The organism is Candidatus Clostridium stratigraminis (genome assembly GCF_045310675.1).
In the GTDB taxonomy this organism is placed as follows: domain Bacteria; phylum Bacillota; class Clostridia; order Clostridiales; family Clostridiaceae; genus Clostridium_AT; species Clostridium_AT stratigraminis.
Genome location: NZ_JBJHZZ010000001.1, coordinates 854,799 through 899,332 on the forward strand (window position 1 = coordinate 854,799; position 44,534 = coordinate 899,332).

Annotated in this window: 38 protein-coding genes (1 of these 38 only partly in view); 27 read left to right on the forward strand and 11 right to left on the reverse strand. The window is 32.5% G+C overall.

Translation table 11 applies throughout. The features are described 5' to 3' along the window. On the reverse strand, positions 1-1,669 hold the 5' portion of the coding sequence (locus ACJDUG_RS04205) for a PucR family transcriptional regulator (RefSeq protein WP_406768629.1). Its footprint begins 17 nt before the window's first position; the window shows 1,669 of its 1,686 coding nt (coding positions 1-1,669); the start codon lies at positions 1,667-1,669; its stop codon lies off the left edge, out of view. A gap of 185 nt (positions 1,670-1,854) precedes the next feature. On the opposite strand from ACJDUG_RS04205, the gene ACJDUG_RS04210 reads away from it, so the two are divergent. The 11 genes from ACJDUG_RS04210 to uraA all read left to right on the forward strand — a co-directional run bounded on the left by ACJDUG_RS04210 (position 1,855) and on the right by uraA (position 14,209). Then, positions 1,855-2,829, forward strand: a complete 975-nt coding sequence (locus ACJDUG_RS04210; protein ID WP_406768630.1) for an oxamate carbamoyltransferase subunit AllH family protein — start codon at positions 1,855-1,857, stop codon at positions 2,827-2,829. Then, entirely contained in the window at positions 2,813-4,369 is a 1,557-nt protein-coding gene (gene fdrA / locus ACJDUG_RS04215) for an acyl-CoA synthetase FdrA (RefSeq protein ID WP_406768631.1), read from the forward strand. Before ACJDUG_RS04210 ends, fdrA begins: the two co-directional genes overlap by 17 nt. Positions 4,370-4,391: 22 nt before the next feature. After that, complete coding sequence (locus ACJDUG_RS04220) at positions 4,392-5,798, forward strand: YlbE family protein (RefSeq protein WP_406768632.1); 1,407 nt, start codon at positions 4,392-4,394, stop codon at positions 5,796-5,798. A gap of 110 nt (positions 5,799-5,908) precedes the next feature. Then, positions 5,909-6,703: a cyclase family protein gene (locus ACJDUG_RS04225; RefSeq protein ID WP_406768633.1), complete on the forward strand. Its 795-nt coding sequence runs from the start codon at positions 5,909-5,911 to the stop codon at positions 6,701-6,703. Positions 6,704-6,732: 29 nt separating this feature from the next. Further along, complete coding sequence (locus tag ACJDUG_RS04230; RefSeq protein WP_406768634.1) at positions 6,733-7,416, forward strand: hypothetical protein; 684 nt, start codon at positions 6,733-6,735, stop codon at positions 7,414-7,416. After that, positions 7,404-8,600: a thiolase C-terminal domain-containing protein gene (locus ACJDUG_RS04235; protein ID WP_406768635.1), complete on the forward strand. Its 1,197-nt coding sequence runs from the start codon at positions 7,404-7,406 to the stop codon at positions 8,598-8,600. The genes ACJDUG_RS04230 and ACJDUG_RS04235 overlap by 13 nt, the downstream gene beginning before the upstream one ends. A 1-nt stretch (position 8,601) precedes the next feature. Continuing rightward, positions 8,602-8,940, forward strand: a complete 339-nt coding sequence (locus tag ACJDUG_RS04240; RefSeq protein ID WP_406768636.1) for a Zn-ribbon domain-containing OB-fold protein — start codon at positions 8,602-8,604, stop codon at positions 8,938-8,940. Positions 8,941-9,152: 212 nt separating this feature from the next. Further along, on the forward strand, positions 9,153-9,980 hold the full coding sequence (locus tag ACJDUG_RS04245; RefSeq protein WP_406768637.1) for an FAD binding domain-containing protein: 828 nt from the start codon (positions 9,153-9,155) through the stop codon (positions 9,978-9,980). Positions 9,981-9,982: 2 nt separating this feature from the next. Continuing rightward, positions 9,983-10,495, forward strand: coding sequence for a (2Fe-2S)-binding protein (locus ACJDUG_RS04250; RefSeq protein WP_406768638.1), 513 nt, complete (start codon positions 9,983-9,985; stop codon positions 10,493-10,495). 2 nt (positions 10,496-10,497) lie between these two features. Continuing rightward, positions 10,498-12,840, forward strand: a complete 2,343-nt coding sequence (locus ACJDUG_RS04255; protein ID WP_406768639.1) for a xanthine dehydrogenase family protein molybdopterin-binding subunit — start codon at positions 10,498-10,500, stop codon at positions 12,838-12,840. 88 nt (positions 12,841-12,928) lie between these two features. Continuing rightward, positions 12,929-14,209 carry a uracil permease gene (uraA, locus tag ACJDUG_RS04260; RefSeq protein ID WP_406768640.1) on the forward strand — a complete coding sequence of 427 codons (1,281 nt, stop codon included), beginning with the start codon at positions 12,929-12,931 and terminating at the stop codon, positions 14,207-14,209. Positions 14,210-14,287: 78 nt separating this feature from the next. Here uraA and ACJDUG_RS04265 read toward each other — a convergent pair whose 3' ends face one another. The 3 genes from ACJDUG_RS04265 to ACJDUG_RS04275 all read right to left on the reverse strand — a co-directional run bounded on the left by ACJDUG_RS04265 (position 14,288) and on the right by ACJDUG_RS04275 (position 18,317). Next, complete coding sequence (locus ACJDUG_RS04265; RefSeq protein WP_406768641.1) at positions 14,288-15,184, reverse strand: DUF2156 domain-containing protein; 897 nt, start codon at positions 15,182-15,184, stop codon at positions 14,288-14,290. A gap of 134 nt (positions 15,185-15,318) precedes the next feature. Further along, positions 15,319-17,682: an endopeptidase La gene (gene lon / locus ACJDUG_RS04270; RefSeq protein WP_406768642.1), complete on the reverse strand. Its 2,364-nt coding sequence runs from the start codon at positions 17,680-17,682 to the stop codon at positions 15,319-15,321. A 71-nt stretch (positions 17,683-17,753) separates the two neighbouring features. Further along, positions 17,754-18,317 carry a TetR/AcrR family transcriptional regulator gene (locus tag ACJDUG_RS04275; protein ID WP_406768643.1) on the reverse strand — a complete coding sequence of 188 codons (564 nt, stop codon included), beginning with the start codon at positions 18,315-18,317 and terminating at the stop codon, positions 17,754-17,756. A 224-nt stretch (positions 18,318-18,541) separates the two neighbouring features. Between ACJDUG_RS04275 and ACJDUG_RS04280 the strand changes: the two genes are divergently transcribed. The 10 genes from ACJDUG_RS04280 to ACJDUG_RS04325 all read left to right on the forward strand — a co-directional run bounded on the left by ACJDUG_RS04280 (position 18,542) and on the right by ACJDUG_RS04325 (position 31,598). Continuing rightward, positions 18,542-20,380 carry a peptide ABC transporter substrate-binding protein gene (locus ACJDUG_RS04280; protein WP_406768644.1) on the forward strand — a complete coding sequence of 613 codons (1,839 nt, stop codon included), beginning with the start codon at positions 18,542-18,544 and terminating at the stop codon, positions 20,378-20,380. Between the two features lie 106 nt (positions 20,381-20,486). Continuing rightward, positions 20,487-21,416, forward strand: a complete 930-nt coding sequence (locus ACJDUG_RS04285) for an ABC transporter permease (RefSeq protein WP_406768645.1) — start codon at positions 20,487-20,489, stop codon at positions 21,414-21,416. A gap of 3 nt (positions 21,417-21,419) precedes the next feature. Then, entirely contained in the window at positions 21,420-22,691 is a 1,272-nt protein-coding gene (locus ACJDUG_RS04290) for an ABC transporter permease (RefSeq protein ID WP_406768646.1), read from the forward strand. Between the two features lie 12 nt (positions 22,692-22,703). After that, positions 22,704-23,747, forward strand: a complete 1,044-nt coding sequence (locus ACJDUG_RS04295; protein WP_406768647.1) for an ABC transporter ATP-binding protein — start codon at positions 22,704-22,706, stop codon at positions 23,745-23,747. Between the two features lies 1 nt (position 23,748). After that, entirely contained in the window at positions 23,749-24,711 is a 963-nt protein-coding gene (locus tag ACJDUG_RS04300) for an ABC transporter ATP-binding protein (RefSeq protein WP_406768648.1), read from the forward strand. Positions 24,712-24,845: 134 nt separating this feature from the next. Then, entirely contained in the window at positions 24,846-25,187 is a 342-nt protein-coding gene (locus ACJDUG_RS04305; RefSeq protein ID WP_406768649.1) for a single-stranded DNA-binding protein, read from the forward strand. Positions 25,188-25,350: 163 nt separating this feature from the next. Continuing rightward, positions 25,351-26,664 carry an LCP family protein gene (locus ACJDUG_RS04310; protein ID WP_406768650.1) on the forward strand — a complete coding sequence of 438 codons (1,314 nt, stop codon included), beginning with the start codon at positions 25,351-25,353 and terminating at the stop codon, positions 26,662-26,664. Positions 26,665-26,754: 90 nt separating this feature from the next. Continuing rightward, positions 26,755-27,579: a PRD domain-containing protein gene (locus ACJDUG_RS04315; protein ID WP_406768651.1), complete on the forward strand. Its 825-nt coding sequence runs from the start codon at positions 26,755-26,757 to the stop codon at positions 27,577-27,579. A gap of 155 nt (positions 27,580-27,734) precedes the next feature. Further along, positions 27,735-29,732, forward strand: coding sequence for a glucose PTS transporter subunit IIA (locus tag ACJDUG_RS04320; protein WP_406768652.1), 1,998 nt, complete (start codon positions 27,735-27,737; stop codon positions 29,730-29,732). A 198-nt stretch (positions 29,733-29,930) separates the two neighbouring features. Next, positions 29,931-31,598, forward strand: a complete 1,668-nt coding sequence (locus ACJDUG_RS04325) for a ribonuclease J (protein ID WP_406768692.1) — start codon at positions 29,931-29,933, stop codon at positions 31,596-31,598. An 86-nt stretch (positions 31,599-31,684) separates the two neighbouring features. Here ACJDUG_RS04325 and rocF read toward each other — a convergent pair whose 3' ends face one another. Together rocF and ACJDUG_RS04335 are read right to left on the reverse strand one after the other, a co-directional pair. Beyond that, positions 31,685-32,584 carry an arginase gene (gene rocF, locus ACJDUG_RS04330; RefSeq protein WP_406768653.1) on the reverse strand — a complete coding sequence of 300 codons (900 nt, stop codon included), beginning with the start codon at positions 32,582-32,584 and terminating at the stop codon, positions 31,685-31,687. Positions 32,585-32,594: 10 nt separating this feature from the next. Then, positions 32,595-32,777 (reverse strand): hypothetical protein, encoded by a 183-nt coding sequence (locus ACJDUG_RS04335; protein ID WP_406768654.1) that lies wholly within the window; start codon positions 32,775-32,777, stop codon positions 32,595-32,597. A 108-nt stretch (positions 32,778-32,885) separates the two neighbouring features. On the opposite strand from ACJDUG_RS04335, the gene ACJDUG_RS04340 reads away from it, so the two are divergent. After that, positions 32,886-33,044, forward strand: a complete 159-nt coding sequence (locus ACJDUG_RS04340; protein WP_406768655.1) for a hypothetical protein — start codon at positions 32,886-32,888, stop codon at positions 33,042-33,044. Between the two features lie 369 nt (positions 33,045-33,413). Here the strand turns inward: ACJDUG_RS04340 and ACJDUG_RS04345 are convergent, their stop codons facing one another. Beyond that, complete coding sequence (locus tag ACJDUG_RS04345; RefSeq protein ID WP_406768656.1) at positions 33,414-34,259, reverse strand: CvfB family protein; 846 nt, start codon at positions 34,257-34,259, stop codon at positions 33,414-33,416. 285 nt (positions 34,260-34,544) lie between these two features. Here ACJDUG_RS04345 and ACJDUG_RS04350 point away from each other — a divergent pair, with 285 nt between their 5' ends. Together ACJDUG_RS04350 and ACJDUG_RS04355 are read left to right on the forward strand one after the other, a co-directional pair. Continuing rightward, a complete protein-coding gene (locus ACJDUG_RS04350) occupies positions 34,545-35,438 on the forward strand; it encodes a deoxyribonuclease IV (RefSeq protein ID WP_406768657.1) in 894 nt (297 codons plus the stop codon). 94 nt (positions 35,439-35,532) lie between these two features. After that, positions 35,533-36,111 carry a 5' nucleotidase, NT5C type gene (locus ACJDUG_RS04355; RefSeq protein ID WP_406768658.1) on the forward strand — a complete coding sequence of 193 codons (579 nt, stop codon included), beginning with the start codon at positions 35,533-35,535 and terminating at the stop codon, positions 36,109-36,111. A gap of 13 nt (positions 36,112-36,124) precedes the next feature. Here ACJDUG_RS04355 and ACJDUG_RS04360 read toward each other — a convergent pair whose 3' ends face one another. From ACJDUG_RS04360 to ACJDUG_RS04370, 3 genes are all read right to left on the reverse strand, one after another. Beyond that, a complete protein-coding gene (locus ACJDUG_RS04360; protein WP_406768659.1) occupies positions 36,125-37,849 on the reverse strand; it encodes a DUF4153 domain-containing protein in 1,725 nt (574 codons plus the stop codon). Between the two features lie 301 nt (positions 37,850-38,150). Continuing rightward, a complete protein-coding gene (locus ACJDUG_RS04365; protein WP_406768660.1) occupies positions 38,151-38,318 on the reverse strand; it encodes a type II toxin-antitoxin system antitoxin in 168 nt (55 codons plus the stop codon). A gap of 9 nt (positions 38,319-38,327) precedes the next feature. Beyond that, complete coding sequence (locus tag ACJDUG_RS04370) at positions 38,328-39,206, reverse strand: SPFH domain-containing protein (protein ID WP_406768661.1); 879 nt, start codon at positions 39,204-39,206, stop codon at positions 38,328-38,330. 239 nt (positions 39,207-39,445) lie between these two features. Between ACJDUG_RS04370 and ACJDUG_RS04375 the strand changes: the two genes are divergently transcribed. Continuing rightward, entirely contained in the window at positions 39,446-39,796 is a 351-nt protein-coding gene (locus ACJDUG_RS04375) for a hypothetical protein (RefSeq protein WP_406768662.1), read from the forward strand. Between the two features lie 148 nt (positions 39,797-39,944). Then, the gene (locus ACJDUG_RS04380; protein WP_406768663.1) at positions 39,945-40,820 is read left to right on the forward strand and encodes a YitT family protein; all 876 of its coding nucleotides are present in this window, start codon (positions 39,945-39,947) and stop codon (positions 40,818-40,820) included. A gap of 32 nt (positions 40,821-40,852) precedes the next feature. Here the strand turns inward: ACJDUG_RS04380 and ACJDUG_RS04385 are convergent, their stop codons facing one another. Continuing rightward, a complete protein-coding gene (locus tag ACJDUG_RS04385; protein ID WP_406768664.1) occupies positions 40,853-41,728 on the reverse strand; it encodes a DMT family transporter in 876 nt (291 codons plus the stop codon). A 284-nt stretch (positions 41,729-42,012) separates the two neighbouring features. Here ACJDUG_RS04385 and ACJDUG_RS04390 point away from each other — a divergent pair, with 284 nt between their 5' ends. Then, positions 42,013-44,091, forward strand: coding sequence for a penicillin-binding transpeptidase domain-containing protein (locus tag ACJDUG_RS04390; RefSeq protein ID WP_406768665.1), 2,079 nt, complete (start codon positions 42,013-42,015; stop codon positions 44,089-44,091). Positions 44,092-44,534: the final 443 nt, after the last annotated feature.

Sequence of the window (44,534 nt, forward strand, 5' to 3'; positions counted from 1 at the left end):
CTTCTATTGCTTTTAAGGCAATTTCAAGATTTAGCCTGCTGTCAGAATCATCAATATTAACGCCTGTTATTTCTCTAATCTTCTGTAATCGATATATAATAGTGTTATAGTGCATGTACATCTTTTCAGAGATTTTTTTCATATTTCCATTACATTCAAAATAAATTTTTAAGGTTTTTATAAGCTCTGTTTTATTATCCTTGTCATAATCAATAAGGGGCTTTATATTATCTATGCAGAATTCCATAAGTTCATTTTGAAGACCATCATAAGAAAGTATTCGATAGATGCCTAAATCATCGTAATGTATAATATTACCAGATTTGCTTTTGCTTAAATTTTCTACAATTAATTTAGCCTGCTCATGACTTTTATAAAGCTCAGTAACTCCTTTATAAGCACGGCCTATGCCCATAATAAGCTGGTTTTTATTAAATCTTTTCTGAGCTTCTTTAAGAATATCTGAACAAAAACACAGAACTTCATTTTTTATTACTGTATCACCTTTTGAATTTTCACAGCCGAATAATATTAAAATTCTATCACTTTTATCTACATAAATTATGCTTGCATTTTGGTGTTTAATTTTTCTGTTTATAATAAACATTAAACTGTTAATACTATCTTGTATTAAATTCATATTATTTTCAGTGTGTTTTATTTGTTTATATATATCTTTTAGTGAAATTATAATCAATGCATATTTAAGTTCTTTATTGAAATTAAAGTTTTTTGCCTTTTCCAAGGCAATTGCTTGATTACTTTTATTACTACTTAAAAGATTATCAAAGAATTCAAGCTTATAATTACTTTCCATGTTATACAAAGATAGCCTTTTTACAAATTCTAAGGCTATAATATGTACATAGGATTCAATAAGCATGTTATCAATTGGTGACAAGACTCTATTATCAAGCCATATAAAAATAAAGCCGTAATCAACATTATCTATAACAATAGGTATAGTTCTGCGTTCGGTATATTTACCATTAAAATTATCTCGGCTTAGGTCATAATTCTTACCGCCTTCCTCATGGAAAGTTGAATTTTTTGTGCTTATATAATTATAAATTATCTTTTCTATAATACTTATATGAGTTAGATCTTCACAGAAAATTTCTGTACTGTCCTGCATACTTTCATAGATAGCTAGCGAATTACCGATGTTCTCATAAAGCTTTTTACCTATTTCCTTAAGACCACCCCCCTTTGTCATAATGTCCATTATTTCTCTACTGAATTCTTCTATATTAATTAGCATATTCATTTGATTGTTTATAACTTCAGTGAGGATTACAGAGATTAAATCAGTATGAGAAACACAAAAGGGAAGTTCAATTATAGGAAATTCTAACTTATCAGCTAATTCTATTATATTTGAGGGCAGCTCTCTAACATATCTTCCTACCTTAATGCCAAGACCTACAACACCTTTTTCTTTTAACTTTGGAATTATATCAAGCAGCACATTTATATTATCCTTTATTGAATAAGCAGTAGTAATAAGGAGTTCGCCATCGCTTACCCATTCAATTATATCAGGAACTTCCATAACATTTACCTTTGTTATTCTCTTTGATGAGCCTGACCTGCCTGCCAAAATCTTTGAACCTTTAAGAATGTCTAGGTTTAAAAGATTTTCAATAGATATTCCTAAATAGCTGAACATGATATACCCCCTATAAAATTAACAATAAAGTAGCGCCCTTAAAAAGGCTCATATACCACATTTTACCTTGATTCTTGTAAACAATCAACAATTAATTTATTAAATATTTAGAATATTACAACAAAGGTAAAGAAAAATAAATATAGAATTTAAGTAATAGAATCTTAATAAAGGAATGGTTTACTTTGAGAGCTATTTATATATGTAAGGATTTAATGAATTATATTACAGGGCAAAAGAATTTAGAAGGACAAATCCATTCCGTATTTAAAAATGCCTGTAATATAGCGCTGAATGATAAATTTATAACAATATTAAGCAAAGATAAATATATGGGTCCCATGAGCTTAACTGTTGATGCTGAAGTTCAAACAAACTTTATTAACATAGGGTTTAAGCAAGACTTAAAGATGGAGATAAATGTAAACGGTATCATTTCTTCTAAGGGAAATATTTATATAAATTTACAAAATGTAAAACTATGGGGTTCAGAAGCAGAACTAAAACCTTCTGCTCTGGCTGAGAAGAATATATTAGATAATCTAGTAGTTGTAGAAAATGCAATAATAACAAAAGGTAACCTTTATGGCATAGGGCCGCTAATAAATATTTTAGTTAGTGAAATGCCAGAACTAAATTTGATGACATTTCCCATTAATCATATTGATGCTAATTTTAACTTTATAAGAAATAGATTTATTAATTTCATGAATATAACAGCAGCATTTGATATAGAAAAAATATCTAATGCAGCAGATAAAGTTATAGGTTTTGGTACAGGCCTTACACCGTCAATGGATGATTTTATATGTGGTATGATGATTTCTTTTGTATATTTAGGTGATTATTATAAGTTAAATATTGCAGCTATTTACACATTTAATATGGAGCTAATAAAAAGTGGGCTTAAAAAAACAACTAAGGTAAGCGCGGAAATGCTGAAACATTCAAGTCTTGGAAGGAGCAATGAAGCTGTAAGACAATTATTGCATTCAATTTTACATGAAATAGAAGGGGAAAAAGTAATTAAAGCTTTAATTAATACCATTGGTTTTGGAGAAACATCTGGAACTGATACAGCACTTGGTGTATACACAGGGTGCAGAATAATGACTAATTTAAGGTATAGGAGGTTTTGGCTAAATGATGCTATGCATTGAAACACGAAAAAATACTTACTATGATTCCGTAGCTCTTATGCTAATAACTAAAGAAATTAAGAAGATGCAGGGAGTAAAAGAAGTTATAGTTGGTATGGCTACAGATTTAAATAAGGAACTATGTGCTAATTTAAATTTGTCAAATGAAGAAATAGAGATGCTTACACCTAATGACTTTTTTATTGCAGCTGCTTCAGAAGAAGAAAATGCATTAGAAAAAATAGTAAGGAAGGTAGATGAGCTTTTAAACTCTAAAAAAGATGAAGGTGAAGCTGAAATAAAGGCTCGAACCTTGCAAGGAGCTGTAAAGCAGCTTAAGGGTGCTAATATGGCAGTAATTTCTCTTCCAGGAAAATATGCAGCTGAGGAAGCAAGAAAAGCTCTTTTAAGCAACCTTCATGTAATGCTTTTTAGTGATAACGTAACAGTTGAAGAAGAAATTGATCTTAAGATACTAGGAAGAGAGAAAGGTCTTTTAGTAATGGGACCCGACTGCGGTACAGCAATTATAAATGGAATTCCTCTCTGCTTCGCTAATGTAGTTAGTAAGGGAGATATTGGAATAGTAGGTGCTTCAGGTACAGGTACCCAGGAAGTTACAGTAATAATTGATAAATTAGGTAGTGGGGTTTCTCAGGTTATTGGAACAGGAGGAAGGGATCTTAAAAGTGAAGTAGGCGGTATTATGATGCTAGAAGGCTTTAAGGCTCTAATAGATGATCCATCTACTAAAGTTATTGTTTTAATTTCAAAACCCCCTGCAGCTGAAGTGGCAGAGAAAATATTAGAAATGGTAAAAACTACGGAGAAGCCTGTAGTAGTTAATTTTATTGGTGGAGATAGAAATCAAATAGAAAAAAAGGGAGCCTATGCATGTATTAGTTTAGAGGATGCAGCTCATAAGGCAGTTAGCTTATCTAAAGGTATAGCTTGTAAAGATTTCGAAGGTTTTACTATGGAGGAAGCTTTGGTTGATGAAATAGTTAATAAAGAAGCAGCTAAGCTTCAAAGCTCTCAGAAATACCTAAGGGCATTATATACTGGTGGTACTTTGGCTGATGAAGCTATGAAACTTCTAGGTAAGGAAGGCTATAATATTTATTCAAATATACCACTTAGTCCCGAATTCAAGTTAAAAAATATTCATAAAAGCTTGAAGCATACTTGTATTGATTTAGGAGATGATGATTTTACACTAGGGAAACCTCATCCAATGATTGACCCTATTGGAAGAGTTGAAAGGCTTCCAATGGAAGCTTGTGATGATGAAGTTGCTGTAATCCTAATGGACTTTGTTATTGGCTATGGATCTAATATGGACCCAGTTGGAGAAATGCTGCCTCAGATTATAGAAGCTAAGAGAAACATGGAAGAAAGGGGAAAATATTTATCTGTTATTGGATATATATGTGGAACTGAAAAGGATCCTCAAAGTTATAGTGAGCAGGCTCAAAAGCTTAAAGAAGCTGGTGTTATATTAATGCCATCAAATGCTCAGGCAGTACGACTTACCGCAATGCTTTTAAATAAGATTAAATAAAAAGGCAAAGGAGGTGTAAATTATGTCTCTTGTAAACAAGCTATTTGACAGCGAATTAAAAGTTGTAAATTTAGGACTTGAGTCCTTTTGCAAGGATTTAAAGGAGCAGCATGTATCTTGCATTCATGTAAATTGGAGACCCCCAAGCGCGGCTAGCAAGTTGCTTGGAAGGCTTGAAGAGGAAGATATAAAAGAAAAAATAGAAAATGCTAATAAAGAAGCTGTAAACAGATTATTAGAGGCTCAGCCGGTTATTTTAGGTGTAGGCACTGCAGGCTCAGATATTCCAGGCATGACTAAGAGAACAATCCTTCATGCAGGACCTCCAATAACTTGGGATAGAATGAGCGAGCCGTTAAAAGGAGCAATTGTAGGAGGCCTTATTTATGAAGGGTTGGCTCCTAATGAAGAAGAGGCAAGAGCCTTAGCTGCTTCCGGAGAAATAATCTTTGACCCTTGCCATCATCACAGTACTGTAGGACCAATGGCTGGAGTAGTAACTTATTCTATGCCAGTTTGGAAATTGCAAAATAAAGCCTTTGGAAATTATGCCTACTGCACTTTTAATGAAGGTTTGGGCAAGGTGCTTAGATTTGGTGCCTTTGGAGGTGAAGTTATAAATAGGCTTAACTGGATGGAAAAAAACCTAGCACCAGTACTTAAGGAGGCTTTGGAACTAAAGGGTGAAATAGATTTAAAGACAATTATAGCTCAAATTCTTCAAATGGGTGATGAAGGTCACAATAGAAATAAAGCAGGTACTTCACTTGTATTTAGAGAAATAGCACCGTACATTGTAAGAACTAGTTTTTCAGATGCTATGAAGGCGGAGGTTCTATCTTTTATAGATAGAAATGATCACTTTTTCCTAAATATTTCAATGCCAGCTTGTAAGTGCAGTTTGGATCCATTAATGGATATAGAATACAGTACTATAGTTTATACAATGTCCAGAAATGGTACTGACTTTGGTATAAGAGTAAGCGGTACTGGAAATGAGTGGTTTACAGCACCATGTGAGATCGTTCAAGGCTTATATTTTCCTGGCTTTGATGAAAAGGATGCAAATCCTGATATAGGAGATAGCTGTATTACAGAAACAGCTGGCATTGGTGGTTTTGCAATGGCAACAGCTCCAGCTATAGTACAGTTTGTAGGAGGAACACCTAAGGATGCTATAAATTATACGAACAGCATGTATGAAATAACTTGTGCTGAAAACAATGCCTATAAGCTTCCAAACTTAAACTTTAAAGGAACTCCTACAGGAATTGATGTAAGAAAGGTTATAGAAACTTCAATACTTCCAGTAATAAATACAGGTATTGCCTGCAATAGGGCTGGAGTAGGTCAGGTAGGTGCAGGAATAGTTCATCCACCTATGAAATGTTTCGAAGATGCCTTAAAGGCATTTATAAATAAAATATAAAAAAAGCTGGAGGCGTAACAATTAATAATTGTTACGTACCCAAAAAAATAACTGGAGGCACAACAATTAATAATTGTTGTGTACCCCAAAAAATAGCAGGAGGGTTATAAATGAATATTATTGATACCTTTAAAAATGTAAAGATGTATGATTTAACTCAAAAAATTAGTCACTTAACACCACCTTGGCCAACCTATGAGCCTCTAGAAATTAAATTCTTTAAAAGATTATCTTCAAATGGCGCAAACGGGCAAGTTCTAACTCATTCAAATCATGTAGGAACTCATTTAGATGGATCACTTCATTTTTGTACACATGGAAGAGATATAGCTAGTATTCCTTTAACTGATTTAATAGGACCAGGAGTAGTAGTTGATATCTCTGATATTGCAGAAGACTATGACATTTATACTTCAAAGGACATAATGGAAAGAGCCGATGTAAGAAAGGGAGATATTTTGATAATACACACAGGTTATCATAAATATGCTTGGGATGAGCCAGAAGCTGATGAAGAAAGAGTTATGCTAAGGCATCCAGGACCTACAAAAGAATTTGCTAATTGGTGCAAGGAAATGGAATTTAAGTGGATAGGCGTTGACTGCGGTTCTGCAGACCATCCAATGAATACAAAGATTCGTGAATGGTGTCCAAAAGAAGCAGTTAAAGCAGATAAATTCTTAAAAGCTAAATATGGAAAGGGTTTAGAAGATTTCTGGCCATCTGATGATTATCAATTAATGCACTACGATCTGTTCCCACTTGATATTATACATGCTGAAAATGTTGGCGGAGAAATAGATAAGGTGCTTGGAAAGAGACTAATTATTGGTATATATCCATGGAGATTTGAAGGAGGAGAATCCTGTATTTCCCGTATAGTAGCTTATGATATGGAAGAATAAATAAATTTATATTGAAAGGATGATTAAAAATGATAGTAGATAAAATGGAGCAAAGCTTAAGACCTGTAGAAACCCCATTACCAGAATATCCTGCAAAGTATATTACCCTTGCAACTGGAGAAAAGATGGTTATTCGCCAAATTACTAGAGATGAGGTTCCTCATATATTAGAAGCAGTTAAACCTCTTATGACTGTAGAAAAGGATTTTTATGATATAGTTGCATCAAGAATGTATTCAGAGCTATTAGGCTACTACCGCTATAGAGTTAAAGATGAATATTGTTTAATAGGAACAATAGATGGCGTTATTGTTGGTATTGTTAATGGGCGTACAGTTGATGATAAAGTAGGTATGTCCTATCACACTATGACTCTAAGACAAGGTTTAAGAATAGGAGCTCAATTATTTGCTGCTAAAATGGAATATCATCTTGATTATTTAAATCAAGATGAGGTTTGGATAGTTGCTGAGAGTCCAAATGGCTTTAAGAGATGGATGATAGAATATGAATTAGAATCAAGACCAGAAATTTGGCATGAGCTTGGAGGAGTACCAACTTATGTTTTAACTAAGGCATTATGGGAAAAACATAAAGCTTCAAAATGTACTGGTAGAAGACCAGTTAAGGAAGAACTTCTTAAGACTTCTGAAAACCCAATCCTCCCAGAAACTTATGCACAAATTCCAGGATATAAAAGATGCGAGAAGTAGGAATTGTAGGTGTTGGTCATACTAAGTTTGGTAAATGGGCGGGAGGAACCTTTACTGATATGCTTAGTTTGGCAGCTGTTGAAGCACTAGATGATGCAGGTGTTAAAACCGGTGAAGGACATGGAATCGATCAGGTATTCGTAGCATCCATGGGCTCAGGTATAATAAATAGACAAAGTGGAATTGCTTCAGCCTTGGTTGATACACTAAATTTAAGACCTGCAATGGCTGAAACTATAGAAAATGGTCCAGCTTCTGGAGCATCAGCTATAAAATTAGGTTATATGGCAATTGCTAGTGGCATATGCGACGCTGTACTTGTTGTAGGCGGGGAAATGATGAGAGTTGTAAGTGGCTGGGAAGGCACAGACTTTGTAGCTACAATGCTGCATCCTGAAGCAGAATACAATTATGGTTTAACCCTTCCTGCTTTTGCTGGAATGTTTACAAAGCTTTGTATGGAGAAGTATGGAATAACTGAAAAGGACTTATCCATAGTTTCAGTTAAAAATCATGAACAGGCAGTTCATAATCCAGTAGCACACATTCATGTTGTACCTAATTTATATGCAATTACAGAGGATGAGGATGCTCATGTTATTAATCCTTATGTAGCAGAGCCCTTAAGAATGTATCATGTTTGCCCTGTATCTGATGGAGCAGCAGCAGTGCTTTTATGTGCCATGGATAAGGCAGATAGATTTAGTAAAAAACCTGTAAAAATTGCCGGTATTGGCCAGGCAACAGATACTCATGCCGTAGCAGAAAGAGAAGTACCTACTGATCTATTAGCAGTAAGACTTGCGGCACAAAAGGCTTATAAAATGGCTGGACTTACTCCAAAGGATATGGATGTGGCAGAGCTTCATGATGCCTTCCAAATACTTGAGATAGTTGAATCTGAAGAGGTTGGTTTCTTTGAAAGAGGTCAAGGCCATATTGCTGCTAGAAATGGTGAAACAAGGGTTGGTGGAAAAATACCTATAAATACTTCAGGAGGACTTAAGGCTAAAGGACATCCACTTGGAGCAACTGGAGTTTCACAGATTGTTGAAATAGTAAAGCAGCTAAGAGGAGAGGCTGCAGGCAGGCAAGTTGAAGGAGCCAAAGCAGGTCTTGCAGTTAATTTTGGAGGCTTTGGAAATAATGTGGTAGCAACAATTTTAGTAAAGGAGGCGGAGTAAAATGAGTGAGAAAATGTATGCTTATAAATGTACAGCTTGCGGAGAACTCCACCATCCAAAGCATTATGTATGTAGAAAATGCGGTGCTAGGGACTTTGAGGAAATAGAACTTGAAGGAGAAGTTACCCTTGTAACCTATACAAGAGTATATAATCTTCCAGAAGGCTATATGAAGCCATATATTGCCTTTGGTATAGTTAAATTTAATAATGGTTTAACTGTAAGCGGTCAAATAGAAGCTGAAAACTTAAAAATAGGTATGAAGCTAAAGACTACTGTTGGTATTATAAAAGAAGGTATAGGATTAGATTACTATGGGTTTATTTTTAAACCGGTATAACCTTAATACGCATAAATAATTAGTAACAAAAATAAATATATAATAAATAACTTTAGAATCTAAATTAAGTTACAAAAAACCCCTAATAATACTGCATGGTTTTTCATAAATGCTAAGTATACTAGGGGGTTTTTTTGTATATAAATTAATTGGAGTATTAAAGTACTTATCAGGTAAAGGTAATTTAAAAAATAGGGATTGGAGGGATTAAATTGCAAGAATTACAGTACTTCAAGCCAATGTGCTTAAATGATGCGCTTGAATTATTAAATAAACATGGTAAAGACATAAGAATTTTAGCCGGTGGTACAGATTTAATTATTGCTCTTAAAGATAAGCTTATAGTTTCTCCCCGTATATTAGACATTAAAGCAATAGATGAGCTCAAGAATATTAGTTATTCCAATGAAGAAGGCCTAACAATAGGAGCAGCTGTAAGCTTAAATGATATCATAAATTCAAAGGAAATAATAGAAAACTATCCTATTTTGGTAGAAGGAGCTAAAAATTTAGCAAATAGTCTTCTTAGAAATAGGGCAACCCTAGTAGGGAATCTATGTAATGCATCTCCAGGCGGGGATATGCTTTCACCATCAATTGTACTTGAAGGAGTAGCAGAAATAGCTTCAATTGATGGCATTAGAAAAGTACCTCTTAAGGAATTTTTTATAGGAGTTAAAAGGACTATTTTAAAAGAAAATGAAATTGTAACCAGAGTGATTTTCCCATTCATAAAAGGAAAAGGAAAATACTTAAGAAAATCAAGAATAAAAGGTCATGATCTTGCACAAGTGGCTGTGGCAGCATTTTTAAAATCTGATGGCGTGCTTAATATAGCAATAGGTGCTGCAGGACCAACACCTGTAATAGTTGAAGGACTTAAAAATATAGATGTTATTAAACAGCAAGATGAAATTATAGCAAAGGTTAAGAGTGCTATTAAGCCTATAAAAGATCAAAGGGCGAGTAAAGAATTTAGAATTGCTATGGCTGAATATCTAACTAAGCAAATTTTATATGAACTAGGGGAGGCGCAATAAGCATGAAGGAAAAGATACATTTATATGTCAATGGTGATGAGGTTTATGCTGAAATAGCTTCAAATAAAACCTTGCTTTATCTTTTAAGAGAGGAGTTAGGATTAACAGGGACTAAGGAAGGCTGTGGTGCAGGAGAATGTGGTGCTTGTACAGTAATACTAAATGGTAAAGCTGTAAACTCTTGTTTAGTAATGGCTTTAGAAGCTGCAGAGGGAGAGGTCTTTACAATCGAAGGAGAAGCAAAAAATGGAGAATTATCTATTCTTCAAAAATCCTTTATTAAACATAATGGTCTTCAGTGTGGTTTCTGTACTCCGGGAATGGTTATGTCAGCAAGAGCTTTATTAAACAAAAATCCAAGCCCAAGCAAAGAGGAAATTATAGAGGCAATGCAAGGAAATTTATGCAGATGCACAGGCTATGAAAGTATTATTGAATCAGTAGAAGCAGCTGCACATGGTGAAGCAGAAATTGTTAATCTTTATGCTTTGGATATGAAGGCTAAGGGGGAATAACAATGAATTATGATTATGTAGGAAAAGGAATATCTAGATTAGACGGCATAGAAAAGGTTACAGGGGAAGCACAGTATGTTCATGACATAAAGCTTCAAGGCATGCTTTATGCAAAAGTAAAAACCAGTCCCTATGCCCATGCAAGAATAATTAGTATCGATACTTCTAAGGCTAAAGCACTAGCAGGAGTCAAGGCGGTATTAACTGGTGCAGAGGCTTCACAGAAGTTAGGTATTTACATGGTTGATAGGCCAATACTTGCTGTAGGTAAGGTGAGGTATTTTGGAGAAGCAGTGGCTGCTGTTGCTGCAATTGATTTAGATACTGCAGAAAAAGCAGTAGAATTAATCGAGGTTATCTATGAAGAACTGCCTGTAATTCAACAAGTGGAAGATGCTTTAAGAAAAGATGCAGTTTTAGTTCATGAAGATATGGCTAATAACAAATATATTGAAAACGTATTCAATCCTGAAATTGGGACAAATGTAGCAAATCACTTTAAATTGAGAAAAGGCAATATAGAAAAAGGTTTTGAAGAAGCAGATGTAATAGTTGAAAATAAATTTACTCAACCTCAAGTGCTCCATGTTCCACTGGAAACCCATAATGTCATAGCTAAATGGGGTAATGGAGATAAGATTAAGGTATGGAGCAGTGCCCAGGCACCCTTTGCCATTAGGGATTTAATGAGTGTAGCCTTAAATATTCCCAAGCAAAATATTGATGTAACTGTACCCTATGTAGGCGGTGGCTTTGGTGGTAAAGCAGGTATTCATTTAGAAGCCTTGGTTGCCCTTTTATCAAAGGCGGCAAAGGGAAAACCAGTGAAATTAGCTCCAACAAGAGAAGAGGAGACTTCCACACTTCCCTGTAGGCAGGGCTTAGTTGCAAGAATTAAAACTGGGGTTAAAAAGGACGGAAAGATTGTAGCTGAAGAAATTGAATATCTTTGGGATGCTGGAGCTTATGCTGATTATGGTGTAAATATCGGAAGAGCAGCAGGGTACTCGGCTGCTGGTCCTTATGAAGTAGATAATATTAAGGTGGATTCCTATACTATTTATACAAATCATATCTTTGGAACTGCCTATAGAGGCTTTGGGCACGCAGAATTTTTCTGGGCAGTAGAAAGGCAAAGGGAATTAATAGCTAAAGAACTAAAGATGGATTCTTATGAATTTAGAATGAAAAATCTCTTAAAAGCTGGTTCTACTACAATAACTGGAGAACTAATTACTGAAAACACAGGTAATGTTAAAGAATGCTTAAGAATTGTTGCTGATAAGATTGACTATAAGATTCCAAAAACCGAGGAAGAAAAGGCCATGGAATTGAGTACGGGAAAATATAGAGGAAAGGGTATTGCCGTACTTCATAAGGCACCTGCAATGCCAAGCTCCTCAGCTTCTTCAGCTTTAATACTTATGAATGAAGATGGTTCTATTAGATTTAACGTTGGAGGAATAGACTTTGGTCAAGGCACCTATACTGCACTTGCTCAAATAATTGGAGAAAGGCTTCATATTCCGATAGAGAAAATTCATGTGGTTTCAGATACAAATACAGATACAGCGCCTTATGATTGGCAGACTGTTGCAAGCAGAATGACTGTACTTGTTGGAAATGCAGTTATTGAGGCTTGTGACGATATGCTAGAGCAAATATTAGAATTAGGAGCAGCTGCACTACATGCGGCAAAACATGAATTAGCAATTGGAGATGAGTGTGTCTTTGTAAAACAACATCCAGAAAATACGGTTTTTTATAATCAAATGGCTGTGGGCTTCACCTATACAAATGGCAATTCCATTGGCGGGCCAATAATTGGAAGGGGTAAGAGTATTGCTCAAGGTCTTTCATTTTTAGACAAAGAAACAGGACAAGGAAGTCCAGCTCTTGATTGGACCTTTGGGGCACATGGCATAGAAATTGAAGTAAATAAAAATACGGGAGATATAGAAATATTAAAAGTAGTTTCAGCCTTTGATGTAGGAAAGGTTATGAACGAGACGCTTCTAAAGGGTCAGGTTGTTGGAGGTATTATTCAAGGAATCGGAACGGCTCTTTGTGAAAGTATGATCTACAATGAGAAAGGACAACTTTTAACTAAAAACTTTGTAGACTACAAAATTCCAACCATGAGAGATTTACCTAAGGAAATAGAACTGCATTTTGTAGAAACTCCTCAACTTGATGGCCCTTATGGAGCTAGAGGTTGTGCTGAACACCCTATGATTTCTATAACTTCAGCTATTGGAAATGCAATTGCCGAGGCTACAGGAATAGAAATATATGAACTTCCATTTTCTCAAGATAAGGTATATAGAGCATTAAATAAACAATAATGAACCTTACAGATTTGCAGTGCAGTAGAGTTTTTTAGATTTATTGCACTGCATTTTATAAAAATTAATAATTTAAGGAGTGTGAAAAATGAGACGTGTAATTGGCATCCATGAAAGACTTCCTATTCTAGAAACCATACCGCTAAGTCTACAGCACTTAACAGCCATGTTTGGTGCTACCATCCTTGTGCCATTTTTGCTTGGTGTTAATCCATCCATAGCACTATTTATGAATGGTATTGGAACAATAGTTTATACTATTGTAACCAAGGGCGGAATTCCAGCATATCTAGGTTCTAGCTTTGCATTTATCGCCCCAACGGCCCTTATAATTTCAAAATACGGCGGCTTTAATCATGCACAATCTGGCTTCATCTTTTTTGGCTTATTCTTTGTAATAATGTCCTTTATTATTAAATATGCGGGTACTAAATGGATAGATGTTGTAATGCCGCCAGCAGTTATGGGAGCAGTTGTTGCTGTAATAGGACTAGAACTTGCACCAACTGCAGCTGCTCAAGCAGGTTTAACTGGAGATCCTAATTGGAATGTTATAGCAATTTCAATGTTTACCTTAGCTGTAGGCGTATTTGGCTCCGTAATGTTTAGAAAGTTCCTTCAAATAATACCTATTTTAATAGCTGTTATTGCAGGATGTGTATTTGCAGCTATTATGGGCCAATTTGATGTAAAGCCTATAATAGATGCTCCGTGGTTCCAGCTTCCTAAATTCTCAGCACCAGTAATGGACTGGAATGCTGTTGCTATAATTGCTCCTGCTTGTTTAGTAGTACTTGCAGAGCATATTGGTCACTTAATTGTAACTGGTAACATAACTGAAACGGATTTAATAAAGGATCCAGGCTTACATCGTTCCTTGCTTGGAGATGGTATTAGTAATATTATTTCTGGGTTTGCAGGTTCGCCTCCAAATACTACCTATGGTGAAAATATTGGAGTTATGGCTATAACTAGAGTTTATTCCGTATGGGTAATTCGTGGAGCGGCTATATGTGCAATTATATTCTCATGTATAGGTAAAATAGCTGCAGCAATTAAATGTATTCCAACTCCTGTAATGGGCGGAATAACCGTTCTTTTATACGGCGTAATTGCTGTATCTGGTATTAGAATGCTTGTAGAGCAAAAGGTTGATTTTAGCAAAAACTACAATATGGTACTAGCTGCCGTTACATTTGTAGTTGGCGTAAGTGGTGCCAAGATAACAATAGGGACAGTTGAATTAAAAGGAATGGCATTTGCAGCAGTTGTAGGTATTATATTATCAATTATCTTCTTTTTACTAAGTAAATTGGGTGTCATGAATGAACAGTATGTAATAAAATCAGATGAAAATCTGAAGGCGTAATTTAATTAAAGTAAACAAATAATTAAAAGCCATCTCTTTAGTATTTTAAGAGATGGCTTTTATACTTCAACAATTCTACTATACGCTTAGTATGAATTTTTTTTCAAGCTTTAGAGGATAATAGGACATCTTGGATTTTCTAAGACCTTCGATTCCAAGATCCTGTTCTCTATTAATAATTTCTGCATCATTAAAACATCTATCAACAAAGGTTCTGGCTATGAAGCTATATATTCCTTCTATATCTTTATCGCCTTTTTCAATGTGGATAACAGCTAGCTTTTCATTTAGGCTCTCACCAATGCTGAATGCACCAATTTTCCCATCTACGTATACTGCAATTCCATTAAGCTTTAATATATCCATATTTTTCACAAGATCTTTAATTGCTAAAAGCTCATAATAAAGCTTATCATCTTTTTCATCATTATCTTCATACCACTTTTCAGCGGCAACAATTACGTCATGAATAACCTTTTCGCTATTTATATCTACAACTTCATAATTATAATTTTTCGTAAAAAAGTTATAATGATTCTTTTTAGAATGAAGCTTTTTACCTGAAAAAGTCATTAGCTTTTTAGCTTCATAAAGATAATCAAAGTTATCTCTATCTTCTTTTATACAAAGGGATTTCTTTTCTTGTAGGAGTAAATTTACTTCATTAATAAAGCTTTCTTCTAAGTCCTTAAATAAGTATCGCATATTATTTTCTTCTTTATAAGTCTTTAAAGCTTCTATAATTGCCATTAGATTTTCTTTATTATAACCAAGTGGCTGCATAAAATGATAATTACCTTCAAAATCTCTCTTTTTAATTATAAGTGCATCCTTATAAACAGTATATTGAATATCACAAGCATCCTTCCATATATATAAACTAGTAAAACAGTATTCACAACTTAAAAATTTGTAGGGTAAAATAAATTTATCAATAATTTTTTTATCCTCTAAACATATCTTTGAAAAATTCATACAAAATACCTTCCTAATGTTACTTATTTAAGCCTTAATTTAAAACCTGCATATAAGTATTATTAATGCCTTTTTAAAGCAGTAAAAATTAAAGCCTATAAATTACTATATTTAAATTTTTATTAAGTTAATGTCTATTTAAATAAATGAGAAGCAGCTATTATGTCAGGAACTAAATATTCAGACTTAGGTAAATTAAGATTAAGCGCTTCTTTCATTACATCTTCAATAGTTTCTACAGGTATAATAGTTAGTTCGTTTTTGACTTCGTTAGGCACCTCTTTAAGATCAGCTAAATTATCCTTTGGTATTAAAACCTTTTTAATACCAGCTCTTTGAGCTCCAAGAAGTTTTTCTTTTAAACCTCCGATTGGAAGTACAGCACCTCTTAAAGTAATTTCACCTGTCATGGCAAGCTTTGAATCAACATTAATTCCTGTTATTAGTGAGGTTAGTGCAGTAAACAGTGCGATTCCTGCTGAGGGACCATCCTTAGGAACAGCGCCAGAAGGAACATGAATATGCAAATCTGTCTCTTTAAAGTTAAAGCTATTTATGGCAAGTCTTGACTTTAATAAACTTAGTGAAATTCTTGCGGATTCTTTCATAACATCTCCAAGCTTGCCAGTTAAAATTACTTGTCCATTTCCTGACATTGAGGTTGCTTCAATAAATAAGATTTCTCCGCCAACTGGTGTAAAGGCAAGTCCAGTGACTACTCCAGTAGGGTTCTGCTGGGAGACTCTATCATGTCTTGAAACTTTATTTCCTAATATATCTTCCAATATATCTTCAGTTATTATATATGGAAGCTTAATACTTTTAGATACTACTTTTTCAGAAGCTATTCTGGCTATTGTTGCTAGCTGCTTCTTTAAGCCTCTTACTCCTGCCTCTAAAGTATAATTATCTATTATATTGTGTAAGGCTTCATCTTTAAAAATAAGCTCTTTACTTGTAAGACCGTGTTCTCTAAGTATTTCTGGAATTAAATGATTCTTTCCGATATTAAACTTTTCATTGCTTGTATAACTTGATACTTGTATTATTTCCATTCTATCTAAAAGTGGTCTTGGAATTGTATCAAGAGAGTTTGCTGTTGCAATAAAAAATACTTCTGATAAATCATAGGGTACATCTAAGTAATGATCTGAAAAGGTATTATTTTGTTCAGGATCCAGAACTTCAAGAAGTGCACTTGCAGGATCACCATTATAGCCACCCATTAATTTATCAACTTCGTCTAAAATCATTATAGGATTTTTTGCACCTGCTTTTTTTATGCTTTGAATTATTCTTCCTGGTAATGCACCTACATATGTTCTTCGATGTCCTCTTATTTCAGCCTCATCTTTTATGCCCCCTAAGCTAAGACGGATATACTTTCTCTTTAGAGCCTTAGCTATGCTTTTCCCAAGGCTTGTCTTACCAGTTCCCGGAGGACCTACAAGAAGAAGGATAGAGCCTTTTTTATCTTTATTAAGCTTCATTACTGCAAGGTGTTGTAATATTCTATTTTTTACTTTTTCAAGTCCATAGTGATCTCTATCTAGTATTTGCTTAGCTTTTTCAATATTGATGCTTGCATTTTTTCCGGATTTCCAAGGAAGCTGAACCAATAAATCCAAATAATTTCTTATTATATTATAGTCTGAGCTTGTAGAGCTTTGACTTTCAAGCTTATTTAACTCCTCGTAGGCTATTTCTTCAATCTCTTTAGGCATGTTTGCTGCTATTATTTTTTCTCTATAATCCTTTTTATTACCCTTTCCGTCCTTTAATTCTTCTTGGATTGCCTTTAATTGCTCTCTAAGCACTTGGTCTCTATAATTTTTATTTGCCTTTTCAGAAAACTTTTCTGCAAGTTCAAATTGAAGCTTTATGCCTTCTTTATTTTTATGAAGCTGCTCTAGAAAACGCAAACTTCGATCTTTTAAAGACTTAATGCGAAGGAGCTCATATTTATCTTCATTTGAAATTCTAGCAAATTGAGATACATATCCTATTAATTTATTTATATCATCTATTACATCAATTTTCTTTATTATAGGCTCTGAATCATTAAAATAAGCAGCGGTTTCATGTATTACATTTTTTAACTCTTTAAGTATATTCTCTTTTTCCGAACTGGTTAAATCAAAATCATCTGAGGCATTATCAAAATCTCCCATAATAATTTCAGAAGTTATATTCAATTTTTTAATTTCTATACGGTCTAAAACCTTAAGAGTAATTTCATAAATATCTTTGTGGCTTTCTATTTTTTCAACTTTAAACAACACTCCAGTATCATAAAAGTCATCTTCCTTTAAATTATTTTTATCGTGGTTTTCCTTAAGGGGAAGGGCAATACTTACTGAATTTTCATTTTCTAAATATTTAATTTCTTCTTCGCTTAACCTATTTAATTTAACCTTTTGAGTCATTCCAGTTAGTAAAAGACTATTTATCACTGGAAGAACCATTTTTTCTATATTTTTATTTGTTGTTTTTCTCATATCTTAATCCTTTCAAAAACTTTATTGGTACACTAAAAAAAATTGACACATAAATAATTTTAAATTCTTTATTATAAAAGAAGGGCATCTTGAATTATTTTAATCATTTCTAAAAGATTACTTGCTTTCTCCTTATCAGTTAAACAGTGATTATTATAAATGACTTTAACTGGAGAAAATATAATGGCTGCCAAATTATCATTACTAAAGTTCTTAATTACTTTTCTTTCCTTTAGTTCATCAAAAAAAATATATAAATCAAATATGCCTTTCCTAACAGCACAGTTGTTAGATAAAACAGGACAGCTAGAAAATTGTTCTACAAAATTAAATATTTCCTCGTTATCTTTAATATAGATATAATAACTTTTTATAAGAATCTCAATAAGTTCTTTTCCATTCATATCCGTATTAGTTTTTTCAAGCAAATAGGAAAAGATGTCTTCAGAATATTCTATATAAATATCTTGAAGCATCATTTCTTTATTATGATAGTATATATAGACTGTGGCAGGGGAGACACCAGCTTCCTTTGCTATTTTTGACATGGAGGTTCCGTGTAGACCTTCTCTTAATATGCTGTTTATTACTGCTTTTTTTATGCTGTTTTGTTTTTCATCATCTTTTCTTCTCATATTAGACACCTCATTATAATTCTATAATAAATGAACATTCATTTAATGTCAATGTCGCTAAAAAATATGTCAAGCAAATTATGAGAAGCTAATTCAAATTTTAATTTTGAGTGTGTCTTATTAAAAATATTAGACATATCCTTAAATTCATTTTCATAGTATTAAGTATGTTACTTAAATTAATACAAGAATAATTTTTTAACATGTGAAAAGGGGGAAAATTAATGAAAAGCAAAAAGCTAGTTGCGTCTTTAGTGATGGCTGTCATGGTATTTACATCTGTACTTACAGGGTGTCAAACAAAACCACAAACAAATGATCAAACTGCAAAGGTAGATAAGGTACTAGATTATTATGTTGGTGATGAGCCTCAAACCTTAGATCCTCTTCAAATGATTGGTGCACCAGATATGTATCTTGGAAACTTTTTCTTAGAAGGTTTAACAAGAGCAGGTAAAGAGGAAGGAAAATATGAACCAGGTGTTGCAAAGTCCTGGAGTTTTGATCAAGCATCTAATACTTATACCTTTGTACTAAATAAAGACGCTAAATGGAGTAATGGAGATCCAGTTACAGCTCAAGACTTCTTCTTTGCATGGAGACTTGCCATGGAAGACAGCACACCTTATAGCTATATGATTTCATATATAAAAGGTGCTCAAGATTATGCCGATGTTACTAAAAAGAGCTATTTACTTGGAAAGGATGCAGCTTTTAAGGCTTTAAATGATTCAATAAAAACAGAAACAGATGCTGCTAAGAAAAAAGATCTAAAGGCACAGGTTTCTAAGAGAATTGAAGCAATGACAGCTGAAGAAAATGCTGAATATAAGAAGCTAAAAGATGATTTATGGGCTAAGGTTGGAGCAAAAGAAAAGGATGGAAGTATAGTAATAGAATTAGCTTCTCCAGTACCTTTCTTTATAGGACTAACTGCATTCCCAGTATTTTTCCCAGTAAATGAAAAGTTCTATAATGAGCATAAAAAAGCAGGGGACTATACCTTAGAAGCAGCTGGATTGCTTTCCAATGGCCCTTGGGTTGTTAAGGATTGGAAGCACAAAGAAAGCTTTGCTATGGATAAAAACCCCAATTACTGGAATAAAGACAATATAAAAATAGATAAAGTAAATATTAAGGTTGTTAATGATGTTGCAACGAGAACAAATCTTTTAAAGACCGGTAAACTAGATGGTTCAGCAATTCAATCCACAGATTTAAAAGATTTTGAAGATCAAGCTACCTTAGATCAATATAAATTACAGCCTCTTGAGAATATGCCTGACTACACAGTATTCTATATAGATTTTAATCATTTCAGCAACAAGATAACTCAAAATGTAAATATAAGAAAAGCTATGGCCTATGCTATGGATCGTAAAACCTTTGTAGAAAAGATAAATTTAGGAGATGATCCAGCGTTAGCTCTTATACCAACGCATTTCTTAGGCTTAAATAAGGCTTTCCGTGATGAGAATGGTGTAACTTTATTTGATGATAATCAAAAGGATAAAGCTAAGGAATTTTTGGCACAGGGCTTAAAGGAGCTTAATTTAAAAGAGCTGCCAGCAATGGATATGCTAATTGATACTGGTGATATATCTATGAAAATAGCTCAGAAATATCAAGAAGATTGGAAGCAAATCGGAATTACTGTTAATTTAATACCTGTTCCATGGTCAGAAAAATTAAGCAGATTACAAGCTGGAAACTTCGCTCTTTGTGCTGACGGATGGGGTCCAGACTATTTAGACCCAATGACCTATATGGAATTGTTTGAAACAGGTAATGGTAATAATTATGGACAATACAGTAACAAGAACTATGATGATTTGATTGAAAAAGCTAGAACAGAAGCAGATCCTGCAAAACGTATGAGCTATTTCTATGATGCAGAAAAGATACTTATGAATGATATGGTTATTGCTCCAGATTATTATAGAGTTGCTCATTGGACCTACAAAACTTATTTGACAGGCGTAGTACACAGAGGAATAGGAGCTAACACTGATTTCTATTGGGCAGATATTGATATGACAGCTAAAAATGCTGAGTCAAAGTAAGCCTTAAATAAAGAATATTTTATGAAAAGGTATATGCTTCATATACCTTTTCTAATATGTATGTGCCTTATAAATAAGGCTAATTATATAGTAGGAGGAATTTAGTGTGCTGAGGTATATTTTAAAAAGAACCTTTTATGCTTTTATAACACTTTGGGTTATTGCAACGCTAACTTTTGTACTTATGAAGGCGCTTCCAGGAGATCCATTTCATGATCCAAAGCTTAAGCCAGATGTAAAACAAGCCTTAATGGAAAAGTATGCATTAGATAGACCAATAATTCAGCAATATGGTATATACATAAATCATTTAGTTCATGGAGATTTTGGGACATCCATTAAATATCCAGGACGTTTAGTATCAACAATTATAAAAACTAGCTTTCCCAAGTCCTTTGCACTTGGCTGGAGGGCAATGCTGCTTGCAAGTATTCTGGGAATATTTTTTGGTCTTATTGCAGCGCTTAACCATGAGAAATGGATAGATTATATAGTAATTCTAATTGCAATAATAGGAGTAGCTGTTCCAAATATTGTAATGGGACCATTTCTATCTTATAACTTTGGTGTTAAGCTTGGATGGCTCCCAGTAACTGTGGATAATACTCAAAAATCCTTAATCCTTCCTGTAATAACTCTTTCCCTTGGAACTATTGCATTTGTATCTAGAATGATGCGTACCACCACCTTGGAAGTAAATGGACAAGACTACATACTTACGGCGAAATCTAAGGGTATAACAAAGCTTCAAATTGTTTTAAGACATATTATTCGTAATGCAATTATGCCTGTTGTAACAGTCTTAGGACCTCTTTTTGCAGCAATAATAACAGGTTCAATTGTAGTAGAAAAGGTATTTGCCGTAGCAGGACTTGGTGAATATTTTGTAAATACAATACTTGAGCAGGATTATCCTATGATTATGGGTATTACAATTTTTTATGCTGTTTTAATAATAGCCGCAATGTTAATAGTGGATATTGCCTATAGTTTTATTGACCCAAGATTAAAAAGTAGTATAGGAGGTGGGGATTAACCTATGGATAAGACAATGTTTGAACATGTTGGAAAAAATTTGGCGGCAGCTCAGAAAATTAAACGTCCAAGCATCTCTTATATTAAGGATGCATTAAGAAGGTTAAAGAAAAATAAACCTGCCGTGATATCCTTTATTATACTAATTATTATGATAATCATGTCTCTTATTGGGCCAATAATAACTAAGGCATTATATGGATATACATACAGAAATCAAGATCTTAAAGTACAAAATCAATCTATGATTCTAAGTAATAAAAGAAGTATTATGCTTACATCAAACACTGCATTTACCTATAATAAATATTCCCATGACTTAGGCAAAACAAAGATTTCTTTTAAAAATATTAAATTAAAGGGTAGTGGTACATTAATTTTAAAAATAGGGAACAAGGCAGAAGAAGCACAGCAGGGAGATCAAAAGGAATATAAAATTGAAATTAAAACTGAAAATGGGGACACCTTAAATAAAATAGCAGAGAAGCTTAATAGTGAAGCAGAAAAGCAGCTTCAACAGGATCCTGACTTTAGAGGAATTACAGCAAAGGCAAGTGGTTCAACCTTAACTATTGAAAGTAAAGGCAAAAGTGAATTCAACAAAGCTCATTGGCTTGGAACTGATATGTTCGGAAGAGATTTATTTACAAGGTTATGGGAGGGAGGAAGAGTATCATTTTTAATTGCCTTTGTAGCTGTATTTATAACCTCTATAATAGGTATTTTATATGGTGGTATTTCAGGATATATTGGCGGCAGAGCAGATACTTTAATGATGCGCTTTATTGAAATAATAATGGTAGTACCTGACATGCTGTATATTATTTTACTTCTTCAGGTTATGAAACCAGGAATTCAGCCAATTATTATAGTTCTTGCAGCTACCTCCTGGATGGGTATAGCTCGTATTGTCAGAGGAGAAGTAATGAGACTAAAACATTCTGAATATGTTCTTGCAGCTGAAACCCTTGGTGCAAGTACTAAAAGAGTTATCTTAAAGCATTTAATTCCAAATACAATGGGCCCTATAATCGTTCAAATGACAATGATGATACCTTCAATGATTTTTACAGAAGCCTTTTTAAGCTTTATAGGCCTAGGAATTCCAGTACCTTTTGCCTCCTGGGGATCCTTAATAAATGAAGGGGCTCAAGTTTTTGTGCTTTATCCAAATAGTTTATTTGTTCCAGCTGTAGCACTTAGCTTAACTATGCTGGGTTTTAACATCTTTGGAGATGGTCTTAGAGATGCATTAGATCCAAAGCTAAGAAAGTAGGAGGCGATTTAAGTGAAAAAGTTATTAGAAATAAAAGATTTAAGTGTATCCTTTGATACTTATGCAGGTGAAATTCAAGCAGTTAGAGGGGTGTCCTTCGATTTATATGAGGGAGAAACCATTGCAATTGTTGGAGAATCAGGCTGTGGGAAATCGGTTACTGCGAAATCTATTATGCGTCTAAATCCTGAACCTCCTGCAAGATTTAAAGGTGGTCAAATTTTATTCAATGGCGAAGATATAGTTGAAAAAAATGAAAGAGAAATGAGAGAAATAAGAGGTAGTAAAATTGCAATCATATTTCAAGATCCAATGACATCTTTAAACCCAACAATGACTGTAGGAAAGCAAATTGTAGAAGGATTAAAGAAACATACTAAAATAGATAATGCTGCTGCTAAGAAAATCGCCATAGATATGTTAAAAACAGTTCAAATTCCAAATGCCGAGCAGAGATTTAATGAATATCCACATCAGTTTTCTGGAGGAATGAGGCAAAGGGCAATGATAGCAATTGCACTTGTATGCAATCCGAAGCTTCTAATTGCAGATGAGCCAACAACCGCGCTTGATGTTACTATACAAGCTCAAATAATGGAACTTATGAAAGAGCTCCAAAACAAAATAAATACCGCCATCATTATTATTACTCATGATTTAGGGGTAGTTGCGGAGGTATCCCAAAGGGTAATAGTTATGTATGGTGGCAAGATTGTAGAATACGGAAGTACGGATCAAATTTTTTATAATTCGAAACATCCATATACCTGGGGGCTTTTAAGTTCGGTTCCTAGATTAGATATTGTTAAAGAAGAAAATAGACTATCCTCAATAGAAGGAACGCCACCAGATTTATTTGCCCCACCAAGTGGATGTCCATTTTCTGATAGATGTGAATATTCTATGAAAATATGCAGAAAAGAAATGCCTGAAAACTTTTATATAGAGGAAGGGCACGCTGCAGCCTGCTGGCTAAACCACCCTGAAGCACCTAAGGTTAAGCCCCATATTGAAGCAATAAAATTAAATACTTCAGAAGCGACTGGAGGTAATTAAAATGGCAGATAAGGAAGTAATATTAAAAGTAGAAAATTTAAAGAAGTATTTTAAAGTAGGCGGTAAAGGTATACTAAAGGCAGTTGATGATGTAAGCTTTGATATATATAAAGGAGAAACACTGGGACTTGTTGGAGAATCAGGCTGTGGAAAGTCAACCTGCGGTCGTACAATTCTAAGAATATATAATGCTACAGAAGGAAAGATAAAATTTTATGGTAAAGATATTCATAAATTAGAAGGAAAGGAAAAAAAGGAGTATAACAAAAGAGTACAGATGATATTTCAGGATCCTTATGCATCCTTAAATCCGAGAATGCTTGTGTCAAATATAATTGCTGAAGGTATTGATGTACATGAAATTTTAAAAGGTGAAGAAAGAACAAAGAGAATAGACGAACTCTTAGAATTAGTTGGTTTAAATAAAGAACATGCCAATAGGTTTCCTCATGAGTTTAGTGGAGGACAAAGACAAAGAATTGGAATAGCCAGGGCACTTGCTGTTAACCCTGATTTTATTGTGTGTGATGAACCTATCTCAGCTCTAGATGTATCTGTGCAAGCACAGGTAGTTAACCTATTACAAGATTTGCAAGAAAAGTATGGGCTTACATATTTATTTATAGCACATGATTTATCTATGGTAAGATATATATCAGATAGAGTTGCAGTAATGTATTTAGGAGCAATAATGGAATTATCAAGCAGCGATGAAGTATATCATCATTCTATGCATCCATATACAGAAGCTTTACTTTCAGCTATACCTATTCCTGACCCAAAAATTCAGCATAAAAGACATCGTATAGTGCTTCAAGGAGATGTTCCAAGCCCCATAAATCCGAAAGAAGGCTGTAAGTTTGTAGATAGATGCTCAAAGGCAATGGAGGTCTGTCATAAAATTAAACCTGAACTTAAAGAACTAAAACCAAAACATTTTGTGGCATGTCACTTATATGATTAAATAAATAAACAATTAGAAATCAGGTAAAACATATAAAATATTAATAATAAATTTTTTGTTAAGAAGCAATTAAGTTGTTTAATAAAAGTTAATCTGGATAGAATTAAAAACAAATATAGATGTTGGAGGAAGACATGAATAGAGTTGTTTTAATTGGCAGATTAACAAAAGATCCAGAGATGAAGGTTTTCGAAGAAAGTGGTAAGGTTAACACAAAATTTATTCTTGCAGTAGAAAGAAACTTTAAAAACAAAAATGGAGAAAGAGAAGCAGATTTTATACCGGTTACCTTTTGGGGTAAAAGAGCAGAAGTAGTAAACGATCATTTATTAAAAGGTAAACTTATAAGTGTAACAGGGAGACTCCAGACCCATAGTTATGAAGATGCAGAAGGAAAAAGAAAATATATTTCAGAAGTTATTGCTGATGAGTTTCAATTTATTGATTCAAAGAAAAAAGAGGAAAATATTATTTAAAAGCTAAGCAAATGCTTAGCTTTTTTGCTTATTACAGTAGAATTGCAAGTATTCATAAAAAATTAATTTCATATAATAGAAGAGTTAATATATAATAATTTTATGGAAATGATTTCTATACTTTAAGTAAATAATTAAAGAAATATATAGGGGGAAGCATTATATGGGGAAGTTAAAAAAGCTTTTTAAAGAGAAAAGGCTGATCATGATTGGAATATGCAGTTTTATTGTAGTTATAGCTGTAGTACTTTCGTGCTATTTATATATAAAACATATATATAATAAAAATATGTTAGTTGTTGTACCAACAGCAGAAAACAATAACACTGTGCCCGAAATTAGTTCTGAACCGGTGGAAACGGAGACTAATTATGGTGAAGAAACTGATATAGTTAATGTGCTTTTAGTTGGAGTAGATACTAGGGGAGCATTTAACGATTCAAGAACAGATTCAATAATAATAGCAACTATAGACCCATCTACAAAGAAAGTAAAGCTGACATCTCTAATGAGGGATATGTATGTAGTAATCCCTGGAAAGGGATATAATAAAATAAATGCAGCCTTTGAAATTGGCGGTATTGATCTTCTTAAGAAAACTATTAAATATAATTTTGGACTAAATGTTGATAAGAATATAGCTATAGATTTCCAAGGGTTCCAGTCACTTATTGATAATTTAGATGGAGTAGAACTGGATGTAAAAGATTATGAAGTAAAAGAAATAAATAAGTATATTAAAGAGGTGAATGGAGCAAATTCTACATTAATTCAATCTCCTGGTATGCAAAAGTTAAATGGACAGCAGGCATTATCCTACTGCCGAATAAGAAAAGTAGGAAATAATGACTATGAAAGAACTGACAGGCAAAGAAGAGTTTTATCCTTACTACTAAGTAAGGTAAAGGATACTAGTGTTTTAAGTTATCCTAAGCTTTATTCAACCATGTCACAATATGTCAAAACTAATATTCCTTTTGAAGATATGCTTAAAATTGTTTATACTGTATATAAATTTGGTGATAGCACAACAGATAACCTAAGGTTACCTGCTGATGGATATTTTAAAGATACTTCTATTAATGGTCAATCTGTTTTAATTCCTAATTTAAAATATAGTGCCACTGCGCTTTATAAGTTTATATATAATACTGTACCATCAAATCTAAAGGTTCCTGACAATAGTGCTGTGTATAATAAAAAACCAGAAGATACTAGTCAAAGTAATAATCAAGCACCTAATAAAGAAGCTACACAAGGTAAAGCACCAGAACAGGTTCCTACAAAGCCAAATACTCAAAATCCAGACCCAAATAATCCGCAGCAAAATACACAAACTCAAACTCCGAGTGATAATACCAATACCAATACAAATACCAATACTGAAGGCCAAAACCCGAGTGATAATTCTAACAAAAACACTACGCCTTCACAACAAACTAATACTCCTAATGGGGCAAATAATACTGCTCCATAACATACCTTTATAAAATTAAATAGATTATTGAATAAATCGAAGAAATTCATTACAATATTAATGTTACTGATAGCTTTTTAGGAGGCAGAAATGGAAGTTTACACAATAAAAAAAATACTTAACAACAATGTTGTAATCGGTGTAAAGGATAAGGAAGAATATGTTTTAGTCGGGAAAGCTATTGGATATGCCTCGCAAAAGGGTGATGAACTTTATAAAGACAGAATTGAAAGCATTTTTGTAAAGCAGGAAGATGTAAAAGATAACTTTGATAGGATTCTGCAAAATATTAATAGAGAAATTGTTGGACTTTCTGAAGAAATAATTTCTTTATGCGAAAAGGAACTTGATCAAAAACTTAGCAAAGCCATACATGTTTCTCTTCCTGATCATATAAGTTTTGCAATTCATAGAATTGAAACAGGAGTTAAAATTGAAAATCCATTTTTAAATGAACTTGCAGCTTTATATCCTAAAGTATATGCACTTGCACAAAAGGCATTATTGATGATAAATGATAGGATCACAACTAAGCTGCCTGAGGATGAAGCAGGCTTTATATGTATGCACATTAAAGCAGCAATAAATAAGGAAGAGGTTACCTCTGCCTTAAGTTACACAAAAAAAGTTGGAGAGATTATGGAGCTAATATTCAAGCTTATCAAAAGGGATGTAAAGAAAAACTCACTTGAATATATTAGAACTATAACACATATAGATTTAATGCTGCAAAGGGTATTGAATAAAAAAACAATAAAAAATTACCTGCTTGACAACATAAAAAAAGAGCTATATAATGAATACGATTTAGCTGTAAAGATTTCTTTAAAAATTGAAAATTTGTTTTCTATTAAGATACCTGAAGATGAAATAGGCTATATTGCCTTGCATCTTAGGAGACTTTCTGAAATATAAGTAGTGTTACTATTAAATTAGGCACGAGCTTAAAGTATAACTTATTTATTAAGTTATTTTTTAAGCTCGTGCTTTGTTTTTTGCATGAAATATATAATGAAAAAAACAATATTTATATTAGCCTATTGAGGCAAAATAAAATAGGAGGAATTATAATGAAAAAATTATTTGCAGTACTACAAAAAATAGGTAAATCCTTGATGCTTCCAGTATCAGTTTTACCTGCAGCTGGACTTTTACTTAGATTTGGTCAGCCTGACCTGCTTAATATCGCATACATGGCTAAAGCAGGAGACGTTATATTTGGAAATTTACCAATGATATTTGCAGTTGGTGTAGCTATTGGTTTCTCTGGCGGAGAAGGAGTTGCAGCTCTTGCAGCAGTAGTAGGAGAGTTTATCCTTGAAGGGATAATTAAAGTAGCAAGTACTAATGCGGCTAATGTTCTTGCGGAAAAAGCTGCCGCAGCTAATCATATGACTCTTACAGCTTTTATGACCACACCTTCATATAGTGATATAGTTACAAAGTCTACAATAAATATGGGGGTTTTTGGGGGTATTGCCATAGGACTAATAGCGGGAGCTCTTTATAATAAATTTCATAACATAAAGCTGCCTCAAGTGTTAGGTTTCTTTGGAGGAAAAAGATTTGTACCAATTATTACATCTTTAGCAGCCCTGGTATTTGCAATGGTTGGGGTAACTGTATGGGCTCCAGTTCAAAATGGTATTAATGTATTTGCACTATGGGCAAGTAACTCAGTTCTAGGACCTGCATTTTATGCAGCTGGTAAGAGATTACTTATTCCTGTTGGATTACATCATATGTATTATCCAGCATTCCTATATCAATTTGGACAGTTTACTTCAAACGGCGTAACTTACTTTGGTGACTCTGCTAGGTTCTTCCATGGAGATCCTACTGCCGGTGTATTTATGGCTTCTGAATATCCAATACTAATGTTTGGCCTTCCTGGAGCAGCAATAGCTATGATAGCAGCTGCAAAAAAGGAAAACAGAAGTAAAATAGCTGGAATGATGGTTTCTGCAGCTTTTGTATCTTTCTTGACTGGTATTACAGAACCTATTGAGTTTTCATTTATATTTGTAGCTCCTGTATTATTTGTTTTCCATGTACTTGCAGCATTTTTATCTGGAATTATTACAAGTATTCTTCATATAAGATTAGGCTATACATTCTCAGCCTCCTTTATTGACTACTTATTAGGCTTTAAATTTGCTGGTCATCCTTGGCTTATATGGATAGTTGGTGCTGCCTTCTTTGCACTTTACTTTGTAGTATTTTATTTTTCAATAAAGGCCTTTGATTTAAAGACGCCTGGTAGAGAAGAGGATGAGGGTGAGGAAGTTGTTCTTATGAATGTCAAGGGTAGCGAAAGAGCAGCTAAAGTATTAGAAGCTATCGGTGGGAAAGATAATATTGAAGTTTTAGATGCCTGCATTACAAGACTTAGACTTAATTTAAAAGATTCATCTAAAGTAAATCAAAAGGCTTTAAAAGCACTGGGTTCAGCAGGGATATTAACTGCAGGAAACAGCGTTCAAGTAATTTTTGGCACTGAGGCAGAAAGCATTAAGGAAGATATAAAAGCAATTATTGCTAATAATGGAGTTTATAACACTTCAGATTCAGAGGTTTCTAAGGCTAACAATAAAGAAAAAGTGATTATAGGAGGTTCCTATTCTTTAGGAAGCCCTTTAGATGGTGAAGTTGTAGAGCTAGCTCAGGTTCCTGATGATGTGTTTTCTGATAAGATATTAGGAGATGGTTTTGCTATAATACCTTCTGGGAATAAGGTTTATGCACCTATGAGTGGTGAAATAACAGTATTATTCCCGACGAAACATGCAGTTGCTATTACAACAGATGAAGGGCTTGAGATATTAGTCCATATTGGTTTAGATACAGTAAACTTAAATGGTGAAGGCTTTACGGCACATGTAAAGCAAGGTGATAAGGTTAAGAAGGGAGATTTGCTTCTAACCTTAGACTTAGACATTATAAAACAAAAGGCTAAAAGTGTAATTTCTCCAATTATTATTACGAACATGAATATTGTTGAAAATATTAACATTTTTAAGGGCATAAAGAAGCCTGGAGAAAAAACAGCAGATGTAATAACAAAATAGAATTATTAATAGTTCGTATTAAAGTATTATTAGTAGTATTACTTTCATACGAACTTTTTTATTACTCAAAGCATTTAAATCATATAAGCTGGCTAAAGGAAATAAAGTTATAAGATTTATTTCATAATTAAATTTATTGAAGAATTAAATTTTTTTTTAAAGAAAAAATAGATAGTAAATATGTTTTAAAAGCAGGTGATACAATTGAGTGATGAAAATGTAAAGGTTATTCCCTTAGGAGGCCTTGGAGAAATAGGAAAAAATATTACTGCCATAGCCTTTGAAGATGAAATTGTAGTTATTGATTGCGGTATATCTTTTCCCGATGAGGAAATGTATGGTGTTGATTTAGTTATACCTGATATAACTTATTTATTGGATAATGCTGAGAAGGTAAAGGGTATCTTTTTAACTCATGGTCATGAAGATCATATTGGTTCACTACCATATATTTTAAAGCAGCTTAACGTACCAGTATATGGAACAAGACTTACCTTAGGTATTGTAGAAAATAAACTTAGGGAACATAATATGCTTTCAGATTGTAACCTCAACAGGGTAGAAGCAGGAGAAGTAGTAATAATAGAAAAACTTAGTGTTGAATTTATAAGAAACACTCATAGTATTGCTGATTCATGCTGTCTTGCAATTCATACCCCTATAGGTGTAATATTTCATACTGGAGATTTTAAAGTAGATTACACACCAATAGATGGTAAGATTATGGATCTAGAAAGGATTTCTGCCTTAGGAAAACAAGGAGTACTGCTGCTTATGGCTGACAGTACCAATATAGAACGTAAAGGTCAGACAATTTCAGAAAAGTCAATTGGGAAAACCTTAGAGAAAATTATTTCAAAAGCTGAAGGTAGGGTTATTGTTGCTACCTTTGCATCCAATATTCATAGAATGCAGCAAATAGTGAATGCTTCTATTGAGTACAACAGAAAGGTGGCCTTTAGCGGACGGAGTATGGAGAATATTTCTGGAGTGGCTATGGAACTTGGCTATCTAGATATACCAGAAGCTTGTCTTATTAGTGTGGATAATATAAATAATTATCCAAATGATCAAATTACAATTATCACTACTGGAAGTCAAGGTGAACCTATGGCTGCACTAGCTAGGATTGCTTTTTCAAGCCATAGGAAAATTCAGCTTGCTCCAAAGGATTTATTTATTATTTCGGCTTCTCCTATTCCTGGTAACGGTAAACTTATTTCTAAAGTAATAAATCAGCTATTTAAAAAAGGTGCAGATGTTGTTTATGAAGCATTAGAAGAAGTGCATGTATCAGGTCATGCATATAGGGAGGAGCTTAAGCTAATTCACACCTTAGTACATCCTAAATTTTTTATGCCAGTCCATGGTGAATATAGACACTTAAAACACCATAGAGACTTAGCAATAAAATTAGGTATGGATGACAGTAATATTTTTACTCTTGATACTGGAGATATATTAGAATTATCAAAGAATGAGGCGAGAATATCAGGAAAGGTTCGTACTGGAAATGTATTTGTTGATGGACTTGGAGTGGGGGACGTTGGAAATATAGTTTTAAGAGATAGAAAATATCTGGCTCAAGACGGTATGCTTACAATAGTTGTCACCATTGAAAGAGAATCCTACAGTATTATTGCAGGACCAGATATAATAACTCGTGGTTTTGTATATGTGAAGGAATCAGAGACTTTAATTAATGGAGCTAAGGAAATAGTAAGGAATGAAATAGAAGTTTGCTTAAAAAATGAAATTCTTGAATGGCAGGTATTAAAGAACAGTATGAAAAAGTCTATGGAGAAATACTTATACGAAAAAACAAAAAGAAGACCAATTGTTTTACCTATTATTATGGAAATCTAATAAACAGCGGTGATTCCACTAGATCACCGCTGTTCTTAATGCTTAAAATACAATTAATTTTATTATGGAATGAATATTTTATCTTGTTATTTTAGGAACTTGAAGGTCCAAGCTAATAGTTCTACAGCTATATTTGCAGTAGTGTCATTTTTGTCTAGTAGAGGATTTAATTCAACAAAATCCATAGATTTAATTAAGCTTGATTGTCCTAAGGTTTTCAAAATAGTTTTTGCATCCTCAATATAAGGACCATTCTCTACAGCAGTACCTGTGCCCGGGACTAAACTTCCGTCTATAAAATCAATATCAAAACTTAGATGAACATTATTAATATTGCTTTGATTAATTTCATCTAATACTTCACTAATTACATGGTCCATGCCTTTTTCTTTAATTCTTTTTGTGGTATAAACATGTAGGTTTTCACTTTTAATGAAGTCATACTCACCTGGATCTAAGTCTCTGGCACCAACAATAAATACATTTTCCTTTTTTACCTTTATGCCTTTATAATAAACATCTGAAAGATTATCATAACCAAGCCCCATGGCTTTTGCTAGGGACATACCATGTACGTTACCACTTCCGCTGGTTTTTTGTGTGTTAATATCCCCATGGGCATCCACCCAAATTACAGCAAGATTTTCGTAAGCTCTGCTGGCTCCTGCAATACTTCCAAGCCCGATAGAATGATCTCCGCCAATAACAAGGGGAAAACTTCCACCTTTAATTGAGGAATAAACTATATGTGCTAGATTATTGTTTACTTGAATTATAGGTTCAAAATATTTCATGTTTGGATGAGAAAAAAATTTATTATATTCCTCAACAACTGGAACAAACAAATCACCAAAATCAAACACTCTATGATTATACCTTCCTATTACTTCAACAATATTTTTATCCCTTAATTTCTTAGGACCATATTCAGGTCCTCTCTTATCTGCTCCATAAAATATTGGAACTCCAATAATGCTTATATCCATTTTGTTTCACCTATAATTTATCAACTGGTTTGAATCTTATAACATTATTTTCAAAGGTATAAGTATAGTTAAACACAGTATCTTGAATTTCTACAGATAATGTCTTATCTGAATAATTTAATACCTTTACCTCATTTTGAGATACATCATAGGTCTGACAAAATAAATCCTTTACTTGGCTTTCTGTGGTCATTTATATTACCATCCTTTCATAAAAACTTTATTATAGTATTTGCCATTTATTTTTTAAATATTTATGATAAAATATAATACATGCATTAATATATATGGAGGAATTATTATGTCAGATAAAAATATAGAAATGATGAAAAAAATAATTGAAGAAAAGAAGAGAAAAAGTGCTGAGCAAAGTGGAAATATGAGAGCAGATAAAAGTATTGGAAAACAAAGAAAAGCAAGTAGAAGCAGCAAGAAAACGGGTGGATTATTTGATAAGTAACTGTACAGCTGCATGTATAGTAAGCTATTATAAATAATTAATAATTTCGAGGAATTAAAATTAAAGGGAGATTATTTAAAGTTTTGAAAAGATCATATTAAAAGACTTTGCCAGATGGCAAAGTCTTTGCTAATTGGTATTAAGCTTTATCTGTACGAGTAGTTTGAGAAGTTTTCATGCTCATACTATTTGATTTGTTGTTGCTAGGGGGTTTATTCTGCATCTTGTTTTTAGCTTTATTTTCGTTTTTTGTCATAACTGCCTCCATAAATTACATAATCTATCGCATATAGTTTTACCTTTAAGTTATGTAATTATGCAGTTGTTTAAATTTGACTAGTGGCCTCAATCAATTTATTGCTAAAATTATTATTTAGTTTTTAATGAAGTGCCTTTTTCATCTTGGGTTATTAAACCTTTCTTCATAAGGCCGCCTAGAGCTTGTTTAAAATAATTTTTGCTTATATGAAAGGTTTTATATATTTCTTCAGGAGAGGTTTTATCATTAAAGGTCATAAACCCGCTGCTTGCTTTTAAGTAATTCAATATATTTTCTTGAAGAATTGTAACTTCTGTTTTTGCAGATTTTCTTGGAGTTAAACCAAGTTTACCATCTTCATAAATTTTATTAACAGTAAGTTCCAGAACATCTCCATGATGAAGATCTGTAAAATATTCGTTGTGAAGTATAACTCCTCTGTATTTATTATCTACAGCTATCATTGCACTGTGATTTGTTTGAAAATCATAAACAATTCCTGTAACAGTATCATTTTGCTTATAAATATTATTTTCTATTAAGTATTTATCTATATTAGTAGTGGCAGCAATTCTTCCTGTTTTGTCTAAATAAATGTAGAATAAATAGAATCTATTATTTTCAAGTCCATAAAGTTTTTCCTTTTTGGGAACTAAAATATCCTTTTCAAGCCCAAAATCAATAAAGCTTCCAATGCCAGTATTAGAAACTACCTTTAGATAAGCAATGTCACCTACTTTTGCTAAAGGTTTCTTTAAAGTAGCAACTGGCCTATCCTTAGTGTCTCTGTAAATAAAAACCTCGATTTCATCATCAATATTTATTTTTTCATCAAGTATATTATTATTTGGTAATAGAATATCATCTGCTGTTTTACCAGTACCGCCATCTAAAAAATAGCCAAATTCAGTTTGTCTTAATATTTTTAATTTGTTATAACTACCTATGTTTATCAAGATATTTACCTCTTCTCATATTACAATATATTTTTCTTATAGTATTTTATATTTTAGCATATTTAATCCTTATATTTCTACCATTCTTAACTTTGTTTTAAATGAAATTCAAATTTTAAAATTATAAAAGCTAAATAATTGGAGAAGGCTATGGGTTAATGACCCACTTTTATTTCTTCAGTGGCCTTTAGAATTAAGAACAAAAAAGACTTTGAATTTCTAAGTTTTAATGATATAATTTAAAACAGATATTATATAATAATGAATATTAGATAGGGTGATAATATGTTAAAAATTGGTTCTCATGTTTCCATGAGTGGAAAAAAGATGCTGCTTGGATCGTCAGAGGAAGCCGTATCATATGGAGCAAATACTTTTATGGTTTATACAGGTGCACCGCAAAATACTATACGTAAACCTATTGAAAGTTTGATGATTAGTGAAGCACTAGAGCACATGACTGATAATGGAATTGAAGAAATAATAGTCCATGCTCCTTATATAATCAATTTAGGTAATAGTGAAAAAGCAGAAACCTTTGAGCTAGCTGTTAATTTTCTAAGGGAAGAAATAAAAAGATCCGAGGCCCTTAAAAATGCCAGACAGATTGTATTGCATCCTGGAGCTCATGTAGGAGCAGGAGAAGAAAAAGGGATTAAACAAATTATTAAGGGACTAAATGAGGTTATTACAAAGGAACAGAATGTTCAAATTGCATTAGAAACGATGGCAGGAAAAGGCTCTGAATGTGGTAAAACCTTTGAGGAACTAGCTGAGATTATTGATGGAGTGATTAATAATGATAAACTTTCAATATGTCTCGATACCTGTCATATAAACGATGCCGGCTACGACGTAGTTAATAATTTTGATGGAGTGCTAAAAGAATTTGATAAAATTATTGGACTTAATAGGCTTAAGGTAATCCATTTAAATGACAGTAAGAATACACTTGGTGCTAGAAAGGATAGGCATGAAAATATTGGGGCCGGTCATATAGGCTTTAATGCTCTTTGCTATGTGGCACATCATGAACTTCTAAAGGATATACCTAAGATTCTTGAAACACCATATATTGAAATACAAAACAGAGGGAAGACTGCTCCATATAAATATGAAATAGAAATGTTAAAACAAAAAAAGTATATGGATTTAACAGAAAAGATAACAAAAGCTTAATATAATCATAATAATTAAGTTCTATACTTATAAATGAAGGGCGAAAGTATAAATATGCTTAGGTCTGTATAAAGAAGAAAAAGGAGGTGATAAGATGAAAAACTTAAATATATGCATAGATATTGATGGGACTATAACAGATCCGTATTATTTTTTAAACTTGGCGAACAAATACTTTAATAAAAATATTACAGAGGAACAGGTTACAGATTACTATATTAGTGAGGTTTATGAGATTTCAGATGAGGAATATGAAGAGTTTTATGAAAAAAATAAATGGGAGCTTCACTCAACTCAAAAGCTTAGAGCTAATGTTAATGATATTTTAAGAAAATTACATTTTAAGCACAATATTTATTTTGTAACTGCTAGAGAGAAATCTCTTAAAATGCTTACCTATGGCTATTTAAGAAAAAATGGAATACCCTTCGATAATTTATTTCTACTAGGAACCCACCATAAGGTAAATAAAGCTGTAGAGTTAAATTGCGACCTATTTATTGAAGACAGCTACGAAAACGCAGTTGAACTTTCTGAGGCTGGCTTTACAGTAATTTTATTAGATACAAATTATAACAGGCTGCCTTTAAATGATAGAATTACACGAGTTTACAATTGGATGGAAGTATACTATGAGATAAATAAACTGCTATTACAAAGGGAAGCAATGTAATAGCAGCTTTTTATTATTTTAGTTTAACAAGAAAATAAAAATCATTTCCTTTAGCATCAAATTTCTGATTGCTGACATCCCTATTTCCGGATATACTTGAAAGGACAATTTTAACTTTTACCTTGTCATTCTCATCACTTATTGTCATTTCCTCCTCAGATAGTACAGTTTCCTTTGTATTAGAGCTGTACTTACTAATTATTTCTTTGGAAATATTATTTATATTTTTTTGGTAAATTGTTTTTCCACCACTGATTAATTTTAATTCTCCTGTTTCATAATCATATTTGGAAGTTAATAGGGCATCTTGGGTACTATTCATGGACCTCATGTCAAAAAGGTAGTCATAGCCCATTATATTTAAGGCTTTTTGAGAGCTTTGTATATAAAAATAGTTTTGTTCACTATACTCACTCATAGGATATTCATATGAGAATCCAAAAACATCCGGCATATCATCAATTTTAAAGGAAGCAGGTAAATATTTCATATCTACAAAGCTGTGATAATTATTAAAGTAGCTTAATATGCTGCTTAGATTAATTTTATCTTCATTTGAAACACTTGAGGAACTTTTTATTTTTCCTGCTAAAAGCATATTGTTTTTAATTAATATTTTCTGAAATCTTTCATTTTGGCTCATTTTTGAAACTGAAAAACTACTTATAGGCCCAAATACTGAGATTATACTTAAAAAACAAAGGCTTATTGGAAGTAATATATTTTTTATTTTCCTTGAAAAATTAAAATAAAGCATTATGCATAGAACCCAAATGGCTAAAACTATAACATAATAGCGTCTTTCTGTTATTCCATATGCATTTACTCTTATACCAATAGATATAAACATCATTATTAGGATTGGAAGTAATACTTTTGGAACTGCCATATAGAATAAGCTTGCCCATTTATCTTCAGTTTTAAAGGGAGTTATAAAAAATAATACAATTGCAGCAATAACTGAATACCATAGTACTAAATTTGAAACCATGCCGATTGGCCAAATTTTTGTTACAATTATTTTACCAAGGTATATATATAAAATGGCTGTATAAACTGTTAGGAGGGGCATGATAATATATAATAATAAAATTCTCAAAGCTTTTGGGTAGGTCCTTATATTTACTGATTCCCTATCTAAAGGTATCATACCAAGAAAATATGGTACTGCGAATATAAAAGTTACCATAATAAAGGAATAATAATAATATTTACTTAGAATTTTTATACCAATAAGCTTATCAATAGCAAATAGAATTGCAGAAAGACCAGCATACATAAATGCAGAATAGATAACCGTTAAAAAAAATGCAGAAAGTAATGTAATAACGTACTTTTCAAAATTTGCCTTTCTATAAAAATACGGAATAAATAGAAAGATAAGGTAAAGCGCAAGACTTATAGCTATGTATCTATTTACTGCTGTCATTTTTAGATTATCTAAAAATAAAAGATAATAAAAAATAAGAAAAACAATATTTAAACAATATATTATTGAAGTTTTTAAAATATTAGATACATTTTTCTTTTCAAAGTAGAGCCTTGTGCAAAGTGTAAGGGGAATTCCAAGTGAAAAGGTCATGGTGATTCTTCCAAGCGTGTTGCTTATAGGTTTTGTTTCAGCTATTATAATAAGAAGAGCAGCTATTAGGATTGAAAAAAATATGGAAAGAGGAAAGCGTTTAGTACTTGCATAAAGTTTATTTATAATGTTTTTAAGAGTGCTAAGTAGTCGCATGAATACCTCCTAGTATTTCTTAATACTTATTTGACAATTATTAATTACCGCACTTTTCAAACTAGTTTATCTAATATTATCATATTCTGAAAAATAAAAATAGATGTAAAAACAGATATAAAAATATAGCCACAAAGCCTAAGTATTTTTTAAAAGAAATAAATTAACGAAACATTAGGTTTTGTGGCTATTCTAAACGTTGAACTTCTTTCACAGCGAGTATCTAATGTAATATTTTTTATAGATTGTATATATTTTTATTAATAATATATTTTGCGACACTACATGTCAGAGTTGTGGCTTATTTTTCTTCATCCTTTAAAAAGGACTTATTTCTTTTTTTTATAGCCTCAGTTAAAAGATATTCTATTTGTCCATTAACAGATCTGAATTCTTCTTCGGCCCACCTATTTATTTCTTCCCAAGCTTTAGGGCTTAGTCTTAGCAGTACAGTCTTTTTATCAGACATATCTAACTCCTAATTATGAAGAGTGCCGGTATTAATAACTGGCTGAGTAGATCTTTCGCCACAGAGAACAACCATAAGATTACTTACCATAGCAGCTTTTCTCTCATCGTCTAGTTCCACAACCTTATTTTCGCCTAATTTGTTAATAGCCATCTCCACCATTCCTACTGCACCTTCAACTATCTTTTGTCTTGCTGCTATTATTGCAGTAGCCTGCTGCCTTTGAAGCATTGCAGCAGCTATTTCAGGGGCATAAGCTAAGTGGCTTAACCTAGCTTCTTCAACAATAACCCCAGCTTTGCCTAATCTTTCTTGAAGTTCTTTTTTTAAGGCTTCTGAAACCTCATCTGCGCTGCCCCTTAAAGAAAGTTCTTTTACTCCATCAGTTATGTCATAAGGATACATCCCAGCTAAGTGCCTTATAGCAGATTCACTCTGAACTTTCACAAACTCTGAATAATTTTCAACATTAAATAGAGCTTCTACAGTATTTTGTACCTTCCATACAACAACTGCGGCAATTTCAATTGGATTTCCCATCTCGTCATTAACTTTTAGTCTTTCACCATTAAGATTTCTAGAGCGAAGAGACACTTTTTTCTTTGTAAAAAAAGGATTAGCCCAATGCCAGCCAGAAGATTTTATGGTACCTTTATAATCACCCATAAGCACTAGAGCTGCAGCAGAATTAGGCTGAATAACAAAGAAGCCTGGTAGCATAAGCAAAAAACCGATAAATCCAACTATTGATAGTATTATACAGAAAACACCAAAGGTTGATGCTGATACAACACCTATTATAAAAAGTACTATTGAAAGAATTAGAAGCAATAGAGTTATGAAGAACATTGTAATACCTGAACCTGTTTTAATTTCTTTTTCGTCCATAAGGTAAACCTCCTAAAAATATTTAGTGATATCAAAATGATATCATTATAATATATTATACCATAATTAATTATAAGTGGGAATATATAGAATGCAATATGTAAAATTTAATTAATAATGTAATTCTTAAAAGTATTGAAAATAAAAGAACAAAGGAATATTATAATATTATGTATATTGACAATTTATTCTAATAGTTGATACTATAAAATAAAATATTATAAAGGGAGTGAGAAAATATGAAGCAGCATGTAAATGGAGCTCAATTAAGGGAAATAGATTTAGATGAAAGAATTTCCCTATTATCATTGGTAACAGGTCTTACTAAGGATTATGTTAGAGATGAATATAGTAAGGGCATGAAGGACGAAGACAGCATGCTTTTAAAATATGGCTATGATATAAAAGTAGGTGACCTTATAGAAATAATTGAGAACTTTACTAGTGAATTTCCAACGCCTGAAGTAGTAAGTGGAAAATATAAGGTGAAGATTTCAGCAGCAGATTCTGAGTTTCAAGTAAGCTACTGTGATGCACTTTATGAGGTAGTTAAAATATTGTTAAAGAAGAAAATAATAATTGTACAATAATTATTTAAAAAGATCATTATCGGTAAAATTAATATTGGTAATGGTCTTTTTTATTTTTAAAAAATTTTTATAAAATATGTTTAAATTATTTGAATTATTATTTATACTGTATAAGGGACAAGCTAAGACTAGAAAAAGGTGATTAAAAATGAGTAAAAAAAATAATAAAGATTTTTTATCCGACATTATACTTGTAACTATTGGTTGCGTCTTAACTGCTTTTTCAATAACTTCAATATTGAAGCCAAATGGATTAATAACGGGTGGTATAACAGGAATTTCAATCATTCTTGAGAAGTTTATTTATATTAAATACACTTACATATATTATGCCTTATCCGTGCTTATTCTTATTGTTTCCTACATAACAATAGGAAAAAAAGAAGCTTTAAAAATAATAACTTTATCTATTGCTTTTCCTCTGATTTTAATTGAATTGGAGAATTCTAATTATATTTTTATTCAACATGATATGCTGCTTGCTTCAGTATATTTTGGAATAATCTATGGCATAGGCATTGGTCTCGTATTTAAACGAGGATTTTCTTTTGGAGGAACAGATACCATTGCAAAAATTTTAAATAAAAGGATTTTAAATTTCATAAGTATAAGCCAAATACTTCTTGGAATTGACGGACTAATAATTGCAGCTTCAGCTATAATATATAATAAAAATATAGCATTATATGCCATTATTTCACAAATTATTACTACTAGGGTTATTGATGCTGTAATGTTTGGCTTTAGTTCAAAAAAAGTTCAGATTGAAATAATCAGCGAAAAATATGATCAAATTGCAGATTATATTTTGCATAAGATAGCTAAGGGAGTAACCAGTTATGAAGTTAAAGGTAGATACAAAAATGAAAAAAGACTAAAGCTTCAAACTATTTGCTCTCCTAAAGAGGCTATGTTAATTAAGAAATTCATAACTACTGCAGACCCAGAAGCATTTGTAAATGTAATATCAATAACATCAGTTTGGGGCGGAGTCGGTTTTGATAAGTTAGTTGATGAAGGATAGTTTACCTATTAAATAAACAAAGTACAGCATCTTTATACTGTACTTTGTTTTTCTTTTGAAAGTATAATTACTGAGGCAAGTATTAATATAGTTCCAATAATTAGGGTTATAGTTAATTTCTCATTAAACAATATAATACCCATAATTATGCTCACAATAGGTTCAAAGGTTCCTAGAATTGATGTAGAAGAGGCTCCTATTATTTTTAATGCTTTTACGAATAAACCAATAGAAACTATTGTTGAAATTAATGAAATACCGATAATTGAAGTTGCAGTTTCAGTGTTTAGTGGAAAAATAAATTTCCCACTAAGTAAGGTAAAGATGATTAAAGAAACTCCTGCGAAAAGTGAGAAATAAAATACTGTAACTAAATTACTAAGTTTTTTAATTTCCTTATTGTTCATACCCATAACACAGGCAGCATAGCAAAAGCCTGAAGCTATTGCAAGGATGACACCGCCTATATGAAGCCCTTCGGCCTTTACACCAATAAGAATATAAACTCCCGTTATAGATACAAGTAGTGCAATTACTTTGTTCTTTGTAAAGGATTCTTTATATATAAAATAATTTAATATAATAACAATAGCTGGATAAACAAAATGCATAGTTGTAGCAAGACCTACTGTTATATAATTATAGGAATAAAATAAAGTTAAACCAGTTGAGGTATACCCTATTAATCCTATTAATGCCAATATTATAAATTGAGTTTTGTTAACTCTAAAATCTACTTTCGCAAATATAAAAAATATATATAACATTAGTGCTGCCAATAAAAATCTTAAACTAATAACTGTAAGTGTATTGCTTCCATTATTATAAATAATCTTTGCAAAAATTGGCATGAAACCAAAGGCTGCAGATGAAAGTAGTGCATAAATAATTCCGTATATTTTTTTCAAAGTTTCCTCCTAGTATTGCTAAATTGTGTACAAGGCTTATTAAGCTTAATTAATAATAACAACATGTCCATGATTATTGTAACAGAATATAAATGAAAGTTCTAGTTAAATTAAACTTTAATTCACATTTTTATACATCCTTTAAGAACAGATAGATTAATTAGAAATAATATGGTTTGCCTTTATTGACAATTTATTAGTATTGGTACAATATAGATATATTGGTACAATAAAGGAAAAGATTAATTAAGTTTGAGAAGTTTAATGTATGAGAGGTGAAAAGAATGAGGAATAGAGTAAATAAAAAACTTATCATTATACTTTCTATTTCTGCTGTACTAGTTTTAGGAGGAGCAGTTTACTTATTTACTACTTTATCAAAAGATGATAATGGTGCTAAAGTCTTTGAAACCTATAAAGATAAATGGGAAAAGCAAGACTTTAAGGCAATGTATAGTATGCTTTCAAGCACTACTAAAGAAAAGATCAGCGAAAAGCAATTTATTGATAGATATACTAATATTTATAATGGAATTGAGGCTAAAAACATCTCAATTAAAATAGACAATAATGATAAATCAAAAAATAGTAACAGTAATGCTAAGCTTCCATTTTCAATTACCATGGATACAGTAGCTGGTAATTTTAATGTTCCTGGTTATGAGATGAATTTAGTAAGAGAAAAGATTAATAGCAAAAACCAATGGACAATACAATGGGATGAGAAAATGATATTTCCAAGTCTAGGACCTGATGACAAGGTTAGGGTAGAAATTTCTAAAGCTAAACGTGGAGAAATAGATGACAAAAGCGGCAAGGCATTAGCTGAAAATGGACCTATATATATTTTAGGATTACAGCCAAGTAAATTTATCATTAATAAAGAAGCAAATACGGAAAAATTAGCGAAAGCTTTAGATATCGATACTTCAGTAATTGAAAATAAATTAAAAGCTAATACTAAATCTAACCAATTTGTACCTATTGTAAATATCTCATCCTCCGATAAGAGCAAGGTTTCAGAGGCAACAAAAATAGATGGAGTTTTTTATCAGCAGGGTGTAGGAAGAGTCTATCCTGGAGGAGAGGCATTTGGATCCCTAATAGGTTATATTGGACCAATAACTGCAGAAGAACTGGGAAATTTAAAGGATCAAGGCTACAGCAGCACTAGCTCCATAGGCAAAGCTGGACTTGAACAGGTTTACGAAAAAAGGCTCAAAGGAAAAGATGGAGCAGAAATATATATATCAAAACAAAAGGATAATAAGGAAATAGAGAAAATTATTCTTATTAAAAATGAGCCCAAGGATGGAGAAAGCATTAAGCTTTTCATAGATTTTAATTTGCAAAATAAGATTTATAATGCAATGAATAAGGATGCAGGTGCCTCAGCTGCAATAGATCCTAAAAGTGGTGAGGTACTTGCGTTGGTAAGTTCACCTTCATATGATTCTAATGCACTTACTTGTTACGCTACAAATGCTCAAAAGGCAGCGTGGAAAAATGGGCCAGACCCATTTCAAAATCGCTTTAAAAACGTATATGCACCAGGTTCTACATTTAAACTATATACTGCTGCTGTAGGATTAAGTAATGGAAAGCTAAAACCTGATGAGGCAGTTAGCATACAAGGCAAACAATGGCAGCCGGATAAGTCGTGGGGAACCTACTATATTACAAGAGTAGATGATTCAATTGAACAATTAAATTTAAAGAATGCCTTTGTACATTCAGATAACATTTATTTTGCAAGAGCAGCTTTAAACATTGGTAAGGATGAATTTGTTAAAAGTGCCGAGAGCTTTGGCTTAGGGGAGAAACTTCCTATAGAATATCCTTTTGCAAAATCTCAGTTAGCTAATGATAATAAAATAAATAACGACCAGCAGCTTGCAGATAGCGGGTATGGTCAAGGTGAAGTGTTGGTGAGTCCTCTTCAGCTAGCATTAATGTATAGTACCTTAGTGAATGAAGGGAACATTATGACACCCTTGCTTGAAAGCAGCGGCAGTATATCCCCTAAAGTTTGGAAGGAAAAAGTTCTTTCACAAGATAATATTAAGATATTGAAGGATGATCTTACTGCAGTTATAGAAGATCCTTCAGGTACTGGTCATGGGGCAAAAATTAACGGACAAGCTTTAGCAGGTAAAACAGGAACGGCAGAACTAAATAAGCTTAGTGCTGATGATAAAAATGGAAAAGAAAATGGCTGGTTTGTATGTATGAACACAGATAACCCCAAAATTGTAGTTTCAATGATTGTTGAAGATGTAAAAAATAAAGGCGGCAGCCATTATACTGTACCGAAAGTTAAGGATATAATGAATTATTATTTGACTCAAGGAGGTGGAAAATAGAGGCTGGATGATTAGAAGTTGTTTCACTTCTAATCATCCAGCCTCTATTCTTTACTTAGGGATTACACTTTGACGAACTTGTCAAAGTGAACAAAAGGAATATGAAAATACATGTAAAACATTATGAAAGTTGTATGAAAACATTACCTGATGAAAATATTATTTCTATTTTAGTTTCAGAAAAATAGTAATTTTTTAAAGGTTCTCTATAATTATATAGAAAAAATATTGACGGATGCTATAAAATTGTAATATACTACGTATGTAAGCGATAACATATTAATAAATTTGGGGGTGGAATAAAATGAACAAAAAAAGAATTATTTCTTTAGTTGCAACTTTTGCTGTTGTTGCAACATTGTTTGTTGGATGTAAAGCTAATCCAACAACACCAAGTCCAACAACTCCAACAGCTAAGAAATTCAAGGTAGGTCTTTCTACAG

Coding starts and splice junctions, on each gene's coding strand:
- ACJDUG_RS04320 (WP_406768652.1), top strand. CDS start 27,735: ATGAAAAAATTATTTGCAGTACTACAAAAAATAGGTAAATCCTTGATG.
- ACJDUG_RS04370 (WP_406768661.1), bottom strand. CDS start 39,206: ATGGACGAAAAAGAAATTAAAACAGGTTCAGGTATTACAATGTTCTTC.
- ACJDUG_RS04375 (WP_406768662.1), top strand. CDS start 39,446: ATGAAGCAGCATGTAAATGGAGCTCAATTAAGGGAAATAGATTTAGAT.
- ACJDUG_RS04335 (WP_406768654.1), bottom strand. CDS start 32,777: ATGACCACAGAAAGCCAAGTAAAGGATTTATTTTGTCAGACCTATGAT.
- ACJDUG_RS04225 (WP_406768633.1), top strand. CDS start 5,909: ATGAATATTATTGATACCTTTAAAAATGTAAAGATGTATGATTTAACT.
- ACJDUG_RS04265 (WP_406768641.1), bottom strand. CDS start 15,184: ATGAATTTTTCAAAGATATGTTTAGAGGATAAAAAAATTATTGATAAA.
- ACJDUG_RS04275 (WP_406768643.1), bottom strand. CDS start 18,317: ATGAGAAGAAAAGATGATGAAAAACAAAACAGCATAAAAAAAGCAGTA.
- ACJDUG_RS04220 (WP_406768632.1), top strand. CDS start 4,392: ATGTCTCTTGTAAACAAGCTATTTGACAGCGAATTAAAAGTTGTAAAT.
- ACJDUG_RS04290 (WP_406768646.1), top strand. CDS start 21,420: ATGGATAAGACAATGTTTGAACATGTTGGAAAAAATTTGGCGGCAGCT.
- ACJDUG_RS04355 (WP_406768658.1), top strand. CDS start 35,533: ATGAAAAACTTAAATATATGCATAGATATTGATGGGACTATAACAGAT.
- ACJDUG_RS04230 (WP_406768634.1), top strand. CDS start 6,733: ATGATAGTAGATAAAATGGAGCAAAGCTTAAGACCTGTAGAAACCCCA.
- ACJDUG_RS04350 (WP_406768657.1), top strand. CDS start 34,545: ATGTTAAAAATTGGTTCTCATGTTTCCATGAGTGGAAAAAAGATGCTG.
- ACJDUG_RS04240 (WP_406768636.1), top strand. CDS start 8,602: ATGAGTGAGAAAATGTATGCTTATAAATGTACAGCTTGCGGAGAACTC.
- ACJDUG_RS04300 (WP_406768648.1), top strand. CDS start 23,749: ATGGCAGATAAGGAAGTAATATTAAAAGTAGAAAATTTAAAGAAGTAT.
- ACJDUG_RS04365 (WP_406768660.1), bottom strand. CDS start 38,318: ATGTCTGATAAAAAGACTGTACTGCTAAGACTAAGCCCTAAAGCTTGG.
- ACJDUG_RS04305 (WP_406768649.1), top strand. CDS start 24,846: ATGAATAGAGTTGTTTTAATTGGCAGATTAACAAAAGATCCAGAGATG.
- ACJDUG_RS04310 (WP_406768650.1), top strand. CDS start 25,351: ATGGGGAAGTTAAAAAAGCTTTTTAAAGAGAAAAGGCTGATCATGATT.
- lon (WP_406768642.1), bottom strand. CDS start 17,682: ATGAGAAAAACAACAAATAAAAATATAGAAAAAATGGTTCTTCCAGTG.
- ACJDUG_RS04340 (WP_406768655.1), top strand. CDS start 32,886: ATGTCAGATAAAAATATAGAAATGATGAAAAAAATAATTGAAGAAAAG.
- fdrA (WP_406768631.1), top strand. CDS start 2,813: ATGATGCTATGCATTGAAACACGAAAAAATACTTACTATGATTCCGTA.
- ACJDUG_RS04315 (WP_406768651.1), top strand. CDS start 26,755: ATGGAAGTTTACACAATAAAAAAAATACTTAACAACAATGTTGTAATC.
- ACJDUG_RS04380 (WP_406768663.1), top strand. CDS start 39,945: ATGAGTAAAAAAAATAATAAAGATTTTTTATCCGACATTATACTTGTA.
- ACJDUG_RS04250 (WP_406768638.1), top strand. CDS start 9,983: ATGAAGGAAAAGATACATTTATATGTCAATGGTGATGAGGTTTATGCT.
- ACJDUG_RS04280 (WP_406768644.1), top strand. CDS start 18,542: ATGAAAAGCAAAAAGCTAGTTGCGTCTTTAGTGATGGCTGTCATGGTA.
- ACJDUG_RS04235 (WP_406768635.1), top strand. CDS start 7,404: ATGCGAGAAGTAGGAATTGTAGGTGTTGGTCATACTAAGTTTGGTAAA.
- ACJDUG_RS04255 (WP_406768639.1), top strand. CDS start 10,498: ATGAATTATGATTATGTAGGAAAAGGAATATCTAGATTAGACGGCATA.
- ACJDUG_RS04390 (WP_406768665.1), top strand. CDS start 42,013: ATGAGGAATAGAGTAAATAAAAAACTTATCATTATACTTTCTATTTCT.
- rocF (WP_406768653.1), bottom strand. CDS start 32,584: ATGGATATAAGCATTATTGGAGTTCCAATATTTTATGGAGCAGATAAG.
- uraA (WP_406768640.1), top strand. CDS start 12,929: ATGAGACGTGTAATTGGCATCCATGAAAGACTTCCTATTCTAGAAACC.
- ACJDUG_RS04360 (WP_406768659.1), bottom strand. CDS start 37,849: ATGCGACTACTTAGCACTCTTAAAAACATTATAAATAAACTTTATGCA.